General features: G+C 65.3%; 56 protein-coding genes and 1 pseudogene (1 of these 57 running past the window's edge). 32 read left to right on the top strand and 25 right to left on the bottom strand.

Annotated elements, in window-relative coordinates:
- Positions 1-26 precede the first annotated feature (26 nt).
- On the top strand, positions 27-398 hold the full coding sequence (locus tag L6D89_RS07680) for a DUF4870 domain-containing protein (RefSeq protein ID WP_236199260.1): 372 nt from the start codon (positions 27-29) through the stop codon (positions 396-398).
- Between the two features lie 76 nt (positions 399-474).
- Here the strand turns inward: L6D89_RS07680 and L6D89_RS07675 are convergent, their stop codons facing one another.
- Positions 475-1,254, bottom strand: coding sequence for an exodeoxyribonuclease III (locus L6D89_RS07675; protein WP_037009721.1), 780 nt, complete (start codon positions 1,252-1,254; stop codon positions 475-477).
- An 81-nt stretch (positions 1,255-1,335) separates the two neighbouring features.
- Here L6D89_RS07675 and pyrE point away from each other — a divergent pair, with 81 nt between their 5' ends.
- Both pyrE and L6D89_RS07665 read left to right on the top strand, forming a co-directional pair.
- Positions 1,336-1,977 (top strand): orotate phosphoribosyltransferase, encoded by a 642-nt coding sequence (gene pyrE, locus L6D89_RS07670; protein WP_236175720.1) that lies wholly within the window; start codon positions 1,336-1,338, stop codon positions 1,975-1,977.
- Between the two features lie 20 nt (positions 1,978-1,997).
- Positions 1,998-2,612 carry a DUF4124 domain-containing protein gene (locus tag L6D89_RS07665; protein WP_373873628.1) on the top strand — a complete coding sequence of 205 codons (615 nt, stop codon included), beginning with the start codon at positions 1,998-2,000 and terminating at the stop codon, positions 2,610-2,612.
- A 16-nt stretch (positions 2,613-2,628) separates the two neighbouring features.
- On the opposite strand, the gene L6D89_RS07660 is transcribed toward L6D89_RS07665, so the two are convergent.
- From L6D89_RS07660 to coaBC, 5 genes are all read right to left on the bottom strand, one after another.
- Entirely contained in the window at positions 2,629-3,075 is a 447-nt protein-coding gene (locus L6D89_RS07660) for an acyl-CoA thioesterase (protein ID WP_236175719.1), read from the bottom strand.
- A 108-nt stretch (positions 3,076-3,183) separates the two neighbouring features.
- The gene (gene argB / locus L6D89_RS07655) at positions 3,184-4,089 is read right to left on the bottom strand and encodes an acetylglutamate kinase (RefSeq protein ID WP_184596569.1); all 906 of its coding nucleotides are present in this window, start codon (positions 4,087-4,089) and stop codon (positions 3,184-3,186) included.
- Between the two features lie 30 nt (positions 4,090-4,119).
- On the bottom strand, positions 4,120-6,744 hold the full coding sequence (locus L6D89_RS07650) for a phosphomannomutase/phosphoglucomutase (RefSeq protein ID WP_236199259.1): 2,625 nt from the start codon (positions 6,742-6,744) through the stop codon (positions 4,120-4,122).
- A 40-nt stretch (positions 6,745-6,784) separates the two neighbouring features.
- A complete protein-coding gene (dut, locus tag L6D89_RS07645) occupies positions 6,785-7,240 on the bottom strand; it encodes a dUTP diphosphatase (RefSeq protein ID WP_236199258.1) in 456 nt (151 codons plus the stop codon).
- Between the two features lie 7 nt (positions 7,241-7,247).
- Positions 7,248-8,456: a bifunctional phosphopantothenoylcysteine decarboxylase/phosphopantothenate--cysteine ligase CoaBC gene (coaBC, locus tag L6D89_RS07640; protein ID WP_233297565.1), complete on the bottom strand. Its 1,209-nt coding sequence runs from the start codon at positions 8,454-8,456 to the stop codon at positions 7,248-7,250.
- A gap of 140 nt (positions 8,457-8,596) precedes the next feature.
- Between coaBC and radC the strand changes: the two genes are divergently transcribed.
- Entirely contained in the window at positions 8,597-9,271 is a 675-nt protein-coding gene (gene radC, locus L6D89_RS07635) for a RadC family protein (RefSeq protein WP_236199257.1), read from the top strand.
- Here the strand turns inward: radC and L6D89_RS07630 are convergent.
- The gene (locus L6D89_RS07630; protein WP_236199256.1) at positions 9,266-10,837 is read right to left on the bottom strand and encodes an ABC transporter substrate-binding protein; all 1,572 of its coding nucleotides are present in this window, start codon (positions 10,835-10,837) and stop codon (positions 9,266-9,268) included. The two genes, radC and L6D89_RS07630, sit on opposite strands and share 6 nt — an antisense overlap.
- A gap of 364 nt (positions 10,838-11,201) precedes the next feature.
- On the opposite strand from L6D89_RS07630, the gene rpmB reads away from it, so the two are divergent.
- A complete protein-coding gene (rpmB, locus tag L6D89_RS07625) occupies positions 11,202-11,438 on the top strand; it encodes a 50S ribosomal protein L28 (protein ID WP_009614118.1) in 237 nt (78 codons plus the stop codon).
- A gap of 12 nt (positions 11,439-11,450) precedes the next feature.
- Positions 11,451-11,606, top strand: coding sequence for a 50S ribosomal protein L33 (gene rpmG / locus L6D89_RS07620; RefSeq protein WP_017520721.1), 156 nt, complete (start codon positions 11,451-11,453; stop codon positions 11,604-11,606).
- 127 nt (positions 11,607-11,733) lie between these two features.
- Here rpmG and L6D89_RS07615 read toward each other — a convergent pair whose 3' ends face one another.
- Positions 11,734-12,096, bottom strand: a complete 363-nt coding sequence (locus L6D89_RS07615; RefSeq protein WP_024762072.1) for a cupin domain-containing protein — start codon at positions 12,094-12,096, stop codon at positions 11,734-11,736.
- Between the two features lie 303 nt (positions 12,097-12,399).
- Between L6D89_RS07615 and L6D89_RS07610 the strand changes: the two genes are divergently transcribed.
- Together L6D89_RS07610 and L6D89_RS07605 are read left to right on the top strand one after the other, a co-directional pair.
- The gene (locus L6D89_RS07610; protein ID WP_236199255.1) at positions 12,400-13,893 is read left to right on the top strand and encodes an aldehyde dehydrogenase; all 1,494 of its coding nucleotides are present in this window, start codon (positions 12,400-12,402) and stop codon (positions 13,891-13,893) included.
- Positions 13,894-14,050: 157 nt separating this feature from the next.
- On the top strand, positions 14,051-15,220 hold the full coding sequence (locus tag L6D89_RS07605; RefSeq protein WP_236199254.1) for an MFS transporter: 1,170 nt from the start codon (positions 14,051-14,053) through the stop codon (positions 15,218-15,220).
- Here the strand turns inward: L6D89_RS07605 and L6D89_RS07600 are convergent.
- The 3 genes from L6D89_RS07600 to dadR all read right to left on the bottom strand — a co-directional run bounded on the left by L6D89_RS07600 (position 15,217) and on the right by dadR (position 18,782).
- Positions 15,217-16,767: a phospholipase D family protein gene (locus tag L6D89_RS07600; protein WP_236199253.1), complete on the bottom strand. Its 1,551-nt coding sequence runs from the start codon at positions 16,765-16,767 to the stop codon at positions 15,217-15,219. The genes L6D89_RS07605 and L6D89_RS07600 overlap by 4 nt on opposite strands.
- A 68-nt stretch (positions 16,768-16,835) precedes the next feature.
- Positions 16,836-18,155, bottom strand: coding sequence for an NAD(P)/FAD-dependent oxidoreductase (locus tag L6D89_RS07595; RefSeq protein ID WP_236199252.1), 1,320 nt, complete (start codon positions 18,153-18,155; stop codon positions 16,836-16,838).
- 138 nt (positions 18,156-18,293) lie between these two features.
- Positions 18,294-18,782, bottom strand: a complete 489-nt coding sequence (gene dadR / locus L6D89_RS07590; protein WP_015479539.1) for a transcriptional regulator DadR — start codon at positions 18,780-18,782, stop codon at positions 18,294-18,296.
- 171 nt (positions 18,783-18,953) lie between these two features.
- On the opposite strand from dadR, the gene L6D89_RS07585 reads away from it, so the two are divergent.
- From L6D89_RS07585 to L6D89_RS07545, 9 genes are all read left to right on the top strand, one after another.
- Entirely contained in the window at positions 18,954-21,518 is a 2,565-nt protein-coding gene (locus L6D89_RS07585; protein ID WP_236199251.1) for an intermembrane phospholipid transport YdbH family protein, read from the top strand.
- A gap of 17 nt (positions 21,519-21,535) precedes the next feature.
- Positions 21,536-21,727 carry a YnbE family lipoprotein gene (locus tag L6D89_RS07580; protein WP_236174274.1) on the top strand — a complete coding sequence of 64 codons (192 nt, stop codon included), beginning with the start codon at positions 21,536-21,538 and terminating at the stop codon, positions 21,725-21,727.
- Positions 21,728-21,741: 14 nt separating this feature from the next.
- Complete coding sequence (locus tag L6D89_RS07575; RefSeq protein WP_024762076.1) at positions 21,742-22,086, top strand: YdbL family probable chaperone protein; 345 nt, start codon at positions 21,742-21,744, stop codon at positions 22,084-22,086.
- Positions 22,087-22,447: 361 nt separating this feature from the next.
- Positions 22,448-23,743: a D-amino acid dehydrogenase gene (dadA, locus tag L6D89_RS07570; RefSeq protein ID WP_236174275.1), complete on the top strand. Its 1,296-nt coding sequence runs from the start codon at positions 22,448-22,450 to the stop codon at positions 23,741-23,743.
- Entirely contained in the window at positions 23,718-24,071 is a 354-nt protein-coding gene (locus tag L6D89_RS07565; protein ID WP_236199250.1) for a RidA family protein, read from the top strand. The genes dadA and L6D89_RS07565 overlap by 26 nt, the downstream gene beginning before the upstream one ends.
- 81 nt (positions 24,072-24,152) lie before the next feature.
- Complete coding sequence (alr, locus tag L6D89_RS07560; RefSeq protein ID WP_236174277.1) at positions 24,153-25,232, top strand: alanine racemase; 1,080 nt, start codon at positions 24,153-24,155, stop codon at positions 25,230-25,232.
- A gap of 303 nt (positions 25,233-25,535) precedes the next feature.
- Positions 25,536-26,084 carry a cupin domain-containing protein gene (locus L6D89_RS07555; protein ID WP_037009703.1) on the top strand — a complete coding sequence of 183 codons (549 nt, stop codon included), beginning with the start codon at positions 25,536-25,538 and terminating at the stop codon, positions 26,082-26,084.
- 172 nt (positions 26,085-26,256) lie between these two features.
- Entirely contained in the window at positions 26,257-26,685 is a 429-nt protein-coding gene (locus L6D89_RS07550) for a c-type cytochrome (RefSeq protein WP_054910073.1), read from the top strand.
- A gap of 199 nt (positions 26,686-26,884) precedes the next feature.
- Positions 26,885-28,726 (top strand): acetyl-CoA hydrolase/transferase C-terminal domain-containing protein, encoded by a 1,842-nt coding sequence (locus L6D89_RS07545; RefSeq protein WP_236199291.1) that lies wholly within the window; start codon positions 26,885-26,887, stop codon positions 28,724-28,726.
- Between the two features lie 143 nt (positions 28,727-28,869).
- On the opposite strand, the gene L6D89_RS07540 is transcribed toward L6D89_RS07545, so the two are convergent.
- Together L6D89_RS07540 and rep are read right to left on the bottom strand one after the other, a co-directional pair.
- Positions 28,870-29,445, bottom strand: a complete 576-nt coding sequence (locus L6D89_RS07540; protein WP_236174278.1) for a xanthine phosphoribosyltransferase — start codon at positions 29,443-29,445, stop codon at positions 28,870-28,872.
- 227 nt (positions 29,446-29,672) lie between these two features.
- Positions 29,673-31,682 (bottom strand): DNA helicase Rep, encoded by a 2,010-nt coding sequence (gene rep, locus L6D89_RS07535; protein ID WP_236174279.1) that lies wholly within the window; start codon positions 31,680-31,682, stop codon positions 29,673-29,675.
- 293 nt (positions 31,683-31,975) lie between these two features.
- Here rep and L6D89_RS07530 point away from each other — a divergent pair, with 293 nt between their 5' ends.
- Positions 31,976-33,652: a putative bifunctional diguanylate cyclase/phosphodiesterase gene (locus L6D89_RS07530; RefSeq protein WP_236174280.1), complete on the top strand. Its 1,677-nt coding sequence runs from the start codon at positions 31,976-31,978 to the stop codon at positions 33,650-33,652.
- On the opposite strand, the gene L6D89_RS07525 is transcribed toward L6D89_RS07530, so the two are convergent.
- Positions 33,645-35,030: a NorM family multidrug efflux MATE transporter gene (locus tag L6D89_RS07525; protein WP_236199249.1), complete on the bottom strand. Its 1,386-nt coding sequence runs from the start codon at positions 35,028-35,030 to the stop codon at positions 33,645-33,647. The genes L6D89_RS07530 and L6D89_RS07525 overlap by 8 nt on opposite strands.
- A 139-nt stretch (positions 35,031-35,169) precedes the next feature.
- Between L6D89_RS07525 and L6D89_RS07520 the strand changes: the two genes are divergently transcribed.
- From L6D89_RS07520 to L6D89_RS07505, 4 genes are all read left to right on the top strand, one after another.
- The gene (locus L6D89_RS07520; RefSeq protein ID WP_236199248.1) at positions 35,170-36,090 is read left to right on the top strand and encodes a LysR substrate-binding domain-containing protein; all 921 of its coding nucleotides are present in this window, start codon (positions 35,170-35,172) and stop codon (positions 36,088-36,090) included.
- A gap of 48 nt (positions 36,091-36,138) precedes the next feature.
- Positions 36,139-37,047 (top strand): AraC family transcriptional regulator, encoded by a 909-nt coding sequence (locus L6D89_RS07515; RefSeq protein ID WP_236199290.1) that lies wholly within the window; start codon positions 36,139-36,141, stop codon positions 37,045-37,047.
- Between the two features lie 184 nt (positions 37,048-37,231).
- Entirely contained in the window at positions 37,232-38,284 is a 1,053-nt protein-coding gene (locus L6D89_RS07510; RefSeq protein WP_373874930.1) for an HAD family hydrolase, read from the top strand.
- A 743-nt stretch (positions 38,285-39,027) separates the two neighbouring features.
- Positions 39,028-39,504 (top strand): BRO-N domain-containing protein, encoded by a 477-nt coding sequence (locus tag L6D89_RS07505; protein WP_236199247.1) that lies wholly within the window; start codon positions 39,028-39,030, stop codon positions 39,502-39,504.
- Positions 39,505-39,891: 387 nt separating this feature from the next.
- Here the strand turns inward: L6D89_RS07505 and L6D89_RS07500 are convergent, their stop codons facing one another.
- The gene (locus L6D89_RS07500) at positions 39,892-40,695 is read right to left on the bottom strand and encodes a TlpA disulfide reductase family protein (protein ID WP_236199246.1); all 804 of its coding nucleotides are present in this window, start codon (positions 40,693-40,695) and stop codon (positions 39,892-39,894) included.
- An 82-nt stretch (positions 40,696-40,777) separates the two neighbouring features.
- On the bottom strand, positions 40,778-42,226 hold the full coding sequence (locus L6D89_RS07495) for an aminotransferase-like domain-containing protein (RefSeq protein ID WP_236199245.1): 1,449 nt from the start codon (positions 42,224-42,226) through the stop codon (positions 40,778-40,780).
- Positions 42,227-42,409: 183 nt separating this feature from the next.
- On the opposite strand from L6D89_RS07495, the gene L6D89_RS07490 reads away from it, so the two are divergent.
- On the top strand, positions 42,410-42,640 hold the full coding sequence (locus L6D89_RS07490) for a DUF1127 domain-containing protein (protein ID WP_236174285.1): 231 nt from the start codon (positions 42,410-42,412) through the stop codon (positions 42,638-42,640).
- A gap of 28 nt (positions 42,641-42,668) precedes the next feature.
- Entirely contained in the window at positions 42,669-43,157 is a 489-nt protein-coding gene (locus L6D89_RS07485; protein ID WP_236199244.1) for a RidA family protein, read from the top strand.
- Here L6D89_RS07485 and L6D89_RS07480 read toward each other — a convergent pair.
- The gene (locus L6D89_RS07480; RefSeq protein ID WP_236199243.1) at positions 43,154-44,644 is read right to left on the bottom strand and encodes a YifB family Mg chelatase-like AAA ATPase; all 1,491 of its coding nucleotides are present in this window, start codon (positions 44,642-44,644) and stop codon (positions 43,154-43,156) included. The two genes, L6D89_RS07485 and L6D89_RS07480, sit on opposite strands and share 4 nt — an antisense overlap.
- 39 nt (positions 44,645-44,683) lie before the next feature.
- Positions 44,684-44,956: an accessory factor UbiK family protein gene (locus tag L6D89_RS07475; protein WP_024762093.1), complete on the bottom strand. Its 273-nt coding sequence runs from the start codon at positions 44,954-44,956 to the stop codon at positions 44,684-44,686.
- Positions 44,957-45,359: 403 nt separating this feature from the next.
- Between L6D89_RS07475 and glnK the strand changes: the two genes are divergently transcribed.
- From glnK to sutA, 4 genes are all read left to right on the top strand, one after another.
- Entirely contained in the window at positions 45,360-45,698 is a 339-nt protein-coding gene (glnK, locus tag L6D89_RS07470) for a P-II family nitrogen regulator (RefSeq protein WP_003457590.1), read from the top strand.
- A 41-nt stretch (positions 45,699-45,739) separates the two neighbouring features.
- Positions 45,740-47,074, top strand: coding sequence for an ammonium transporter (locus L6D89_RS07465; RefSeq protein WP_236174288.1), 1,335 nt, complete (start codon positions 45,740-45,742; stop codon positions 47,072-47,074).
- 106 nt (positions 47,075-47,180) lie between these two features.
- Positions 47,181-47,606 (top strand): secondary thiamine-phosphate synthase enzyme YjbQ, encoded by a 426-nt coding sequence (locus L6D89_RS07460; RefSeq protein WP_236199242.1) that lies wholly within the window; start codon positions 47,181-47,183, stop codon positions 47,604-47,606.
- A gap of 78 nt (positions 47,607-47,684) precedes the next feature.
- Positions 47,685-48,017, top strand: a complete 333-nt coding sequence (gene sutA, locus L6D89_RS07455) for a transcriptional regulator SutA (RefSeq protein ID WP_054910833.1) — start codon at positions 47,685-47,687, stop codon at positions 48,015-48,017.
- A gap of 172 nt (positions 48,018-48,189) precedes the next feature.
- Here the strand turns inward: sutA and L6D89_RS07450 are convergent, their stop codons facing one another.
- The 6 genes and pseudogenes from L6D89_RS07450 to lptM all read right to left on the bottom strand — a co-directional run bounded on the left by L6D89_RS07450 (position 48,190) and on the right by lptM (position 51,889).
- Entirely contained in the window at positions 48,190-48,882 is a 693-nt protein-coding gene (locus L6D89_RS07450) for an HAD family hydrolase (protein ID WP_236199241.1), read from the bottom strand.
- Positions 48,879-49,784 (bottom strand): tyrosine recombinase XerC, encoded by a 906-nt coding sequence (xerC, locus tag L6D89_RS07445; RefSeq protein WP_236174291.1) that lies wholly within the window; start codon positions 49,782-49,784, stop codon positions 48,879-48,881. Before xerC ends, L6D89_RS07450 begins: the two co-directional genes overlap by 4 nt.
- Before the next feature lie 85 nt (positions 49,785-49,869).
- On the bottom strand, positions 49,870-50,571 hold the full coding sequence (locus L6D89_RS07440; protein WP_236199240.1) for a DUF484 family protein: 702 nt from the start codon (positions 50,569-50,571) through the stop codon (positions 49,870-49,872).
- Between the two features lie 11 nt (positions 50,572-50,582).
- Positions 50,583-51,413 (bottom strand): diaminopimelate epimerase, encoded by an 831-nt coding sequence (gene dapF / locus L6D89_RS07435; protein WP_236174293.1) that lies wholly within the window; start codon positions 51,411-51,413, stop codon positions 50,583-50,585.
- Positions 51,414-51,426: 13 nt separating this feature from the next.
- A pseudogene (locus L6D89_RS07430) lies at positions 51,427-51,651 on the bottom strand (diaminopimelate decarboxylase); the annotation flags it as partial.
- 97 nt (positions 51,652-51,748) lie between these two features.
- Complete coding sequence (lptM, locus tag L6D89_RS07425; RefSeq protein WP_017520757.1) at positions 51,749-51,889, bottom strand: LPS translocon maturation chaperone LptM; 141 nt, start codon at positions 51,887-51,889, stop codon at positions 51,749-51,751.
- A gap of 153 nt (positions 51,890-52,042) precedes the next feature.
- On the opposite strand from lptM, the gene L6D89_RS07420 reads away from it, so the two are divergent.
- The 4 genes from L6D89_RS07420 to rnk all read left to right on the top strand — a co-directional run bounded on the left by L6D89_RS07420 (position 52,043) and on the right by rnk (position 54,208).
- Complete coding sequence (locus tag L6D89_RS07420) at positions 52,043-53,104, top strand: AraC family transcriptional regulator (protein ID WP_236174294.1); 1,062 nt, start codon at positions 52,043-52,045, stop codon at positions 53,102-53,104.
- Positions 53,101-53,436 (top strand): iron donor protein CyaY, encoded by a 336-nt coding sequence (gene cyaY / locus L6D89_RS07415; protein WP_024762102.1) that lies wholly within the window; start codon positions 53,101-53,103, stop codon positions 53,434-53,436. Before L6D89_RS07420 ends, cyaY begins: the two co-directional genes overlap by 4 nt.
- A complete protein-coding gene (locus tag L6D89_RS07410) occupies positions 53,414-53,620 on the top strand; it encodes a DUF1289 domain-containing protein (protein WP_236174295.1) in 207 nt (68 codons plus the stop codon). The genes cyaY and L6D89_RS07410 overlap by 23 nt, the downstream gene beginning before the upstream one ends.
- Before the next feature lie 183 nt (positions 53,621-53,803).
- Positions 53,804-54,208: a nucleoside diphosphate kinase regulator gene (rnk, locus tag L6D89_RS07405; RefSeq protein WP_236174296.1), complete on the top strand. Its 405-nt coding sequence runs from the start codon at positions 53,804-53,806 to the stop codon at positions 54,206-54,208.
- A 39-nt stretch (positions 54,209-54,247) separates the two neighbouring features.
- Here rnk and L6D89_RS07400 read toward each other — a convergent pair whose 3' ends face one another.
- A protein-coding gene (locus L6D89_RS07400) for a class I adenylate cyclase (RefSeq protein ID WP_236199239.1) crosses the window boundary here: on the bottom strand, positions 54,248-54,524 show its 3' end. It continues 2,573 nt past the right edge of the window; only the last 277 of its 2,850 coding nucleotides appear in the window; its start codon lies beyond the right edge, outside the window — the gene reads right to left on this strand; its stop codon occupies positions 54,248-54,250.

The raw sequence follows: 54,524 nt of genomic DNA, 5'->3' as shown, positions 1-54,524 counted from the left end.
GCTCTGCAAGTACAAGGAGCGAAAGGATGAGCGACGAAGTACCGGTACCGCAGCCTAAGCCGAGCCAGGAGGCCCGGCAGTGGGCGATGTTCTGCCACTTTGCCGCTTTCCTTGGCTTCATCTTCCCTTTCGGTAACCTGCTCGGGCCGCTGATCGTCTGGCAGATCAAGCGTGAATCGGACCCGTTCGTGGACCGTCAGGGCAAGGAAGCGCTGAACTTCCAGATCACCGTGAGCCTCGCGGTGGTGGTCAGCTTCCTGCTGATGCTGGTGGTGATTGGCTTCTTCCTGCTGGGCCTGGTGAGCATCGGCGCGCTGGTGTTGACCATCATCGCCGGGATCAAGGCCAACGAAGGGCTGGACTACCGCTATCCCTTCACCTGGCGTCCGATCAAGTAGGCGCTGAATTCCAGGCATGAAAAAGCCGGCGCGAAGCCGGCTTTTTTCTGTCCGCCTTTCGGCGCGGCGCCAGGACTCAGATGCTCAGCGTCCAGTCGTAGTCCACGATCAGCGGCGCATGCTGGGAGAAGCGCGGCTGGCGCGGCAGCTTGGCGCCGCGCACGAAGCGGCGCAGACCCGGCGTGAGGATCTGGTAGTCGAAGCGCCAGCCCAGGTTGAGCAACTCGGCCTGTTCGCTTTCCGGCCACCAGCTGTACTGGTCGCCTTCGCGGTTGACCTCGCGCAGGGCGTCGACATAGCCCATGGTGCCGAAGATCTCATCCATCCAGCCACGCTCCGGCGCCATGAAGCCGGGCGATTGCTGGCATTCGCGCCAGTTCTTCACGTCGAGCTTCTGGTGCGCGACGTACAGCGAGCCGCAATAGATGTATTCGCGGCGCTTGCGGCGCTGTTTGTTCATGTACTGGGCGAAATCGTCCATGAACTTGAACTTGTGGTTCAGGTTCTCATCCCCTTCCTGCCCGGTAGGCAGCAGGAGAGTGGCGATACTCACCTTATCGAAATCGGCTTGCAGGTAGCGCCCGTAACGATCGGCCATCTCGAAACCCAGGCCGCTTATGACAGCCTTGGGTTGCAGACGACTATAGATTGCGACGCCGCCCTGACTGGGCACTTCGGCATCGCAGGCGTACAGGAAGTAGCCATCCAGTTGGTAGGATGGGTCATCCAGATCGAAAGCGGAGGCGCGGGTATCCTGCAAGCAGATCACGTCGGCATTCTGGGCTTGCAGCCAGCTGAGTAGACCCCGCTCGGCTGCAGCCTGAATACCATTCACGTTCACACTGATGATCCGCATAAATGGCCCCCAAAATCACGTGTGTGTATGATACCCGAGCTCAAACGGTTTAGCTAAATTCATACCGGCCGGTTCTCTCCCATGCACGCATATCAACGCGATTTCATCCGCTTCGCCATCGAGCGCGGCGTTCTTCGCTTCGGCGAGTTCACTCTCAAGTCCGGGCGCACCAGCCCGTACTTCTTCAATGCCGGTCTGTTCAACAGCGGCGTTGCGCTGTCCCAGCTGGGTCGTTTCTACGCCAGCGCGGTGGTCGACAGCGGCATACCTTTCGACGTGTTGTTCGGTCCGGCCTATAAAGGAATTCCGCTGGCGGCCGCTACAGCTATTGCGCTGGCGGAACAGCACGGCCGCGACCTGCCCTGGTGCTTCAACCGCAAGGAAGCCAAGGACCATGGCGAAGGCGGCACGCTGGTTGGCGCTCCCCTGGCCGGTCGCGCATTGATCATCGACGACGTGATCACCGCTGGCACTGCGATTCGCGAGGTCATGCAGATCATCGACGCGCAGGGAGCCCAGGCTGCCGGCGTGCTGATCGCGCTGAACCGGCAGGAGCGCGGCAAGGGCGAGCTTTCGGCGATCCAGGAAGTGGAACGGGATTTCTCGATTCCAGTCGTAAGCATTGTCTCGCTGGAGCAGGTGCTGGAATATCTGGCCGGTGACGGGCAGCTCAAGCAGCATCTGTCGGCAGTCGAAGCGTATCGGGCGCAGTACGGTATCTAACCGGAACAAGGGTGTCGGGCATGGCCAAGCAGGGTGCTTACCGCTACAGGGTGTTGATGGGGCTTCTGGGAGCCATGCTCGCCGGCCAGGCGGCTGCCGACCAGGCGGCCAGCCAGGTCGAGATGTACCGTTACGTGAATGACAAGGGCATCACCGTCATTGACCGCCTGGGCGTGCCCCCGCAGTACATCGGCAAGGGCTATCAGGTGCTCAATGAACAGGGCCGGGTGATCCGCGAGGTGCCGCCGGCCCCGACCGCCGCCGAGATCGAGCAGCGCAAGGCGGACGCCGCCCGTGCCAGTTCCGACCAGCAGCTGATGCGCATGTACACCAGCGTCGAAGACGTCGACCGTGCCCGCGACCGCAAACTGGCCGAACTCGATGGGCTGACCAGCGTGGCCAAGGGCAATCTGCAGTCACTGAAGATGCAGCAGGCCAACCTGCAGGCTCGCGCCGCCGACCAGGAGCGCGCCGGGCGTCAGGTGCCCGACGACCTGGTCGCGCAGCTGAACAACTTGCGCAGCGATGAGCAGCGCCTGCAGCAGGACATTACCCGCTACCAGCAACTGCGCGTGCAGGCTGTGAGCAGCTTCGGCGAGGATCGCGCCCGCGTCGCCCAGCTGGTGGGCAACTGAGCCCACCCCGCGCCGCTCACTGTTGCGGCGAGACGCGCTCGAATTCGTTGATCTTCCCGCGCAGCCAGTCCGGCAGGGGCTGGCTCGTGCGGTCTTCGCCGGCATAGGCGTAGATCAGTTCACCCAGCGTCAGCAATTGCTCGTCACACCAGATCGAGACCTGGAAGGTCAGGCTGCTGCGACCCAGCCGGCTGACGCGCACGCCCATCTCCAGCCACTCGTCGAAGCGCGCCGGCGCCAGGTATTCCAGGGTGGTCTTCACCGCGAACAGGTCGCCGCCGCCGCGCAGCAGATCGGCCGGGTAGCTCACGCCCAGGTGGCGGTAATACTCGGTGGTGGCGACATCGGCGTAGGTCAGGTAATTGCCGTTGAAGACGATGCCCTGCGGGTCGACCTCCGACCAGCGCACGCGCAGGCCGTGGAAGAAGCTGAAGTCATTGCGGGAAACGGGAGACGCGGCCATGCGAAAGCTCCTGAAGACCTGTTCGACGCTGGGCAGCCATGGCTGCCAATGCGGCCCCGAACAGACAGAAAAACACCCGCGAGGATCGCTCCTGGCGGGTGTCTTTGATCAACGCGACTTGCGGTTGGTGATCAGCGTGCCGACACCGCTGTCGGTGAAGATCTCCAGCAGCACGGCGTTCGGTACACGGCCATCGATGATGTGCGCGCTGGTCACGCCGCCCTGCACCGCTTCGAGGGCGCAGCGAATCTTCGGCAGCATGCCGCCGTAGATGGTGCCGTCGGCGATCAGCTCGTTGACCTGCTCGGTGGTCAGGCCGGTGAGGACCTGGCCCTGCTTGTCCATCAGACCGGCGATGTTGGTCAGCAGCATCAGCTTCTCGGCCTTCAGCGCCTCGGCCACCTTGCCGGCCACCAGGTCGGCGTTGATGTTGTAGGACTCGCCGTTGGCGCCCACGCCGATCGGTGCGATCACCGGGATGAAATCGCCCTGCACGAGCATGTTCAGCAGGTCGACGTTGACCCCGGTGACTTCGCCCACGTGGCCGATGTCGATGATTTCCGGCTTGGTCATTTCCGGCGTCTGGCGGGTGACGGTGAGCTTCTTCGCACGGATCAGCTCGGCGTCCTTTCCGGTCAGGCCGATGGCGCTGCCGCCATGGCGGTTGATCAGGTTGACGATGTCCTTGTTCACCTGGCCGCCGAGGACCATCTCCACCACGTCCATGGTCTGCGCATCGGTGACGCGCATGCCATCGATGAAGTGGCTCTCGATCGACAGGCGGCTGAGCAGGTCGCCGATCTGCGGACCACCACCATGCACCACCACCGGGTTGATACCGACGGCCTTCATCAGCACCACGTCGCGGGCGAAGCTGTTCTTCAGTTCGTCCGTTTCCATGGCGTTGCCGCCGTACTTGATCACCAGCGTCTTGCCGACGAACCGGCGGATATAGGGCAGGGCTTCGGCAAGGACGCGGGCAACCTGGGCGGCGTCATCGCGGCTCTGGGTCATGGTGGGCTCCGGCATAGTCTTACTTGAGGGTCAGAAGGGCAGGCTGAGGGCGGGGTCGACCGCTTTCAGCTGGGTACGGAACACTTCCTTGATGCGCTCCAGTTCGTCCTGGGAGTCCGCCTCGAAGCGCAGCACCAGCACCGGAGTGGTGTTGGACGCGCGAACCAGACCCCAGCCTTTGGGGTAATCCACGCGCACGCCGTCGAGGGTGGTGAGGTTGGCTTCACCCCACTGGCCGCGGGCCTGCAGCGCCTCGATCAGGGCGAACTTGCCCTCGTCGGTGACGGTAATGTTGATTTCCGGGGTGGAGATGTCCATCGGGAACGCGGAGAACACGCGCTCGGCATCGCGCTTGTCCAGGCTGATGATTTCCAGCAGGCGCGCGGCGCTGTAGATGCCGTCGTCGAAGCCGTACCAGCGCTCCTTGAAGAAGATGTGGCCGCTCATCTCGCCGGCGAGCAGGGCGCCGGTTTCCTTCATCTTCTTCTTGATCAGCGAGTGGCCGGTCTTCCACATCACCGGGCGGCCGCCGTAGCCGCTGATCAGGGAGATCAGGCGACGTGTGCATTTGACGTCGAAAATGATGTCGGCGCCGGGGTTGCGCGAGACCACGTCCTTGGCAAACAGCATCAGCAGGCGGTCGGGGTAGATGATGGTGCCTTCGTTGGTCACCACGCCCACACGGTCGCCGTCGCCGTCGAAGGCCAGGCCCAGGTCGGCGCCGGTTTCCTTCACCTTGGCGATCAGGTCTTCCAGGTTCTCGGGCTTGCCCGGATCCGGGTGGTGGTTGGGGAAGGTGCCGTCGACATCGCAGTACAGCGGGATCACGGTGCAGCCCAGGGCTTCGATCAGTTGCGGGGCGATTACACCGGCCACGCCGTTGCCGCAGTCCACGACTACTTTCAGCGGCTTGGCCAGGGCGATGTCGTCGCGGATCTGCTGGAAGTAGCGCGGCAGGATGTCGATCTGCTGCACGCTGCCGATGCCGGAGGCGAGGTCGCCGTTCTGGATGCGCTCGCGCAGGGCCTGGATCTGCTCGTTGGCCAGGGTTTCACCGGCGACGACGATCTTGAAGCCGTTGTAGTCCGGCGGGTTGTGGCTGCCGGTGAGCATCACGCCCGATTTGCCTTCCAGGACGTTGGCGGCGTAGTACAGCACCGGGGTCGGCACCATGCCGATGTCGGTGACCTGGCAGCCGCAATCGACCAGGCCCTGGATCAGCTGCTGGACCAGCTCGGGGCCGGACAGGCGGCCGTCGCGGCCTACGGAAACGCACGGCTCGCCGCGCGCCAGGCTTTCGGAACCGATGGCGCGGCCGACCCAGTAGGCGGTCTCGGCGGTCAGGGTGTCGCCGACCACGCCACGGATGTCGTAGGCGCGGAAGATGCTGGCGGGCAGCTGCGGGGCTTTAGGCGTGCTCATAGCGGGTGTTTGCTCCAATCCCAGGAGATCCTGGTCTTCATCAAGAATGTCGATGTCCAGAATGTCAGTGTTCTGGAATAGCGGATCGACCAATGGCGTTTGGGTGGCAGCGGCCGGGGCGCTGGCAGCGGCGACAGCCGGGGTCGGCTGAACAGGGGCTGCGGGCGCGGCGGGGGTGCTGGCACCGGATGTTTCGGTCTTGCGGCGCGGCTGGCGGGCCAGCGCCTGAGCCAGTGCCTGCAGGCTCGGCAGGCTCAGCTCAGGAGCTTTGGCAGTGCGTTGGCCGGCGAGTTCCTGAATGAACTGCCCCAGGGTCTGGGCATCCTTGCTGACCCGGCGCTGCATCGCACTTTGCGCAAGATAGAGGCCCAGCAGGCCGCCGACCAGTGCCAGGAGCGCGGCAATGCCCAGCAGGGTCGGCGAGTACAGCTGGCCGGTGATCGTCGGGCCGGGGGTGAAGCTCAGCTTCCAGTTCGGATTGCCGCTGGGCAGCTCCAGCGGAGCGGCGCCATTGGCCTGGCCGCGCTGCAGCAGCAACTGGGCTGGCGAGTTGCCGAACTGCTGGGAGATCTGCAGTTGGCCGATATCGGCGGACATCGGCGGCAGGCTGCCGAGCAAACGTTGCAGGTCGACGACCAGCAGCAGCGAACCCTGGATCGAGTTGTCGGCGGCACGCAGTGCGACGGGGCTGTAGACCAGCCAGCGGGTGCCGACCTTGTAGGCCTCCGGCGCCACCGCCTGGCCGCTTTCGACCCGGTGAAGCATGTCCAGTGCGGCGTAGTTCAGCGGGCCGGGGCGGGCAGTATCCTGCACGGCCTGGCCGTTGGCATTCAGGTGCACGTCCACCAGGCCGTCCAGGTGGCCCTGGGTCAGCGCTTTCTCCAGTGCGGCGATGCGCGCCGGGTCATTGCTCTGCAAGGCCGGCAATAGTTGCGGGTCGCCTGCCATGGCGCGGCTGTCGGCGGCCAGCAGGTTCAGTGACTGGCGCAGGGCGCCGGCCTGGCTGTCGGACCAGGCGCTGGTCAGCTGGGTAACGTGAGTATTGTCGGCCTGGCCGAACAGGCTGAACCACAGCAGCGCGCCGGCGGCGGCCACACCGCCCACGGTGAGGACGAAGGATGGCAGCAGCGGCTTGAGGTCGACCTTCGCGGCCGGTCCTTTGACGGGCTTCTCCGCCGGTACGAGTTCCGGCAGTTCGGCGCTGTCCTTGGCAGTGCGTTGGAAAAGTTTCATGCAACGTCTCCTCGGCGATTCATCCTGAAATGGGTAGGGGTCAATGGCTGCCGGAGTGACCGAAGCCGCCGGCACCGCGCTGGCTTTCATCGAAGGTCTCGACCAGCTCGAAATGCGCCTGTACCACCGGCACCAGCACCAGTTGGGCGAGACGCTCGCCAATGGCGATCTTGAAGGCCGTCTGGCCGCGGTTCCAGCAGGAGACCATCAGCTCGCCCTGGTAGTCGGAGTCGATCAGGCCGACCAGGTTGCCGAGCACGATGCCGTGCTTGTGGCCCAGGCCCGAACGCGGAAGGATCAGCGCGGCCAGGCCCGGATCGGCGATGTAGATGGACAGGCCGGTGGGAATCAGCACGGTCTGGCCCGGCTCGAGGACCAGGTCCTCCTTGAGCATGGCGCGCAGGTCGAGGCCGGCGGAACCCGGGGTGGCGTACTGCGGCAGCGGGAATTCGCTGCCCAGGCGGGGGTCGAGGATCTTGGCTTGCAGGGAGTGCATTGAGTTCTCAGTGTTGATTGATGCGTTCGGCGATGAAGGCGATCAGCTGGCGGGCGATCTTGCCCTTGCTGGTCTGGGCGAACGCAGTCTTGTGCAATTCGCGGTCGATGACCGTGATGGCGTTCTCTTCACTATTGAAGCCGATTGACGGATTTGCCACGTCATTGGCAACGATCAGATCGAGATTCTTGTCCTTGAGCTTGCGCGAGGCGTACTCGAGCAGGTTCTCGGTCTCCGCGGCGAAGCCGACGCTGAAGGGGCGGTCCTCGCGCAGCGAGAGGGTGGCGAGAATGTCGGGATTGCGCACCAGCTGCAAGAGCAGACCGTCACCCTTGGTGGGATCTTTCTTGAGTTTCTGCGTTGCGACCAGCTCCGGGCGGTAGTCGGCCACGGCGGCAGAGGCAATCAGGATGTCCGCCGGCATCGCCGCTTCGCAGGCGGCGAGCATGTCGCGGGCGCTGACCACGTCGACGCGGCTCACCCGGTCCGGAGTCGGCAGGTGCACCGGACCGGTGACCAGGGTCACGCGGGCGCCTGCTTCGGCGGCCGCCTCGGCCAGGGCGAAGCCCATCTTCCCCGAGCTGTGGTTGGTGATATAGCGCACCGGGTCGATGTTTTCCTGGGTCGGCCCTGCGGTAATCAGGATGTGCTGGCCGGTCAGGGCCTTGAACTCGAAACAGTCGGCGGCCAGCTGCGCCAGCTCCTCGGCTTCGAGCATGCGGCCAGGGCCGACGTCGCCGCAGGCCTGGCTGCCGGCTGCGGGACCGAAGAAGTGCAGGCCGCGGCTGCGCAGCAGCTCGGCGTTGACCTGGGTGGCCGGGTCACGCCACATGGCCTGGTTCATCGCCGGGGCGAGGGCAACCTGCGCGTCGGTGGCCAGCACCAGGGTGGTCAGCAGGTCGTTGGCCACGCCCTGGGCCAGGCGCGCCATGAGGTCGGCCGTAGCGGGGGCGATCAGTACCAGGTCGGCCCAGCGGGCCAGCTCGATGTGTCCCATGGCCGCTTCGGCGGCGGGGTCGAGCAGGTCCAGGTGTACCGGATGGCCGGACAGTGCCTGGAGGGTGAGCGGGGTGATGAACTCGCGGCCGCCCTGGGTCATCACGACACGCACCTCGGCGCCCTGGTCGCGCAACCGGCGGACCAGTTCGGCGCTCTTGTAGGCGGCGATACCGCCGCCGACGCCCAGAACGATGCGTTTACGATAGAGCCGCTGCATAGGCCAGCCTTAAATACGGAAATGGATGACGCGCGCTGAAGCCGACGACGCCTCCCCAGGCCTCCGGCTGCGCGCAGCGAGGGGGCTAAGATAGCACAGCGCCCGCATGGGAACAGCGGGTGGCCTGACTGGGAGGTCCCTTGAGTATTCGTGACTGGCCTGCGGCAGAGCGTCCGCGGGAGAAGCTCCTCGAGCGAGGCGCGGCGAGCCTGAGCGACGCCGAATTGCTCGCCATTTTCCTGCGCACCGGCGTGGCCGGCTGCAGTGCTGTCGACCTGGCACGCCGCCTGCTCAGCGAGTTCGGCAGCCTGCGCGCCTTGCTGGAGGCCGACCTGGAATCGTTCTGCAGCCACCTGGGGCTGGGCGTCGCCAAGTTCGTGCAGTTGCAGGCCGTGCTGGAAATCGCCCGGCGCCACCTCGCCGAACAGCTCAGTCGCGACTCGGCGCTGGAGAGCCCGCAGGCCGTGCGTGATTTCCTCAAGGCGCGGCTGCGTCACGAACTCCACGAGGTGTTTGCCTGCCTGTTCATGGATAACCGCCACCGGGTGCTGGCCTTCGAGGTGCTGTTCCACGGCTCCATCGACAGTGCCAGCGTCTACCCGCGGCAGATCGTCAAGCGCGCCCTGGCGCACAACGCCGCCGCGCTGATCCTGGCGCACAACCATCCTTCCGGCGTCTGCGAGCCCAGCCAGTCCGACCACTTGCTGACCCGGCGTATCGTCGAGGCGCTGGCGCTGATCGACGTGCGCGTGCTGGATCACTTCATCGTCGGTGACGGCGAGCCGCAGTCAATGGCCGAGCTTGGCATGCTATAGCTGGACCTTCGAGAAATCCTGGCGACCGAACGGACTCACTACGTAGCCCTTCACGTTCTGGCGGGTGAGCGCCGAGGCTGTCGGGTGTGCCAGCGGCAGCCACAGCGCCTGGTCGTGGATGATCTGCTGGGCTTGGTGGTACAGCGCGCTGCGCTTGGCCTGGTCGGCGATCGCCTTGCCCTGGCTGATCAGGCCGTCGAGCTTCTCGTCGCAATAACGGGAGAAGTTGAGGCCGGACTTCACGCTGGCGCAGGAGAATTGCGGGGTGAGGAAGTTGTCCGGATCGCCGTTGTCGCCGGCCCAGCCCATGAACAGCAGGTCATGCTCGCCGGCCTTGGCACGGCGGATCAGCTCGCCCCATTCGATCACGCGAATCTCGGCCTGGATGCCGATCTGCGCCAGGTCCGCCTGTAGCAATTGCGCGCCGGTGCTCGGGTTGGGGTTGAGCAGGCTCCCGGAGGGACGGGTCCAGATGGTGGTCTTGAAACCGTCCTTGTGCCCGGCTTCGGCCAGCAGCGCACGGGCCTTGTCCAGGTCGCGCGGATAGCCGGGGATGTCCTTGGCGTAGCTCCAGGTATTGGGCGGATAGATGCCGTCGGCGGCGGTGGCGCTGCCGGCGAACACGCTCTTCAGGTAGCTGGCCTTGTCGAAGGCGAGGTTGATCGCCTGGCGCACCTTGGAGTTGTCCAGCGGTGGATGCTGGCTGTTGATGCCGACGAAGGCGGTCATGAAGGCCGGGGTCTGCTCGACCTTGAGGTCGGCGCTCTTGGTCGCGGCCTCGACGTCCAAGGGCTTGGGCGACAGGGCGATCTGGCATTCGCCGCGCTTGAGCTTCTGCAAGCGCACGCTGGCATCCGGGGTGATGGCGAACACCAGGTTATCCACCGCCGGCTTGCCGCCAAAGTACTCGGCGTTGGCGCTGTAGCGCACCACGGCGTCCTTCTGGAAGCGCTTGAAGATGAAGGGGCCGGTGCCGATTGGCTGGGCGTTGAGCTTCTCCGGGGTGCCGGCCTGCATCAGCTGGTCGGCGTACTCGGCGGAATAAATGGAGGCGAAGCCCATGCTGAGCATTGCCAGGAAGGTGGCGTCCGGGTGGTTGAGGGTGAAACGCACATGGCGCTCATCGACCCTCTCCACGGCCTTGACCAGGCTCGGCAGCTGCATCGACTGGGCGTGGGGGAAGCCGCTTTGCGCCACCTTGTGCCAGGGCTGGGTGGCGTCGAGCATGCGCTGGAAACTGAACACCACGTCGCCGGCGCTCAGCGTGCGGCTCGGCTTGAAGTAGTCGGTGTGGTGGAAGGCTACGCCGTCGCGCAGCTGGAAGTCGTAAGTCAGGCCATCGTCGGACACTTTCCAGCTTTCGGCCAGGCTCGGTACCACCGCGCCGCTGGCGGCGTCGAAGTCCACCAGGCGGTTCATCAGCACATCGGCCGAGGCGTTGGTGGTGGTTAGCGAGTTGTACTGGACCACGTCGAAACCTTCGGGGCTGGCTTCGGTGCACACGCTCAGCGAGGCGGCACTGGCGAGGGCAGGAGAAAGAAGGAGGGCGAGAAGGGCGAGACGCATGACGGACTCCGTGTAAGCTGGCAAGATGCCCATCCGCGTGGTTGGGCGGGTCATGCAAGGCTGTTGGCAGCCTCGAAGGAGCTACCCTAGACCAAGCCGCAGCCCGTCACAACGACGACAAGCGACGAACGGCACCGGCGCCGCGCCCCACGGGGGCTGGCGCCGGCTTTTCCGAGTCATGCTTTCCCTTGCAGCTGGAAGTGACTTTCTGATATAAAGCTGCGCTCTTTTCTGGGGCCCTGCCTGATCCCGCGACTCGATCAAGGCGAAGCGGCAGTTAAGACCCCGGTGAAACTGAGAATCCTATTGAGTTAAGCAGCCAACCCATGCCGGGTTTGGCATGTGGTTTACAGAGGGCTGAGCCATGTCGAGAGTTTGCCAAGTGACCGGTAAGGGTCCGGTTACCGGGAACAACATTTCCCACGCACACAACAAAACCCGCCGCCGTTTCCTGCCGAACCTGCAGCACCACCGTTTCTGGGTTGAATCCGAGAAGCGCTTCGTGCGTCTGCGCGTTTCCGCCAAAGGCATGCGTATCATCGACAAGCGTGGTATCGAGGCCGTTCTGAACGACCTGCGCGCCCGCGGCGAAAAATTCTAAGGAGCTGCAGTCATGCGCGAACTGATCCGTTTGGTGTCCAGCGCCGGTACCGGCCACTTCTACACCACCGACAAGAACAAGCGTACCAAGCCTGAGAAAATCGAGATCAAGAAATACGATCCGGTTGTTCGCAAGCACGTGATCTACAAGGAAGCCAAGATCAAGTAATTGATCTTCGCCCTTGTGAAGAAACCCGCCCTTCGTGGCGGGTTTTTTCTTGCCTGTGATTTTCCTTTGCGAGGATCGCAGACGAAAAAAAGCCCGCCGATCGGCGGGCTTTTTCATGTTCGGTGGATCAGGCCTTCTGCTCGAAGATCACGTAGACCTTGCGGCACGGCTCCAGTACTTCCCAGGTGCCGCTGAAGCCGGCCGGGATGACGAAGCGGTCGCCGACGCGCACGGTCTTGGCGCCGCCATTGGCGTCACGGATCACCGACACGCCCTGGAGGATCTCGCAGTACTCGTGCTCGGTGTAGCTGACGTTCCAGTGGCCCGGCTCGCCTTCCCAGATGCCCACGTTGAACTGGCCGCAGTCGCTGGCGTAGTGGTTGCGCACGTTCTGCGCCGGGTCGCCCTTGATGATGCGGTCCGGGGCGGGGCGGTAGTGTTCGGGGGCGGTGGTGGCCTGGGCGAAATCGACGATCTGCTCGACGTTCATGGCGGTCTCGGTTCTTTAGAGTTGTTGGCGAGAGTGCGTGCGGGCACGCGCAGCGCTGTTGGATATTTACTCCGAAGCGGCTGTCGGAAAACCATCAGCCGACGAATCTGGGCAGTCTATGTTTAATAAAACGAACGTGACAAGGCCATTTGGCCGCTTAGTGTAAAAAATATTGAAAATTGGCTGCCTCCGGTTTAGGGTTGCCAACAGCATGCGTTTGCTCCGCCTTGCGGAATATTTGACAGCGCGCCCACGCCGGGCGCCTGCACCTGAATAAGTACATTAATAAGAGGACACGTTGTCATGGGTACCCTCACTCGCGCCGATTGGGAAGCTCGCGCCAAGGACCTGAAGATCGAAGGCCGCGCCTTCGTCAACGGTGAATACGTCGACGCCGCATCCGGCGCCACCTTCGATTGCATCAGCCCTGTGGATGGCCGCTTCCTGGCCAAGGTCGCCAGCTGCGACCTGGCCGATGCCGAAAGTGCCGTGCAGGTCGCCCGTGCTGCCTTCGATTCCGGCGTGTGGTCGCGCCTGGCCCCGGCCAAGCGCAAGAAGGTCATGATCCGCTTCTCCGAGCTGCTGCTGGAGAACGCCGAGGAGCTGGCTCTGCTGGAAACCCTCGACATGGGCAAGCCGATCAGCGACTCGCTGAGCATCGACGTGTCCAGCGCCGCCAACAGCCTGCGCTGGAGCGGTGAAGCGATCGACAAGATCTACGACGAAGTCGCCGCCACCGCCCACAACGAACTGGGCCTGGTCACCCGCGAGCCGGTCGGCGTCGTCGCCGCCATCGTGCCGTGGAACTTCCCGCTGCTGATGACCTGCTGGAAGCTCGGCCCGGCGCTGACCACCGGTAACTCGGTGATCCTCAAGCCTTCCGAGAAGTCCCCGCTGACCGGCATCCGCATCGCCCAGCTGGCCAACGAGGCCGGTATCCCGAAAGGCGTGTTCAACGTCCTGCCGGGCTTCGGCCACACCGTGGGCAAGGCCCTGGCCCTGCACATGGACGTCGACACCCTGGTGTTCACCGGTTCGACCAAGATCGCCAAACAGCTGATGATCTACGCGGGCGAATCCAACATGAAGCGCGTCTGGCTGGAAGCCGGCGGCAAGAGCCCGAACATCGTCTTCGCTGACGCGCCGGACCTGAAAGCCGCCGCCGAAGCCGCGGCCAGCGCCATCGCCTTCAACCAGGGCGAAGTCTGCACCGCCGGCTCGCGCCTGCTGGTGGAAAAGTCGATCAAGGCCGAGTTCGTGCCGATGGTCGTCGAAGCCATCAAGGCCTGGAAACCGGGCAACCCGCTGGACCCGGAAACCAACGTCGGTGCGCTGGTCGACACCACCCAGATGAACAACGTGCTGAGCTACATCCAGGCTGGCCACGACGACGGCGCCAAGCTGGTGGCCGGCGGCAAGCGCACCCTGGAAGAGACCGGTGGCACCTACGTCGAGCCGACCATCTTCGACGGCGTGACCAACGCCATGCGCATCGCCCGTGAAGAGATCTTCGGCCCGGTGCTGTCGGTCATCGAGTTCACCGATGCCGAAGAAGCCGTGCGCATCGCCAACGACACTCCGTACGGCCTGGCCGCGGCGGTATGGACCAGCGACCTGTCCAAGGCCCACCTGACCGCCAAGGCGCTGCGCGCCGGCAGCGTGTGGGTGAACCAGTACGACGGCGGCGACATGACCGCTCCGTTCGGTGGCTTCAAGCAGTCCGGCAACGGCCGCGACAAGTCGCTGCACGCCTTTGATAAATACACCGAGCTGAAAGCCACCTGGATCAAACTCTGATCCTCGGCTGAAGCAGGTCGGCCCCGATCCTGGGGCCGGTTCTGACAAAGAGCCACACCCGCGGCCGGGTTTCCCTCAGGGAAGCCCGGCCGCTGTGCATTGCGCATCGGGCACCCTCGCGCCCGGCGTGCGCTCCGGATGGAACGGGAGAAAGACAATGCGTTGGGGTCCTTATTTTGCTGTGTGTGCTGCCGTCATCAGCATCGGTCTGGCCCTGGGCCTGACCATGCCGCTGGTTTCTCTGCGTCTGGAGGGCTGGGGTTACGGCAACTTCGCCATCGGCGTCATGGCGTCCACGCCGGCGGTGGGTGTGCTGCTGGGCGCGATGATCGCCGGCCGCCTCGCCGCACGGGTCGGCACACCGCTGCTGATGCGCATCTGCCTGATTTCCGGGGCCTTCTCGGTGGGCCTGCTGGCGCTGCTGCAGAGCTATCCGGTCTGGCTGATCCTGCGCCTGCTGATCGGTGTGCAACTGACGGTGGTGTTCATCCTCGGGGAGAGCTGGATCAACCAGCTGGCCATCGAGAAATGGCGCGGCCGCCTGGTCGCCCTGTACGGCACCGGCTATGCGCTGAGCCAGCTGTCCGGCCCGGTGCTGCTGACCTTCATCGGTACCGCCGACGACCGTGGTTTCTGGTTCAGCGTCTGCCTGCTGGTAGGCGGCTCCCTGCTACTGCTCGGCCGCACTGGCGCGCCCAAGGTTGACCCGCACAGTGCCAACGGCCGCGGCTTGTTCGCCTTCTGCGGCCAACTGCCGGCGATTGCCTGGGCGGTGGTGCTGTTCGCCGGCTTCGAGGCGATGATCCTCACCCTGCTGCCGGTCTACGGTATCCAGCAGGGCTTCACTCAGGCGGTGGCGCTGGCGATGGTCAGCACGGTGGTGGTGGGCGATGCGCTGCTGCAACTGCCCATCGGCTGGTTGGCCGACCGCATCTCCCGGCAGACGCTGTTCAAGGGTTGCGGCATCGTGCTGTTCCTCAGCAGCCTGGGCATGCCGCTGCTGTTGCACCACAGCGCCATCTGGCCAGTGCTGGTGCTGTTCGGCGCCAGTGCGGGCGGGCTGTTCACCCTGTCGCTGATCCTGATCGGCGAGCGCTATCGCGACGACGCGCTGGTCCGCGCCAATGCGCATATCGCCCAGCTATGGGGGATCGGTTGCCTGATCGGTCCGCTGGCCACCGGCGCGGCCAGCCAGTGGATCAGTGGCCATGCGTTGCCGTTGGTGATGGCGCTGGGCGCCGCCGGCTTCGTGGTGCTGGTGTCGTACCGCGGCCTGCCGCCGGTGATGCAGACGACTGACGCCGAGCTGCAGCAGGAGCGCTCCTAGAGCATCTTCTCCAGTCCGATGGCGCCGGCGATCCACGCGTTGAGCCGGCGCCAGGCGTTGCCCGGCTCACGCTCCAGCGCCACCAGCTTGCCGCCGCGCTCTTCGATCCAGACCAGCCTGGGCGGGTCGCTGTTCGGCGCGATCTTCACCTGGTAGCTGACACTGGGCGACATGCTCGCCAACGCCAGGCGGCGCACCTGGTCGGCCAGTTCCGGGCTGTCGACGATGATGCCGACCTCGGTGTTCCACAGCACTGAGCGCGGGTCGAAGTTCAGCGAGCCGACGAACACCTTCTGCTGGTCGAACACTGCCGCCTTGCTGTGCAGGCTGGCGCTGCTCGACCCGCGTACCATCCACGGCGCGCCGGACAGGCGCTGGTCCGGGTCGGCGCGCAGTTCGTAGAGTTTCACCCCGTGCTCCAGCAGCTCGAGCCGGTACGGCGCGTAGCCGGCGTGCACGGCCGGCACGTCGGTGGCTTCCAGCGAGTTGGTCAGCAGGCGTACGCTGACGCCCTGATCCGCGCGCTGGGTCAGGTAGTCGACCCCGGCGCTGGTCGGTACGAAGTAGGCCGAGACCAGGATCAGCTCCTTCGAAACTGCGTCGAACAACGGCTGCAGCTGGGTGCTGAGCAGTTGCTCGCCCTGCGGGTCGCCCTGGTCCAGCACCTTGAGCGGCGTATCCCAGACGGCCTTGCCTGGTGCCCAGACCAGGTCGTCCAGCCAGTTCTGCAGATGCGGGCGGTCGCTGTTGCGATTCAGCCGGGCGATATAGCTGGAGCTCTTCACCCGCTCCTTCGCCAGGTAGCGGTCCAGCTTGCGGCGCATGCTGTTGAGCTCGTCGAGGTCCGGCTCGCCCCACAGGTAGTCCTCGATGGGCCGGCTGATGCGGCTGTTCCAGTACTGGTCGAAACTCTGCCCCAGCGACTGCGCCACCGGGCCCACGCCCATCAGGTCAAGGTCGCTGAAGTTCATCTCGGCCTTGGCATCGAAGTACTCGTCGCCCAGGTTGCGGCCGCCGACGATAGCCACGCTGTTGTCCGCCAGCAGCAGTTTGTTGTGCATCCGCCGGTGCTGCTCGGAAAGGTTGAACAGGCGCCCCAGGTTGCGCGTGATGCCGGTGCTGCGGCCCAGGTGCAGCGGATTGAACAGGCGCACCTGGATATTCGGGTGGGCGGCGAGGGCGCCCAGTTCGTAGTCCCAGCCATCGCTGCTGGTGTCGTCGATCAGGATGCGCACGCGCACGCCGCGATCCGCCGCGTGCAGCAGCTCGCGGATCAGCGCGCGGGTGGTGAGGCCGTCGTGGACGATGTAGTACTGGACGTCGAGGCTGCGCTGGGCCTTGCGGATCAGCTCGGCGCGGGCGAGGAAGGCGTCGACGCTGGAGGCCAGCAGGTGGAAGCCGGACTGGCCGGGGTGGGCGGTGGCGCGCTCGCTGATCTCATTGTCCAGCCGCGTGCCCTGCACCGGCAGCACGTGCGACGGCTCCGGTGGCGCGCTGGCGCAGCCACCCAGGGCCAGCAGGATCAGCAGGAACAGGCGTGGAAACAAAGGGACTCTCCGACAAGCCCGCCGGTGACGGGCTGCGGAAGATTCTAGCCGCTGGATCGCGGTGGCGGTCAGCCGCCGAGGGTTTCCTTGAAGCGGTACCAGGCCATGCCCAGGGCCAGCAGTGGCGAGCGCAGCAGCTTGCCGCCGGGGAAGGTGATGTGCGGCACCTTGGCGAACAGCTCGAAGCCGCTGCCCTGCTGGCCCGTGATGGCTTCGGCGAGCAGCTTGCCGGCCAGGTGCGTGGCGTTCACGCCGTGCCCGGCGTAGGCCTGGGCGAAGTAGACGTTGTTCTGCCCGGGCAGGCGGCCGATTTGCGGCAGACGGTTGGCGCCGATACCGATCATGCCGCCCCATTGGTAGTCGATGCGCAGGTTTTCCAGGTGCGGGAACACCTTGAGCATCTTCGGTCGCATGTAGGCAGCGATATCCGCCGGGTCGCGGCCGGAATAATGGCAGGCGCCGCCGAACAGCAGGCGGTTGTCGGCGGAAAGGCGGTAATAGTCCAGCGCCACGCGCTGGTCGCACACCGCCATGTTCTGCGGCAGCAGGGCGCGGGCCTGCTCGGCGGACAGCGGCTCGGTGGCGATCACGTAGCTGCCGGCGGGCAGCACCTTGCCGTCGAGGTAGTTATTCAGGCTGTTCTGGTAAGCGTTGCAGGCGATCACCAGGGACTTGGCGCGTACGCTGCCCTGGGCGGTACGCACGCGCACTTCGCTGCCGTAGTCGATGCCGGTGACGGCGGAGTTCTCGAACAGCTTCACGCCCAGGCTCTGCGCCGCGGCGGCTTCACCGAGGGCGAGGTTGAGTGGGTGCAGTTGGCCCGAACCCATGTCCACCATGCCGCCGACGTAAAGGTCGGAGCCGACGATCGAGCGCATGTCCTCTTTCGCGACCATACGCAGTTCGTGGCGGTAGCCGAGGCTTTTCAGTTCGTCGAAGTCTTCCTGGAAGCCCTCGACGTCGGAAGGCTTGTTGGCCAGGTCGCAATAGCCCCAGGTGAGGTCGCAGTCGATGGCGTACTGCTCGACGCGGCGGCGGACGATCTCCACCGCCTCCAGGCCCATCAGCTTCATGGCGTGGACACCGTCCGTACCGATCACCGGTTCAAACTGCTCCAGGCCATGGCCGACACCGCGGATCAACTGGCCGCCATTGCGACCGCTGGCGCCCCAGCCGATCTGGTGGGCTTCCAGCAGGATCACCGAGAGCCCGCGCTCGGCCAGTTCAATGGCCGTGTTCAGCCCGGAAAAGCCGCCGCCAATGATGCACACGTCGGCCCGTTCCTCACCGGCCAGGGGCGGTACTTCGAGGCGGCGATTGACGCTCGCGGCGTAGTAGGACGGGGCGTGGCGATCGGTGTGCACCGGCTGGTGAACGCGGGCGTTCATGTGCGATATCCTGATTTTTGTGTTGTTAAAATTTTACGCAGGATAAACGCCGACTTCCCGCCCAGCCAATAGCCTTGGCCGCAAAAAGCGCCGGGAAGTCGTAAATAAATCTGCTCAGCTTGCTGCGAACGGCAGGAATCAGTCCGGGATGGGCAGGGTGAGGCTTTCCTTCACCTCTTCCATCACGATGTAGCTCTTGGATTCGCGCACATGGGGCAGCTTGAGCAGGATGTCGCCCAGCAGCTTGCGGTAGGAGGCCATCTCCGAGATGCGCGCCTTCACCAGGTAGTCGAAGTGGCCGGACACCAGGTGGCATTCCAGCACGTGGGGCAGCTTGAGCACCGAGCGGCGGAAGTCCTCGAAGGTATCGCCGGACTTGTAGTCCAGGCTGATCTCGACGAACACCAGCAGGCTGGCCTTGAGGTACTGTGGGTTCAGCCGGGCGTTGTAGCCCATGATGATTCCCTCGCGCTCCAGTCGCCGCACGCGCTCGGTGCATGGCGTGGTGGAAAGGCCGACGCGCTCGCCCAGTTCGGTGAAGGAGATGCGGCCTTCCTCCTGCAGGATGCGCAGGATGTTGCGGTCGATCTTGTCCAGTTCGCGGCGGCTTTGGTGCTGGGTTCGCATGGGAGGGACTCTGAAGTCGAGCGGTGAGCTTTGGGGGAATGTCGGCAATATAGTCGGTTGTGCAGGGAATATCACTGGCATCCCTTGAACTTCCCGTGGCGGACGGCCAGCCTGTAGGCCAGTGTTCCGCCTTTCCCGGCTGGATTCACCTGTTTTTTCCGGAGTTTTCGCATGTCGCTTCCTCGCCTGCGCACCGTCTTCCTGCTGCTGTTGCTGCTCCTGGCATTGGCGGTCGGCGCGGCGTGGCTGGCGGTACCGCGCCTGCTGGCGGGTGCCGGGGTGAGCGTCGAGCAGTGGCAGGGGCTGGGTGTCACCGGGCAGGGGCTGACGGTGGGACGGATCGCCGTTCAACGGCAGACGCCGGATGGCTCGCGTTTGGCGATCCAGCTGGAGGACCTGCGCGTCGGCTGGCCGGAGCACGCCGATGGCCGCTGGCGGCTGAAGGAGCTGGCCGCTGCCAGCATCGACGCGCGCCAGTGGCCGGGGAAGGGCATGGCGGAAGCCGACGCCGCGCTGCCGGACCTTGCGCAACTCAACCGCTGGCTGGCGCTACTGCCGGGGCGACTGTCGCTGCAGCGCGTCTCCCTCGAACTGCCCTGCGCCCGCGAACAGCGGTGCACCCTCAACGGCAGTGCGCACTGGCAGCAGGTCCAGGGTGGCGCCGCGGCGCTGGGCGGTGAGCTTCGCCAGGGTGGCCAGCAACTGGCGTTCAACGGCCTGCTGCAACCGGGCGATGGGCAATGGCGCCTGCAACTGAACAGCTATCTCGACAACGAACAACTGCTCACCCTGGACTCCAGCTGGGCGCCAGGCAGCCGCCAGCTCAGTGGCAGCATCGCCAGCCCGGCGGTGCCTCCGGTACAGGCCGTGCGCAACTGGCTGGGCATGTGGTTGCCGACGCCGAACCTGCCGCTGCCGATCCCCGAAGCCGGTCGCCTGCGCCTGAGCTGGGATACACGGCTCGCCGGCGATGCCGCCTGGCCGGATTGGCCCGGTCTGCGCGATGGGCACGGCAATCTCGATCTTTCCCTGCAGCTACCGCAACCCTGGCCGTTGCCGGGCCTGGGCAATCTGCAGGGAGACCTGCGGTTGATCGCCAGCACCACGGATGCCGGTTGGCGGCCTTCGGTAGTCAGCGGCGACCTGCGTTTGTCCGACCTCTACGGCGACTGGCTGCAGGTCCTGCCTGTCGGCCTGCGGCCGGCGCGCCTGACGTTGCATCTGGAACCCGGCGTGGACGATGAAGCCGGCAGCGTTCGCGCCGAATTGCACGCGGTGGGCGCGGCCGATCTGCGCCTGCGCTCCCGCGTGGCACTGCTGGAGGCAACCCCGCTGGCGCTGCAACTGATGGAATCGCGTCTGGAAGGCAAGGTCCCGCATCTGGAACTGGCCGGCCTGCGCGGCGACAACAGTCGTCTCGACCTGAGCTTCGAGGGCCGCGTCGACCAGCAGTCCGCCCACTTTGCCTTTGCCGATGGTGCGCAACTCCAGGTAACGACCCTGACCGCTCCGCAGTCGCTCAAGGCGAGCAAGCTCAGCGCCGTTCTCGGCAAAGGCACGCTCGACCTCGGCTATGCCACCGACACGCCATTTACCCTGCAACTCGATGCGCCGCTGAAACTGGCCGTGGGCGAACTCCGCCAGCCCCACGTCAAAGCGCTTTCCTGGAATGCCCTGGGGACGCTGGCGGCGCGCCTCGACAGCCAGCAGTTCAAGGGCCGCCTGCTGAACAGCGGCGGACTGAACGCCGAAGTCGATCTGAACAACTCGGCCAGGCAGGGAGTTGCCCTGGCTGCGCGCCAGCCGGAGTTCTTCCTGCGCAGCGGCAATCCGCTGGAAAAATCCCTCGGCGACTGGCCGGCCCTGCTCAGCCTGAACAACGGCAAGGCCAGCTTCGACCTGAACTGGCGACTGCCCCCGGGCAGCGCGCCGCAGAGCCTCGACCTGAACCTGCGTGGGCAAGGTCTGGAGGGCGTGTACGACCGCAGTGAGGTCCACGGCCTCGACTTGCAGGCGAAGTTCGCCCTCAATGGCTCGCAGATGGAGCTACAACTGCCACAGGTGAAAGTCGCCTCGCTCAACCCCGGCGTAATGCTGGGGCCGCTGTCTCTGCAGGGCAACTACAAGGGCTCGCTGGACGCGCCGCTGGCCGGGCGGGTCGCCTGGCAGCAGGCGGAGCTGGGGCTGTTCAACGGCCGCGCCTGGCTGCCGGGCGGTGCCATGGACCTTTCCGCTCGCGGGCCAGGTCTGACCTTGAAGCTGGAGGGGCTGGCGCTGGAGGCGATCCTGGCGGCCTATCCGGCGGAAGGGCTGTCCGGCAACGGCCTCATCGACGGCAACCTGCCGCTGGCGCTGCACGACGGCAAGCTGGTTATCCAGGGCGGGGAGGTTGCCGCGCGGCAGCCGGGCGTCCTGCAGTTCCGCTCGGAGAAGATCCGCTCGCTGGGCCAGAGCAACCCGGCCATGCAACTGGTGGCGACCGCCATCGACGACTTCCGTTACGACAAGCTCAGCAGCCGCGTGGATTATGATGAATCCGGCAAGCTGCTCCTCGCCCTGAGCCTGAGCGGGCGCAATCCCGCACTGGAGCAGGGCCGGCCGATCAACCTCAACGTCAACCTGGAGGAGAGCGTGCCCAAACTGCTCACCAGCCTGCAACTGAGCGACCGGGTCAGCGACACCATTCGCCAGCGCGTGCAGGAACGCCTGCGCAACGACCCGGCCGCTGCGCCATGACCGCAAGGAGACCCCCGATGCGCCTTCGCGCCGCTTTACCCTTCCTGCTCCTGGCAGGCGTCGTCCAGGGCTGCACGCCCACCGTGCAACTGGCCGCGCCCAAGGAGCCGATCAACATCAACCTCAACGTGAAGATCGAGCACGAGATCTATATCAAGGTCGACAAGGCGCTCGACGGCATCATCAACGAGAACAGCGGCCTGTTCTGAGAAGGAGTCTTTGCATGAGATTGCACCGCAAACTGGGCGTCGCGCTGGTCGCCCTCTGCCTGAGCCTGCCGGTCATGGCCATGAGCCTGGAGCAGGCAATGTCCGCCCTGGGCGGCGCCAAATCCCAGGGGCTGGTCGGTGAACAGACCGACGGCTACCTGGGCGTCGTGAAGAATGGCGGTGACGCCGCCGATATCGCCGCGCAGATCAACGCTGCGCGCCGCGCCGAGTACCAGAAGGTTGCCGGCCAGAGCGGCGCCAAGCTGGCTGATGTGGAAGCGCTGGCTGGCAAGAAGGCCATCGAGCGTACGCCCTCGGGGCAGTACGTGCAGGTCAACGGCCAATGGGTGCGCAAGTAAGCGCGCCAAGGGGAATTCCCTGCTCGCCGCCGCTTCTGGCGGCGAGTTCGGTGGCTGGCCGCGGAAGCAGGTAATTCCCGTCGGGGAATGGTCCGGCGCGAGAAGTTCTGGCCAATCCCATTTCGTTCGCTATTTCCTCTGGATCTGGTGAAATTTTCACCAGATCCTCGACCATTCGGTCTCGGGTGAAAACGCTGTATTCCTGGTGGATGTCCCTCCGTGAAAGCGACTTTTGCCAGGAATTTTCGTCAAATACCGTATCGCAATCAGTGAATATCGCTGAGCCTGACTTCCTATACTGCGCGCATCTACGTTCAGAATAAGAAACGTCCGCGCCCCTGGCGCGACGTAGGAGGCAAAGATGCGCGTTCTGGTGCTTGGCAGCGGTGTGATCGGTACCGCCAGTGCTTACTATCTCGCCCGTGCCGGCTTCGAAGTGGTCGTCGTCGACCGCCAGCCCGGCCCGGCCCTGGAAACCAGCTTCGCCAACGCCGGCCAGGTGTCGCCTGGTTACGCCTCGCCCTGGGCTGCCCCGGGCATCCCCCTGAAAGCCATGAAGTGGCTGCTGCAGACCCACGCGCCGCTGGCCATCAAGCTGACCGGCGACCCCAGCCAGTACAGCTGGATGTGGCAGATGCTGCGCAACTGCAACGCCAAGAGCTACGCGGTGAACAAGGAGCGCATGGTGCGCCTGTCCGAGTACAGCCGCGACTGCCTCGACGAGCTGCGCGCCGAGACTGGCATCACCTACGAAGGCCGCTCCCTGGGCACCACCCAGCTGTTCCGCACCCAGGCTCAGCTGGATTCCGCCGCCAAGGACATCGCCGTCCTGGAAAGCACCGGTGTTCCTTATGAAGTGCTGGACCGCGCCGGCATTGCCCGCGTCGAGCCGGCCCTGGCCAAGGTGGCGGACAAGCTGGTGGGCGCCCTGCGCCTGCCCAACGACCAGACCGGCGACTGCCAGATGTTCACCACCAAGCTGGCCGAGATGGCCAAGGCCCTGGGCGTGGAGTTCCGCTTCGGCCAGGACATCCAGCGCCTGGACTTCGCCGGCGACCGCATCAACGGTGTCTGGGTCGATGGCCAACTGGTCACCGCCGACCGCTACGTGCTGGCGCTGGGCAGCTACTCGCCGCAGATGCTCAAACCGCTGGGCATCGACGCTCCGGTCTACCCGCTCAAGGGCTACTCGCTGACCGTGCCGATCACCAATCCGGACATGGCGCCGACCTCGACCATCCTTGACGAGACCTACAAGGTCGCGATTACCCGCTTCGACCAGCGCATCCGCGTGGGTGGCATGGCAGAAATCGCCGGCTTCGACCTGTCGCTGAACCCGCGTCGCCGCGCCACCCTGGAAATGATCACCACCGACCTCTACCCGGAAGGCGGCGATGTCAGCCAGGCAGAGTTCTGGACCGGCCTGCGCCCGGCCACCCCGGACGGCACCCCGATCGTTGGCGCCACCCGCTACCGCAACCTGTTCCTCAACACCGGCCACGGCACCCTGGGCTGGACCATGGCGTGCGGCTCGGGCCGCTACCTCGCCGACCTGATGGCCAAGAAGCGCCCGCAGATCAGCACCGAAGGCCTGGATATCTCCCGCTACAGCTCTACCTCGGAGGCCCAGAATGGCCATCCAGCGCCTGCACACTAACCAGCGGATGAGCCAGGTCGTCGTCCACAACGGCACGGTGTACCTTGCCGGCCAGGTGGCGGGCGACCTCAGCGCCGGCGTCGAGCAGCAGACCCGCGAAGTCCTCGCCAGCGTCGAGCGCCTGCTCGACGAGGCGGGCACCGACAAATCGCGTGTGCTCTCGGCAACCATCTACCTGAAGGACGTCGCCGCCGACTTCGCCGGCATGAACGGCGTCTGGGACCAGTGGGTCCCGCAGGGCTGCGCCCCGGCGCGCGCCACCGTCCAGGCGGCGCTGTGCTACCCGGAGATCCTCGTCGAGATTTCCATCGTCGCCGCACTGCCCTGATCGTTTTTGCGTGGCCCGGCCGGAGCGCCGGGTTTTTTTCGTCTGCTGATTGCGTTCCACCCACCATAAGAGAGCCTCGCCATGCGTCCCGCCCGTGCCCTGATCGACCTCGCCGCCCTGCGCCACAACTACCGCCTGGCCCGTGAAGTCACCGGCGCGCGAGCGCTGGCAGTGGTCAAGGCCGACGCCTACGGCCATGGCGCAGTGGTTTGCGCCAGGGCACTGGAAGGCGAGGCCGACGGTTTTGCCGTGGCGTGCATCGAGGAGGCGCTGGAGCTGCGCGAAGCCGGCATCCGTGCGCCAATCCTGCTGCTCGAAGGCTTCTTCGAAGCCAGCGAGCTGGAACTGATCGACGCCCATGACTTCTGGTGCGTGGTGCACTCGGCCTGGCAACTGGAAGCCATCGAGCGTGCTCGTCCGAGCAAACCGCTGACCGTCTGGCTGAAGATGGACTCGGGCATGCACCGCGTCGGCTTCTTCCCGCAGGACTATGCCGCCGCTCTGGCGCGCCTGAAGGCGCTGCCCCACGTGGCCAAGGTCGTGCTGATGAGCCACTTCTCCCGTGCCGATGAACTGGACTGCCCGCGCACCGAAGAGCAGGTTGCCGCTTTCCAGGCGGTGCGCGAAGCCGCAGGCCAGGGTCACGAGATCAGTTTGCGCAATTCTCCCGGCATCCTCGGCTGGTCCGAGGTGCCCAGCGACTGGGTGCGCCCCGGCATCATGCTCTACGGCGCCACTCCGTTCGAGCAGGCGCATCCACTGGCGGACCAACTGCGTCCGGTGATGACCCTTGAATCCCAGGTCATCAGCATCCGCGAACTGCCGGCCGGCGAGCCGGTGGGCTACGGCGCACGCTTCATTGCCGAGCGCCCGGTACGTGTCGGCGTGGTAGCCATGGGCTACGCCGATGGCTATCCGCGCCACGCGCCGGACGGCACGCCGGTGTTCATCGACGGCAAGCCCAGCCGCATCATCGGCCGCGTGTCCATGGACATGCTCACCGTGGACCTGACCGACCTGCCGCAGGCCGGCCTGGGCAGTCGCGTCGAGCTCTGGGGCCCGAACGTCCCCGCCAGCCAACTGGCTTCCCTGTGCGGCAGCATTCCCTACCAGCTGTTCTGCAACCTCAAGCGCGTCCCGCGGGTCTATAGCGGCGAGTGACGGATACCGCCCGTAAAGTTTGCGCAGGATCGTCGGGCGATCTGTTGTAAATACTGAACGGTGTTGCCATGATACGTGGCACTTGGAACCCGCTCGGCTCAAGCCGCTGCGGGTTCTGCCTTTCAGAGCCTGTTTTTGATCTCGCAAGCTGGAGCAGAACAAGGCGAAAGCGGTTGAGGCAGCGGAATTTACTTCAGTAGATGAGCATCCCGAAGACGCTTTCAACGCAGTGATGCCGACGCACAGCAGATCAAAGACAGGTTCTCGAGCCTGCCTGATACAAAAATAAGGAGGACCCCACCCTTGGACGTCGGTGCTCGTCTGCAAGCCATTCGTAAGCTCAAAGGTTTGTCCCAGCGCGAACTCGCCAAACGGGCGGGTGTGACCAACAGCACAATCTCGATGATCGAGAAGAACAGTGTGAGCCCCTCCATCAGCTCCCTGAAGAAAGTGCTCGGTGGTATTCCGATGTCTCTTGTGGAGTTCTTCTCCCTCGACCTTGAGCAGAGCAGCAACACCCCGGTGGTGTACAAGGCAGACGAACTCAGCGACCTGTCCAGCGGCTCGATCATCATGAAGCTGATCGGCAAGGACTACCCCAGTCGCGCCATCACCCTGCTCGACGAGACCTATCCGCCGGGTTCCGATACTGGCGACGACATGTATGCCCACGAAGGCGAAGAGACCGGCGTGCTGGTCGAGGGTCGCCTGGAGCTGACCGTTGGTGACGAGACCTTCGTTCTCGAATGTGGCGACAGCTACTATTTCGACAGCACCAAGCCGCACCGCTTCCGTAATCCGTTCGAAACCCCGGCACGACTGATCAGCGCGACCACACCGGCAAATTTTTGAACAGCCGGTAGGACCGGCCAGATCAGCTGCGACCTAATGCCGCAAAGCCCGGCAAGGTGGCGCAATTGTTTCGAGCTTCGGAGCTTTGCCGTTATACTTGCGCCCGCTCGCGCGGCCCGAGACTGTGACTGCACCGCGACCGGGCGTGATAAGCCACGATGAGGGTGAAAGGGTGAACCTGATTAGAAAAATCCTGGCAGCCCAAGCTGCCGTACTGGCCCTGTGGGCAGTGAGCGTTCAGGCCGCGACCAACGATGACGCCATTGCCAAGCGTCTCGAACCTGTCGGCAAAGTCTGCGTCCAGGGCAAGGAATGCGAAGGCGTTGGCGCCGTAGCAGCTGCCGGTGGTGGCGGTGCCCCGCGTTCGGGCGAAGAGATTGTCGGCAAGGTCTGCACCAATTGCCACGGTAGCGGCCTGCTGGGCGCGCCGAAAGTTGGCGACAAGGCCGAGTGGGGCAAGCGCGCGAAAGAGCAGGGCGGCCTCGACGGCCTGCTGGCCAAGGCTATCTCGGGTATCAACGCCATGCCGCCCAAAGGCACCTGCGCTGATTGCTCCGATGATGAGCTGAAAGCTGCGATTCACCACATGTCCGGCCTGTAACAGCCGACCTGTGCGAAAAAGCCGCCCAAGGGCGGCTTTTTCATGCCCGTGATTTGTCACCGTGTGAGTCGCGGGAGCAACTTTTGTGTAAAGCCGGTCCAAACTCCTGTCGTGGACAACGAACCAGGAGGGACGCCCGGTGCAATCCTGCTCGATCGAAACCGCTGTCGAAGAACTGCTGCAACGTCTGGAGGGGCATATCCGCCTCGGCCTGCCGCTGGGACTGGGCAAGCCCAACCAGCTGGCCAACGCGCTGTACCGGCACATTCGCGAGAATCCGCGTCGGCAACTGACGCTCTACACTGCGCTGTCCCTCGGCCGTCCGCAGGCCGCTGGCGAGCTGCAGCGGCGCTTCCTCGAACCCTTCGTCCAGCGCATTTACGGCGACTACCCCGAGCTGGACTACCTGCACGACCTGCGCAATGACGCGCTGCCGGAGAATATCCGCGTCGAGGAGTTCTACCTGCAGCCCGGCAGCCTGCTGGACAGTGCGCCCGCCCAGCAGAACTACATCAGTTGCAACTACAGCCATGTGGCGCGGGACATCAACGCCAAGGGCGTCAACGCCGTTGCCCAACTGGTGGCCCGTGATCCGGGCCGACCGGGCAAGCTGAGTCTGGCCTGCAACCCGGACATCACCCTCGACCTGCTGCCAATGCTGCAGCGCCGTCGCGCGGCGGGCGAAACCATCGTCACTATCGGCGTGGTCCACGACCAGTTGCCCTATATGCCCGGCGACGCCGAGGTGGACGAAGACTTCTTTGACCTGCTGGTGGACGCACCGGGCGACAGCAGCACGCTGTTCTCAACGCCCAACCTGCCCGTCGGTCTGCAGGACCACTGCATTGGCCTGCACGCCAGCGCCCTGGTGCGTGACGGCGGCACACTGCAGGTCGGCATCGGCTCCATGGGCGATGCCCTGACCTCGGCGCTACTGACCCGCCAGCGTGACAACGACGGTTATCGTGCGCTGCTCGACAGCCTCGACTCCACCGCCCGCCACGCCGGGCTGATCGAGCGCGACGGCGGACTGGGGGTGTTCCAGCTTGGGCTGTATGGCTGCAGTGAAATGTTCGTTCCCGGCCTGCTGGCGTTGGCCGAGGCGGGGGTGCTCAATCGCCGCGTTGCGGCGCGCCCCGGCGCCACGCCAACTGAACCGGGCGTGTGGCTGCACGGCGGCTTTTTCCTCGGGCCGCAGGCCTTCTACCAGCGCCTTCGCGAGATGCCGCACGAGGAGCGGGCCGGCATCGGCATGACCGGCATCGGCTTCGTCAACAACCTTTACCGCGACGAGGAACTCAAGCGCGCGCAGCGCCACGATGCGCGCTTCATCAACAGCGCCTTCACCGTGACCTTGCTGGGTGCCGGCGTGGCCGACCAACTGGAGGACGGCCGGGTGCTCAGCGGCGTCGGCGGGCAGTACAACTTCGTCGCCCAGGCCCATGAACTGGAAGGCGGGCGCTCCATCCTGATGCTGCGCAGCTGGCGCGAATCCGAGGGGGAGCTGAGTTCCAACATCGTCTGGAGCTATGGCCACACCACCATTCCCCGGCACCTGCGCGACATGGTGGTGACCGAGTACGGCGTCGCCGACCTGCGTGGCAAGAACGACGCCGAGGTGATCGCCGCGCTGCTGGCCATCGCTGATTCGCGCTTCCAGGAGCAACTGATCGGCCAGGCCCGGGATGCCGGCAAGCTGCCGAAGGACTTCGAACTGGACGCGCGTTACCGCAACAACACCCCGGAGCGCCTGCGCGAAGCGACCTATCCGCTACGCAAGCTGCTGCCGGAGTTCCCGCTGGGGTGCGATTTCACCGAGCATGAGCGTGACCTGCTGCGGGCACTGGGGTGGCTGAAGAGCAAGCTGAAGCTGAGCGAGATTCTCGAGCTGGGCAAGGCGACGCTGGATGCCCCGGAGCCGGAGGTCTATCCGGCGCATCTGGAGCGCATGGGGTTGGCGACGCCGGACGGCTTGCGCGAGGAGCTTTACCAGCGGCTGGTGCTGGCCGGCCTGAAAGCCAGCGCCGAGAGGAACCCGTAGGGCGCATAACGCGCCAGCGTTATCCGCCGCCTGGGAGTCGGCGGATAACCTGTTCCAGGTTATGCGCCCTACGCAAGGCCAGCTTTCAGGCATGAAAAAAGGCGGGCCCTGTCGGTGCCCGCCTTTTTCGTTATCGCGCTGGATCAGTCCTCGACGAACTCGACCTGGCCGTTGGCCAGGGACTTCACGCGGGCCAGGGATTCCACGCGGTAGCCCTCGCTTTCCAGCAGCGAGCGGCCTTCCTGGAAGGACTTCTCGATGACGATGCCCAGGCCGGCGATGCTCGCGCCCGCCTGCTGGATCAGGTCGATCAGCGCCTTGGCGGCGTGGCCATTGGCGAGGAAGTCGTCCACCACCAGCACGTGGTCGGCGGCGGTCAGGTGTTTGGCCGAGATGGCGATGGTGCTTTCGGTCTGCTTGGTGAAGGAGAAGACCTTGGAGATCAGCAGGTCGTTCTTCAGCGTCAGCGACTGGAACTTGCGGGCGAAGATCACCGGAATACCCAGCTCGAGGCCGGCCATGATCGCCGGAGCGATGCCGGAGGCTTCGATGGTGACGATCTTGGTGATGCCCTGGTTCTTGAAGCGTTCGGCAAACTCGTGGCCGATCTGCTTCATCAGCGCCGGGTCGATCTGGTGGTTGAGGAAGGCGTCTACCTTGAGGACCTGTTCGGAAAGAACGATGCCTTCGCTGCGAATTTTGTCTTTGAGAGTGTTCACGGGGGTGCTTCCGGAGCGGCTGTCGCTGATGAAGCGCGTAATTCTACAACGCCAGTGGCCATCTGCGCGACGTTCCGACCAATGCAATTGCTGATCGAATGGACAGTTTTTCGATGGGCGGGGAGCAGACCGCTGTCGTAGGAGCGGATTCATCCGCGATCCGGCCGACAGGCCGGTGCCCGCGGGATGACGATCGCGGACGGAGTCCGCTCCTACAGATGAGGCCCTCAGCGCTTGAGCATCGCCCGGATATCCGCCAGCGCCGAATTGCCCTTGGCCACCTTGACCTCCTGCGGCGCGTCCTCCTGGCCTTCCCAGACCAGGTCCTCGGGCGGCAGTTCATCGAGGAAGCGGCTGGGCGAGCAGTCGATGATCTCGCCGTACTGCTTGCGCTTGGCGGCGAAGGTCATGGCCAGGTTCTTCTTCGCCCGGGTGATGCCCACATAGGCCAGGCGCCGCTCTTCCTCGATGGTATCGGCCTCGATACTGGAGCGGTGCGGGAGGATTTCCTCTTCCACGCCGAGAATGAACACGTAGGGGAATTCCAGTCCTTTGGACGCATGCAGGGTCATCATCTGCACGCCGTCGGCGCCTTCTTCCTCTTCCTGCTGGCGCTCGAGCATGTCACGCAGCACCAGCTTGGCGATGGCCTGCTCGATGGTCATGTCGCCTTCTTCGTCGCGCTCCAGGGTGTTCTTCAGCGCTTCGATGAGGAACCAGACGTTGCCCATGCGGAAATCAGCGACCTTGTCGCTGGATGCGTTCTGCCGCAGCCAGTTCTCGTAGTCGATGTCCATCACCATGCTGCGCAGCGCGCCAATCGGGTCGCTGCCGGCACATTGCTCGCGGACCTTGTCGATGAAGCGCTTGAAGCGTTGCAGGCGCTCGATGTAGCGGGCGTCCAGGTGTTCGGACAGGCCAAGCTCCCCGGAGGCGTTGAACATCGAGCAACCGCGTTCGGTGGCGTAGTTGCCGAGCTTCTCCAGCGTGGTGGAGCCGATCTCGCGGCGTGGCACGTTGATCACCCGGAGGAAGGCGTTGTCATCGTCCGGGTTCACCAGCAGGCGGAAATAGGACATCAGGTCCTTCACCTCCTGGCGTCCGAAGAAGCTGGTGCCGCCTGACAGGTGATAGGGAATCTGGTGGTGCTGAAGTTTCAGCTCGATCAGCTTCGCCTGATAGTTGCCCCGGTAGAGGATGGCGAATTCGCTGTAGGGCCGCTGCGTCTTCAGGTGGATGGTGAGGATTTCCATGGCCACCCGCTCGGCCTCGGATTCCTCGTTGCGGCAGCGGATCACGCGGATCGGGTCGCCTTCGCCCATCTCGCTCCACAGCTGCTTTTCGAACACGTGGGGGTTGTTGGCGATGAGGATGTTGGCGCATTTGAGGATGCGGCTGGTGGAGCGGTAGTTCTGCTCCAGCATCACCACCTTCAGCGACGGGAAGTCGTCCTTCAGCTGCATCAGGTTTTCCGGGCGCGCGCCGCGCCAGGCGTAGATCGACTGGTCGTCGTCACCCACCACGGTGAAGTGTGCGCGCTGCTGCACCAGCATCTTCACCAGCAGGTACTGGCTGGCGTTGGTGTCCTGGTATTCGTCCACCAGCATGTAGCGCACACGGTTGCGCCACTTGTCGAGGATCTCCGGATGCTCCTGGAACAGCTTCACCGGCTGCAGGATGAGGTCGTCGAAGTCCACCGCGTTGTACGCCTTGAGCGTGCGCTGGTAGTGCAGGTAGACCATCGCGGCGGTCTGTTCCTTGGGGTTGCGCGCCTTTTCCAGCGCCTCCTCCGGGAGGATCAGGTCGTTCTTCCAGCCGCCGATGAGGTTCTTGATCTCGTCCAGACCGTCATCGCCGGAATACTCCTTCTGCATGATGTCGGTCATCAGCGCCTTCACATCGCTCTCGTCGAAGATCGAGAAGCCGGGCTTGTAGCCCAGCGCCGCGTGCTCCTTGCGGATGATGTTCAGGCCCAGGTTGTGGAAGGTCGAGACCGTCAGGCCCTTGCCCTCGCCCGGGCGCAGCAGGGTACTGACGCGCTCCTTCATCTCGCGGGCGGCCTTGTTGGTGAAGGTCACGGCGACGATGTACTGGGCGCGGATGCCACATTGCTGCACCAGGTAGGCGATCTTGCGGGTGATCACGCTGGTCTTGCCGGAGCCGGCGCCGGCCAGCACCAGGAGCGGGCCGCCGACGTAGTTCACGGCCTCTTGCTGCCGGGGATTGAGTCGGGACATGAAGGCGGGGGTCTGTAGTGAAGCGGGCGCGTATTCTATCAGGCCGTGCCAGGTGGCGGGGTGCCGCTCGGAATAGCGGCGATCTGTGACACGATCGTACTTATGTGTTTTGGATAAATCTGTACATGTATTAGGCTTGTGACAGCATTACTTGAAGAAAACTCTTAAGAGTTTCTCTGAAGTTTCGTCTACATCCGTGGGATGTCCGGATGGCGTCGCTTCAAAACCGGGAGAAATGGGCGCAGGGATGGTGCCTGGAGTTTCTCCCCTTTCTAGAGATACATGGGGGTCGCTTGGCAGCGTCGGTCGAACCAACGCGCCTGCTCCTGCTGGCGGAAGCGCCGCAGTGGGCCCAGCTACTGCGCGGGCATCTGGCCGCGTTGGGGACGGGCTATTCGCTGATCACGGCCCCTTCCTGGCAGGCTGCCAGCGCGCTATTCGACGAGAACCAGGTCGGTCTGGTACTCGCCACCCCCGGCAAATTGCCGTCTGCTCACCAGTGCCACCTGCCGCTGATCCTGCTGCTGGAGCGCGAGCCCGCGGAAGAGCCCGTCGGTGTCGCCGACTATCTGGTGGCTGAATCCCTCAGCGTTGAAGTCCTGCGCCGTACCCTGCGCTACGTGCGCGAGCGCACTTCGCTGCAGAACACCCTGCAGAGCCTGGCCGAACAGGACCCGCTGACCGGCATCGCCAACCGCCAGGGCTTCCAGACCCTGCTCGCCGCCCGCCTGAGCGAGAGCGAAGGGCGCGGCCTGGCGCTGGGCCACCTGGACCTGGACAACTTCCGCCACGTCAACGACGCCCTCGGCCACCAGGCCGGCGACCGCCTGATCCTTCAGGTAGTGGCGCGCCTGAAGGCGCACCTGGACAACGGCGACCACATCGCCCGCCTGGGCAGCGACGAGTTCGCCCTGCTGCTGGACACCCGCCGCGACCCGGAGCGCGTGGAGAAGATCGCCGAACTGATCGTCGAATCCCTGGGCGAGCCCTACTGGGTCGAAGGCGAAAGCCTGCTGCTGGGTTGCAGCCTGGGCATGGCCCACGCCCGCGCCGGCGAGGCCGCCGACCCGCTGCTGTGGCACGCGCACATTGCCATGCAGCAGGCCAAGTCGCGCCAGGGCTGCACCTTCCACGTCTTTGACGAACGCATCAACCGTGGCGCCCGCAGCCTCGCCGACCTGGAAAGCGAATTGCGCCGGGCGTTGCGTCGCGACGAACTGGAGTTGCATTACCAACCGCGCCTGGACCTGCGTACCGGGCAGATCGTCGGCCTCGAAGCCCTGGTGCGCTGGCGCCATCCCGAGCGCGGCCTGCTGACGCCGGGCGACTTCGTGCCGCTGGCCGAGGAAAGCGGGCTGATCGTGCCGCTGGGCTACTGGGTCATCTCCCGCGCCCTGCGTGACATGCAGTGGCTGCGCGGGCGCGGCCTGCCACCGCTGCACATGGCGGTGAACCTGTCGTTCCGCCAGTTCCAGGACAGCCAACTGCTGCCGACCCTGGAGCGGCTGATCCGCGAGCGCGGCGTCGACGCCCAGTGGCTGGAATTCGAACTCACCGAAACCGCCGTGATGCGCCGCAGCGATCAGGTCCTGCAGACCATGCAGGCCCTCGGTCGACTCGGCGTGCGCTTCTCGCTGGACGATTTCGGCACCGGCTTCTCATCCTTCGTGCACCTCAACAGCCTGCCGATCACCCTGCTGAAGATCGACAAGAGCTTCGTCGGCGGCATGCATGAACGCACGGAAAACCTGCAGCTGGTGCGGGCGATGATCAACCTGGCGCACAACCTGAACCTGGAAGTGGTCGCCGAAGGCGTCGAAACCGCCGCCCAACAGGACGAGCTGCGCCAGTTCGGCTGCGACCAGGTGCAGGGCTTCTGGATCAGCCGCCCGCTGCCATTGTCGGAGCTGGCGCGCTTCCTGGTGTTCGGCGCCAACCGCGCGCTGCGCCTGCAGGATTCGGTCAGCTAGCGACCAGCGCCGCTGCGCCTGTGCGCGGGCGCAGCAGGCGCGAGGTTTTCGCTTCGAACGCCAGCGTCAGGCCGATGGCCGCGCAGGCCAGCCCGGACGCCAAACCCCACCACACGCCACTCGGCCCCCAGCCCAGCGGAAAGGCCAGCAGCAGCGCCATCGGCACGCCCATCAGCCAGTAGCCAACCAGCCCGACGAGGAAGGTGGTGCGCGCGTCCTTCAGGCCGCGGATCGCGCCCATGGCGATGCACTGGGTGCCGTCGAACAGCTCGAACCAGGCGGCGATGGCCAGCAGGCTGACGGCCATTTGCACCACCTCGCGGTTGGCCGGGTCGTTGTGGTCGAGGAACAGGCCGATGACCAGCTCCGGCGCCAGCCAGAACAGCGCGGCGAAGGCGAACATGCAGGTCGCGCCGAAGCCGATCCCCAGTCGCCCGGCGCGACGCGCCTCGACCAGCCGACCGGCGCCATAGTGCTGGCCGATGCGGAAGGTCACCGCGTAGGAAAGCCCCATGGGCACCATGAAGGCCACGTACACCGACTGGATGGCGATCTGGTGCGCCGCCAGCGCGGTGCTGCCGAGCACGCCCATGCACAGCGTCGCCACGGTGAACATGCCCGACTCCACGGCGTAGGTTCCGCCGATGGAAATGCCCAGCCGCAGCGATTCGCCGATCACCTTGAAGTCCGGCTGCGACAATCCCTTCAGCAGCGGGTAGGGCGCATAGGCCCGGTGCCAGCGCAGGTACAGGGCGAAGATCACCGGCAGCGCATTCATCACCACCGCGGTGACCATGCCGATCCCCGCCAGCCCCAGGCGCGGCAGGCCGAACAGTCCCTCGATGAAGGCGTAATTGAGTGCGAAGTTGGCCAGCGCGCCGATCAGGCTGATGGCCATGACCGGGCCGGGCCGCTCGATGGCGCTGGTGAAGCCGCGCAGCACCATGAAGGCCATGTAGCCGGGCAGGGCGAAGACGATGCTGTGCAGAAAACTCATGGTGCCGGCGACCGTTTCCGGCGCTTGGCCGAAAGCGATCAGAACCGGCCCGAGGTTCCACAGCAGCAGGCCCGCCAGCAGCGCCAGCGCGCCACCGATCCACAGGCCGGCCTGGGTCGCTTCCACAACGCCGCGCGCGTCCCTGGCGCCATGCCGGATCGCCACCAGGTTGCCGGTGGCAGCCACCACGCCGACGCAGAAGGTCGAGACCAGCGCATAGGTGGACGCGCCCAGGCCGCCGGCAGCCAGCGCCTCGCGGCCGAGCTTGCCCATCATCACGGTGTCGGTGAACACCATGGCGACATAGGCCAGTTGGGCGGCAATCAGCGGGCCGGCCAGGCGCAGAATGGCGGCGAGTTCGTCACGGTACAGGCGTTTCATGAGTCAGGCTCAGCAAGCGGCAGCCGCCGCATGGTTGGATAGTTCCCCATTCTCCGGCGCTCGTGGCGGCGGGCACAAAAGGAAAAATGCGATGCCATCCATGAGTCATACTCATGTCTGAGCGATTTTGGAGCCCGCCATGAACCGCCAGTTGCCGCCTCTCTATGCCCTGCGCGCCTTCGAGGCAGCGGCTCGGCATGCCTCCTTCACCCGCGCCGCCGAGGAGCTGGCGATCACCCAGAGCGCGGTGAGCCGGCACATCAAGACGCTGGAAGAGCACTTCGCCTGCCGCTTGTTCCAGCGTCGCGGTCGCCAGCTGGAGCTGACCGAAACCGCGCGGATGCTGCTACCCGGCCTGCGTGATGGCTTCGACGCGCTGGAACGCGCCTGCGCCAGCTTGCGCGCGGAGGAAGGCGTGCTGCGGCTGAAGGCGCCCTCGACCCTGACCATGCGCTGGCTGCTGGCGCGGCTGAGCAAGTTCCGCATGCAGCACAGCGATATCGAAGTGCAACTGACCAGTGCCTGGATGGATGTGGATCGCGTGGATTTTGTCCACGAACCTTTCGATTGCGCGGTGCTGCTCAGCGCTGGGCACTTCCCGCCGGACTGGGAGGCGACGTTGCTGTTCCCTGAGTGGCTGATTCCCGTTGGCGCGCCCGCGCTGTTGGCCGATGGCCCCTGGGATGCCGAGCGGCTGGCCGGCGCCGAACTGCTGCACCCCACGCCCGACCGCCGTGACTGGCGGCGCTGGCTGCAACGCATGGGGCTGGGGGAGCAGGTGTCGCTCAAGGGCGGGCAGGTGTTCGACACGCTGGAGCTGGGTATCGTCGCCGCCACCCGCGGCTACGGGGTTTCCATCGGTGATCTGGTGATGGTTGCCGAAGATGCCGAGCAGGGCCGCCTGGCCTTGCCCTGGGCCAGCGCAGTGGCCAGCGGTGAGAGTTACTACCTGGTCTGGCCCCGCGCACGCCGGCACCAGGAGCGGCTGCGCCGGTTGCGCGACTTCCTTCAGGCGGAGATGCAATCGATGCGGATTCCAGCGGTGGAATACCTCGACTGAGGCGTCGCTATGGATAATCTGTCAGCCACTGCCTTCACCTGGAAAACCATGAACTCCATCGATCGCCTTATCCAACTCGCCGGCCTGCGCGGCAGCCTCGACCTGCGCTGCCGCTTCCTCGGCGACTGGGCGCTGGACCACGAACCCCTGCCGGATGGCACAGCGCAGTACCACGTGGTGCTGTCCGGCAGTTGTCAGGCAGAAATGCCTGACGGACAGGTTCTGGATCTGAAGGCTGGCGAAGTTCTGCTCCTGCCCGCAGGCGCTGCCCACCTGTTGCGCAGCAAGGGCAATCGCGTCGCCGCGCAGGAGCCGGACGTCCGCCAGGAGGGCCTGTTGCCCGTTCATCGCCTGGGGGCGGGTGAAGACGAGCTGGATATGCTCTGCGGCAGCTTCCACTACCAGCGAGGCTCGTTGCTGATCGGTGCGTTGCCGGCCTTCCTCAAGGTGTCCTGCCAGGACAACGGCCTCGGCGACGCCGTCGCGGCGCTGGTGGGATTACTGCGGGCAGAAGCGGATGGCAACCAGGCCGGTGCGCGCTTCCTTGTTGATGCACTGTCGTCGGCGCTGTTCACCCTGATCCTGCGCGTCCACCTGCAAACCCACGCGCCAGGCAGCGGGACCCTGGCACTGCTCGGCGACAAGCGCCTGGGCCGCGCCTGGCAGGCAATGCTCGACGATCCCGCGCATGAATGGACCATCGAAGCGCTCGCCGAGCGTGCGAGCATGTCGCGCGCAACCTTTACCCGGCAATTCACCCAACTGGCCGGGCAATCGCCCTGGGCGCTGCTGACACAGGTCCGCATGGAGCTCGCCTACCGCCTGCTGAGCAGCTCGCAATTGAGCCTCACCGACATTGCCGCCCAGGTCGGCTACCAGTCCCAGGCCTCCTTCACCAAGAAATTCAAGGAAACCTACGGCGACGCCCCCGGACGCCTGCGCCGCAGCGTGAACTAGACCAGTCGTCGCCGACAGCAAAGCCACGTGGCGCGTATGGACATGTCCTGCCGCCTTCGCGACGGTTCGCGTCGCTGCCGTCGCAGAGCTGAAACAGCGCTTTGCTAGGGTCATTGCTGGACTAGTCCAGTGAAGGCCCGTTTCAGGCCTTCCCCATTCCAACAACACCACTCGGGGGAGTTTCATGAAGCCCATGCGCACCTTGCTCGCCGGCCTGATCCTGGCCGGCCTCGCCAGCACCTCTTTCGCCGCCACCGAGCTGAAACACTGGCCGGCGCCGGCGGCCAAGCAGCTCGACGCCCTGATCGCCGCCAACGCCAACAAGGGTGCCTTTGCGGTCTTCGACATGGACAACACCAGCTACCGCTACGACCTCGAGGAATCGCTGCTGCCCTTCCTCGAAATGAAAGGCGTGCTGACCCGCGAGAAGCTCGAGCCCTCGCTCAAGCTCATTCCCTTCAAGGACGTCAACGGCCACAAGGAAAGCCTCAACAGCTACTACTACCGCCTCTGCGAAGTCGACGACCTGGTCTGTTATCCCTGGGTCGCCCAGGTGTTCTCCGGCTTCACCCTCAAGGAGCTCAAGGGCTACGTCGACGAACTGATGGCGTACGGCAAGCCGGTGCCCAGCACCTACTACGAAGGCGACGTGGTCAAGACCATCGAGATCAACCCGCCCAAGGTCTTCACCGGCCAGCAGGAGCTGTACAACAAGCTGATGGAGAACGGCATCGAGGTCTACGTGATGACCGCCGCCCACGAGGAGCTGGTGCGCATGGTCGCCAGCGATCCCAGGTACGGCTACAACGTGAAGCCGGAGAACGTCATCGGTGTCACCACGTTGCTCAAGGACCGCCAGAGTGGCGCGCTGACCACCGCGCGCAAGCAGATCAGCGAGGGCAAGTACGATCCCAAGGCCAACGAGAGCCTGGAAATCACCCCCTACCTCTGGACCCCGGCGACCTGGATGGCCGGCAAGCAGGCGGCGATCCTCACCTACATCGACCAGTGGAAGAAGCCCATCCTGGTCGGCGGCGACACCCCCAGCAGCGACGGCTACATGCTGTTCAACGGTACCGCCGAGAACGGCGTGCACCTGTGGATCAACCGCAAGGCCAAGTACATGGACCAGCTCAACGGCATGATCAAGAAGAACGCCGAAGCCCAGGCCAAGCTCGGCCAGCCGGTCACCGCCGACAAGAACTGGGTGATCGTCACCCCGGATGAGATCCAGTAAGCGCGTTGCGCCTGGGTAGGAGCGGACTCTGTCCGCGATCGATTTCCGACCGCTCGGTGCTGGCCGGTGGCACATCGCGGACGGAGTCCGCTCCTACGTCGCTTTCCGGTGCTTGCACCACGGCCGCTCTGGTAGGGCGCATAACGCGCCAGCTTTATCCGCCGTCGAATGGCTGGCGGATAACCCGTTCCGGGTTATGCGCCCTACGTCGTTGCCCAGCTCCTGTGCGGTCGGGCACCTCTGTTCGCGAGCAAGCTCGCTCCTACAAAAAGAGCAGTGGATCGGTGCAGACCTGTAGGAGCGAGCTTGCTCGCGAACCGCTTGCTGCCCTTCCTTCAGACGGACGCTGGAGCAGGGTGTTTCCCGGCGAATTTCCCGACAGCCTCGCAGTTCCTGAAAGTCATCGCGTTGGGGCGGTAAAGCTGCTGCGGGACGCTTGGGAAGGCACCTACACTGCCGCGGCGTTGCGGTCCTACAAGCCCACTGCTTAGCGTTTCGCCCTGCCACGGCGTCATCGTGGCCAGGTGTGGAAACCTGTACTTCGTTCGTTGTCGCTATAGCTGGGGGCAATCCGGCACCACTTCGGTGCCGGGTTCGCTTTGCTGTCTATGGCGGGCCGTGCGAGGCGGACTCCGGTCCGGCCGGCGTTCAACGAACGAGCTGGTTTTCCACCCTTGCACGGTCCGCCTCCCTCTTTCGGCAGTTTCGGGCGGCGGCTTCTTGAATGAGCAAGGAGCGACAGCATGAACCTCTCGATTTCCTCGGCCGACGACGGCCTGATTCCCGCGTATTTCGTCCGCCACCACCGGCAGCTGCGTGCTCTGCTGATCGAGCAGCAGGTGTGGTTCGTCGTGCGCGACCTGAGCAAGCTGCTCAACCGGCCTGTCGAGGTGCAACTCATCGCCCGACTGGACCACGACCAGTCGCGCTACGAGCAACTTGCCGGTCATCCCGAGCCGCAACTGCTGGTCAGCGAAAGCGGTCTCTACGCCCTGTTGCTGGTCTACTGCTACCACCCGGAAAACCGCAGCCTGCGCCAATGGCTGAGCAACGAGGTGGTGCCCGCCCTGCGCGATACGCCGAACCACGACACCCGCCTGCCGCGTCGCCGCATGCAGCAGCTACTGGGCGAAGCGCTGCCGGTCATGGACTGGCAGGGCAATCTCTGGGTGCGCTGGCGCGACGCGGTCGGCCTGCTGGAGAACCACCTCCGCACCTGAACCGCTTCCGTAGGGCGCATAGCGCGCCAGCGTTATCCGCCCTACGTTACTGTGTAGGAGCGGACTCTGTCCGCGATCGATTTCCGACAGCTCGGTGCTGGCCGGTGGCACATCGCGGACGGAGTCCGCTCCTACGTCGTTTTCCGGTGCTTGCACCATGGCCGCTCTGGTAGGGCGCATAACGCGCCAGCGTTATCCGCCGTCAACCAGCCGGCGGATAACCTGTTCCAGGTTATGCGCCCTACGTTGCTGCGTGCCGAGTCCGGACGTGCTTTCGTAGGATGGCGTGGAGCGCAGCAATACCCATCGATGCTGTGCACCAGCCGCGTGAGTATCGCTGTGGGTTCCGGCATGGCTCTCGCGGCGTTCATGCAGGTCGCCGAGGTGTCAGTCCTTGAGCTGGCCCAGCCCGTACTCCAGGCTCGCGGCGGAGAGCTCGCCCATCTGGCTGTGCTTCAGGCGTCCCTGGGCGTCGTAGAACAGCGTGGTGGGCATGCCGTAGGAACCGGTGGCCTGGCCGAGGCGGTTGCCGCTGTCGAGCAGCACCGCCGCCTCGCTCAGGCCCTGGTCACGGAGGAAGCGCTGCACGGCTTCGGCGTTCTCGCCCTGGTTGACCAGCAGGAAGCGCACATCGCTGCGCTCTTTCTGCGCGGCTTCCAGCACCGGCATCTCGCGTCGGCACGGCGGGCACCAGGTGGCCCAGAGGTTGACCACCATGGGGCGACCATCCAGCGCGCGCAGGTCCACGGCGGCACCGCGCAGGTCCATCACCGTGAGCTGGGGAATCTGCTGGCTGCGGTCCAGCGCCGCAGTCACGGCCTTGCCACCACCCCACAGGCACACACCGACCACGGCCGCGATGGCCAGCGGGCGGCGCAGTTCGGCCCGTCGCCAGGCCAGCACCGCGCCGACCAGTGCGGCGGCGATCACCCCCGGCAGCGCGAGAAAACCGCCATCGCGGATGTCCACGATGCTCGCCGGCGTCGCCGCGTACTGCTCGAAGTAGCGGGCAACGAAGGCCAGGCGCGCCACCAGCAGGCCGCCGACAAGCATGGCGAACAGCGCGCCTTCGGGATTGGCGCCGCGCTTGCGTCCGGCCAGCCAGCCGGCCAGCAGCGCGCCGAAGAAGCCGAGGTAGAGCAGCACGTGGGGCAGGGGAAGGGCCAGCGGGCCGAGGGTGAGACTGGTCAAGACGAGTGCCTGGCAAAAGGAAACCAAGGTACAGCAGGGCGCTACCGCGCGGCAGCGCCGGGCTGTGGATAAATATTTCGCCTCAGGCCGGCAGCGGCTCCGCCTGCTGTTCGCGCAGTTCGGCGGCGAGTCGTGTGGCGCAGGCGCCGACCTTGCGCACGGCCTCTTCGATCAACGGCAGGTCGCGGTTGGAGTAGTTCATGCGGATGCAGTTGCGGTACTTGCCCGAGGCGGAAAAGATGTTGCCCGCCGCCACCTGCACGTTGTCGCGGCGCAGCTCCTGGTTCAGCCGCACGCTGTCGAACTGCGGGTCGAACTCGACCCAGAGCATGAAGCCGCCGCGCGGCCGCGTGACCCGCGCACCTTCGGGGAAGTAGCGGCCGACCCATTCGGTCATCAGGTCACGGTGGCGCTGGTACTGCGCGCGCATGCGGCGGATATGCGGCTCGTAGTGGCCGCCGCCGATGAACTCGGCCAGGGCCATCTGCGGCTGCGGCGCACAGGTGCCGCTGGCGATGTACTTGAAGTGGAGGATGCGGTCCAGGTAGCGCCCCGGCACCACCCAGCCGGTGCGCAGGCCGGGCGCCACGGTCTTGGAGAAGGAACTAGCGAGCAGCACGCGGTCGTCGCTGTCGAAGGACTTGATGCTGCGCGGCCGCGGGAAAGCGTAGGCCAGCTCGCCGTAGACGTCGTCCTCGAGGATCGGCACATCGTAGCGCGCCGCCAGCGTCAGCAGGGCGCGCTTGCGCGCGTCGGGCATGATGTAGCCGAGCGGGTTGTTGCAGTTGGGCGTGAGCAGGATCAGCTTCACCGGCCACTGTTCCATCGCCAGCTCCAGCGCTTCCAGGCTGATGCCGTTGCTGGGGTCGGTGGGGATTTCCAGCGCCTTCAGCCCATACGCCTTGAGCGCCTGCATGGCGCCATGGAAGCTCGGCGAATCGATGGCGATGATGTCCCCCGGCTCGCAGATGGCGCGCAGGGTGATGGCCAGCGCCTCCTGGCAGCCGGTGGTGATGACGATTTCGCTGGGCGGCACCTGGCAGCCGGAATCCAGCATCAGCCGGGCAATCTGCTCGCGCAGCGGCAGCGAGCCCTGGATGCCTTCGTAGCCGAGGCTCTGCAGGTCGGTGCGGCGCGCAGCATGCACCATCGCCCGCTGCAGCGGTTTGAGCGACGGGCTGGCGATGTCCGGCGTACCCCGCCCGAGCTGGACGAAATCGCCGCCCGGTGCGCGGCGCACCTGTTCCAGTACCTGGTCCCACTGCGACACATCCACCGGGCGCTGCGCCGGGCGGGTCATGGCCGGCATTGGCGGCAGCTCCCGGCGTTCGGGGACGAAATAGCCCGACTTGGGCCTGGGCTCCACCAGCCCGGAGTCCTCCAGTACGCGGTAGGCCTGCTGCACGGTGCTGATGCTGACGCCATGCTCTTCGCTCAGTGCGCGCACCGAGGGCAGGCGGTCGCCAGGCCGGTACAGGCCCTGCTCGATGCGCTCGCCAATGGTCGTGGCCAGCTGTGCATAGCGTTTCATGACAGATCTCCCGTGCCGGAACGATTCGGCTTGGTGCAGTACAGATAGGAAAAAAATACGCCATTCAGAAGGATTTCGCCGCCCTCTGTATGGAAAAAACTTCCACACGTTGAATCTGTAATGATTTTCGCCGATTCGCCACTCTAGTCCACGTCCGAAGAACCCGACTGGAGGAGCGACGACATGAGCGGCCTGAGCGATGTGCGGCTGACCCTTTACCAACAGGAACTCCTGGAAATCCCCGGCACCCGTGTGGCGCCGCGTGAGCAGGGCGAAAGCCGTTGGCAGCAGTTCTGGCGGCGCGTGCGCACTCGCAAGCAACTGCTGGAGCTCTCCGACGAACAGTTGCGCGACATTGGCATCAGCCGCGAGCAGGCGAAGCTGGAGGCGATGCGGCCTTTCTGGCGCTGCTGATCAGCAATTGACCTATCAGGGAGTGCTTATGAGCGAGACACGCGCAGCTGCGTTCGACCGAATCGCCGCCGAACTCGGCTACGACTTCAGCGGCGAGATCAAGATTGGCGGTAACTACGTGCCTTTCCTCATTGAAGGAAACCAGGTGCACCTCAGTGGGCAGATTCCACGGGTAGGCGACGAAGTCGTCGTCACAGGCCGGGTAGGTACCCAGGTTTCGCTGGCCGACGCCCAACTGGCCGCCAGGGTCTGCGTGATGCGGGCGCTGGCATTGCTGCGGCAGGCGCTGGGTGATCTGGATAACGTCCGCAAGGTGCTGCAGCTCAATGTGTTCGTTCAATCCGCCGAACACTTCACCCAGCAGAGCGAGGTGGCCGATGGCGCATCGGCGGTGCTGTATGAAGTGCTGGGCGCGGCTGGCGTGCATACGCGCACTTCGGTGGGTGTCTATCAGCTTCCGAAGAATGCGACGGTCGAGTTGAGTCTCCTCGCTGTGGCTGAGGATCTGGCTCGTTAGTGCCCTGCGCGGTATTGCAGCGCTTCGGCCAGGTGCGGGCGGGCAATGCTGTCGGCCTGCTGCAGGTCGGCGAGGGTGCGGGCGACCTTGAGAATCCGGTGCAGGGCGCGCAGCGACAGGTTCAGGCGCTCGCCGGCCTTCTCCAGCCAGGCCTGGTCTTCCGGGCTCAGTGCACAATGTTGGTGCATCTTCTTCAGGGTGAGAAAGGCGTTGGCGCAACCCTGGCGAGCGAGCTGGCGCTGGCGCGCGGCGGCGACCTGGGCGGCCAGCTCGGCGCTGCTGGTACTCGGCCCGCTGGGTGCGAGGCTGGTACTCTCGCGACTGACGGTCAGGTGCAGGTCGATACGGTCCAGCAACGGGCCGGAGAGCTTGGCCCGGTAGCGCTGGACCTGTTCCGGCGAGCAGCGGCAACGGCCGCTGGGATCGCCGAGATAGCCGCAGGGGCAGGGGTTCATCGCCGCGACCAACTGGAAGCGCGCCGGGAAGCGCACGCGGCCGTTGGCGCGGGCAATGACGATTTCGCCGCCTTCGAGGGGCTCGCGCAGCACCTCCAGCACCTTGCGATCGAATTCCGGCAGCTCATCGAGGAACAGCACGCCTTCGTGCGCCAGGGTGATTTCCCCGGGTTGCGGGCGACTGCCGCCACCGACCAGTGCCGGCGCGGAAGCGGTGTGGTGAGGTTGCCGGAAAGGCCGCTGCGGCCAATGGGTGAGCGGTCCACGACCGGCGACGGAGTGGATCGCCGCAACCTGCAGCGCCTCGTCCTCGTCCAGTGGTGGCAGCAGGCCGGGCAAGCGGCTGGCGAGCAGTGTCTTGCCGGTGCCGGGCGGCCCGCTGAACAGCAGGTTGTGCGCCCCTGCAGCGGCGACCAGTAGCGCGCGCTTGGCCGCGGCCTGGCCCTGGACTTCCGAAAGGTCGGGGTAGGGCGGCGTTACCCGCAGCAAACCGTTCGCCTGGTAAGGGCGCAGGCGCTCCTGGCCACTGAAGTGCGCGGCCAGTTCGAGCAGGTGGCTGACGGCATAGACGGTGAGGCCACTGGCGAGGCTGGCTTCCTCGGCGTTCTCCTTCGGCACCACCAGCGCATGGCCGGCGGCGCGGGCGGCCAGGGCGGCAGGCAACACGCCAGGCACCGGCCGCAGCGTACCGGAGAGCGCCAGTTCGCCCAGGCATTCCAGCTCGTCCAGCCCGCCAGCGTCGGCCAGTTGACCACTGGCCGCGAGGATGCCGAGGGCAATGGCCAGGTCGAAGCGCCCGCCATCCTTCGGCAGGTCGGCCGGGGCGAGATTCAGCGTGATTCTTCTGTTCGGAAAGTCGAAGCCGGCGTTGAGCAGGGCGCTGCGGACGCGGTCCTTGCTCTCCTTGACGGCGCCTTCGGGCAGGCCGACGAGGGTCAGCGAAGGCAGGCCATTGGCGAGGTGCGCCTCGACGGTGACGCCGGGCGCTTCCACGCCGACCTGGGCGCGGCTATGGACGATGGCGAGGGACATGGATCACTCCTGGATCGCATGCCGCCCGCCAGGAGGGAATTACTCGGCGGGTTCGGCGGCGGGCGGCGAGAGCTTGGCTTCCATTTCCGCGACCTTGGCTTCCAGCGCCTCGAGGCGCGCGCGGGTACGGGCGAGGACGACCATCTGGCTGTCGAATTCGTCGCGGCTGACCAGGTCGAGCTTGCTGAAGGCGCTTTGCATCAGAACCTTGAACTGGGCTTCCAGCTCGGCCTTCGGCAGGGGCGATTCGCCACCGAACAGGCGTCCGGCTTGTTGGCTGATGGCATCGAGGAAGGCTTTGGGCGGCAGCATGGTTCATGGGTTCCGGATTGAATCAGAGCGCAGTCTATCACGCAGCCGGCGCCGGCTGCGGCGTGCGGGGTTGCACGCTTTTTGAGCAGTGTGCCCGTTCGGCGTGCGCGCTTTCGGTGCGCCAGAGCGGCGCTGGCGTTTCGCCAGAAACCCCGGTTTCCGGCCAAGTGCCTGATGCCATGGGCATTTTCACGAACTGGCAAGCTTCATGCTTTGGAGCATACATGGCGTGCACCGATGCAGTTCCGGTGCGGCAGGCGAGGCGGTGGATCGCTTCGATCAAGGCAGTCGGAGTGCTGAGGTAGGGCGGCCGGCGCATTACAAAAGCCAGACACTGCGCTTAGACTTGTCTCCGGGTTCGTTCTTCCTGGGGCGGGTCCACCAAAACACGGGAGAGAGTTACATGAAGCTAGTCACAGCCATCATCAAGCCGTTCAAGCTGGACGACGTTCGTGAGTCGCTGTCCGAGATCGGCGTGCAGGGCATCACTGTGACCGAAGTCAAAGGCTTCGGCCGGCAGAAGGGCCACACCGAGCTGTACCGTGGCGCGGAATACGTTGTCGATTTCCTGCCGAAGGTGAAGATCGACGTCGCCATCGCCGATGACCAGCTGGATCGTGTTATCGAAGCCATCACCAAGGCCGCCAACACCGGGAAGATCGGTGACGGCAAGATCTTTGTCGTAAATCTGGAACAGGCGATTCGTATCCGTACCGGCGAAACCGGCACCGACGCGATCTAAGCCAAGCCCACACCGAACCCCACGCCCCAGGAGAAACAACAATGACTCTGCGCAAATACGCAGGGCTAGGCGCCCTATTGCCCCTCGCAATGCCCGGTCTGGCCTTGGCTGACGAGGCTGCGGCCCCCGTCCTGAACAGCGGTGACACCGCCTGGATGCTGATTTCCAGTGCCCTGGTACTGCTGATGACCATTCCCGGCCTGGCCCTGTTCTACGGCGGCATGGTGCGCGCCAAGAACGTCCTGTCGATCATGATGCAGTGCTTCGCGATCACCGCGCTGATCAGCATTCTCTGGGTCGTCTACGGCTACAGCCTGGCCTTCGATACCGTTGGCATGGAGAAGGGCGTGGTCAACTTCGCCTCCTTCGTCGGCGGCTTCGACAAGGCCTTCCTCAGCGGCCTGACCAGTACCGGCCTGACCTCCGCCGCGGCGCTGTTCCCGGAAAGCATCTTCGTGATGTTCCAGATGACCTTCGCGATCATCACCCCGGCCCTGATCGTCGGCGCCTTCGCCGAGCGCATGAAGTTCTCCGCCATGCTGATCTTCACCGCGCTGTGGTTCACCCTGGTCTACGCACCGATCGCCCACATGGTCTGGAGCGGCGACGGCGGCCTGCTGTGGGACTGGGGCGTGCTGGACTTCGCCGGCGGCACCGTGGTGCACATCAACGCCGGTATCGCCGGCCTGGTAGCGTGCATCGTGCTGGGCAAGCGCAAGGGCTACCCGACCGCTGCCATGGCGCCGCACAACCTGGGCTACACCCTGATCGGCGCGGCTCTGCTGTGGGTGGGCTGGTTCGGCTTCAACGCCGGTTCCGCCGCCGCCGCCAACGGCACTGCCGGCATGGCCATGCTGGTGACCCAGATCGCCACCGCTGCCGCTGCACTGGGCTGGATGTTCGCCGAGTGGATCACCCACGGTAAGCCGAGCGCCCTGGGCATCGCTTCGGGTGTGGTTGCCGGACTGGTGGCTGTCACCCCGGCCGCCGGTACCTGCGGCCCGATGGGCGCCATCGTGATCGGCCTGGCTGCCGGCGTGATCTGCTTCTTCGCCGCCACCAGCCTCAAGCGTGCGGTGGGCTACGACGACTCCCTGGACGCCTTCGGCGTGCATGCGGTCGGCGGTATCGTCGGCGCCCTGCTCACTGGCGTGTTCGCAGCGCCGGCCCTGGGCGGCTTCGGCACCGTGACCGACATCGGCGCGCAGCTGTTCACCCAGTTCAAGGGCGTGGCCTTCACCATCGTCTACACCGGTATCGTCAGCTTCGTGATCCTCAAGGTTCTGGACCTGGTCATGGGCCTGCGCGTTACCGAGGAAGAGGAAACCGTGGGTCTGGACCTCTCCCTGCACAACGAACGCGGCTACAACCTGTAAGGGTTCGCGCAAGTTCGACGAAGGGCGCCCTCGGGCGCCCTTTGCTTTTTCGATCAGCACGCTAGAATGCGCGCGCATCACCGTTAGCGACGGAGAAGTGCCCGCCATGTGGCAGCAGAAGTCCATCACCCTGCGCCCTCGCCCGCGAGGATTCCACCTGGTCACCGACGAGATTCTGGCTGCCCTGCCGGAGCTCTCGCAGTGCCGGGTAGGCCTGCTGCACTTGCTGCTGCAGCACACCTCTGCCTCGCTGACGCTGAATGAAAATGCCGACCCCTCGGTGCGCCGCGACTTCGAGCGATTCTTCAATCGCCTGGTGCCACAGGGCGAGAGCGGCTATGAACATGACTACGAAGGTCCGGATGACCTTCCGGCGCATTTCAAGTCGAGCCTGCTGGGCTGTCAGCTGACGCTGCCGATACAGCAGGGAGGCTTGGCAATGGGCACCTGGCAGGGTATCCATCTGGGCGAGCACCGTGATCACGGCGGCCCGCGCAGGATAGTGGCGACCTGGCAGGGCGAGCTTGTATGAATTTTTTCCGGCGGCGTTCGTCAAAGCGCGCAGCTGGGCTATAACTAACGTGCTTTGCAGCACCACAGAGGTTGAACAATGAGCGACGAAGAACTGGAACAGGACGAGCTGGACGGCGCTGACGAGGATGATGGCGAGGAGCTCGCCGCAGCCGACGACGGCGACGCCGAAGCAGACAGCAGCGATGGGGATGAAGCCCCTTCTTCCAAGGGCGGTGGCAAGAAAGCCAAGGCCGCTGCGGAAGAAGAGGAACTGCCCTCGGTCGAAGCCAAGCAGAAGGATCGTGATGCACTGGCTCGCGCGATGGAGGAATTCCTCACTCGTGGTGGCAAGGTGCAGGAGATCGAGCCGAACGTTGTGGCCGACCCGCCCAAGAAGCCGGATAGCAAATACGGCAGCCGCCCTATCTGATATCTGACGCGACGTGAAAAGCCCCGTCGTTCCGTGAGGAGCGGCGGGGCTTTTTCATGTCCGATTATTGCGGCGTGCCGTGCTGTAGGAGCGAGCTTGCTCGCGAATCGCCTGGATCCAGCGGTAGCCGGGAGCCCTGGTTCGCGAGCAAGCTCGCTCCTACGAATAGCCGTCAGAGCTTCGCCAGAATCGTTGGCAGTTCGGAAAGGTTGTGGATGATCGCGCTGGGCGCTTCTTCGCCGTCCCATTCCTTGCGCGCCGGATTGAACCAGATCGCCTTCATGCCCGCGCGGCGCGCGCCGGCGATGTCATCGCTGGGGTGGTCGCCAATGTGCACGGCGTTTTCTGCCGCTACGCCGCCGCGCTTGAGCGCTTCCTGGAAGGGATGTGGATCGGGCTTGCCGACGCCGAGTTCTTCCGCGCACAAGGCGAACTGGAAGTAATCGGCCAGGCCCAGGCGGCGCACGTCGGCATTGCCGTTGGTGAGTACGCCGAGGATGAAGCGATTGGCCAGTTGCTCCAGGGTCGGATGTACCTCGGGGAACAGTGCTACCTGGTGCCGCGCGTGGAGGAAGGTCTGGAAGCCGGCTTCCGCCAGATCGCTGGCTTCGGCCTGTGGATAACCCGCGTCGAGCAGCGCGTGGAACAGGATGCGCCGGCGCAGCTCGCTGAGCCGGTGCCTGAGCATCGGGTCCTGCTCCATCAGTCGCGAGCGGATCGCCCACAGGTGCTCGATGGGCACTGGGCCCAGTTGCGCGGCATTGACCGCCAGCCAGTCGCGCAGGGTGGCTTCGGCGCTGTTCATCACCGGGGCGACGTCCCACAGCGTGTCATCGAGGTCGAAGGTGACCAGACGGATACTCATTCTTCTGCTCCGGGTTTACGGCGTGCCCGTGGGTGTGCCTGGTCGTAGACCGTGGCGAGGTGTTGGAAATCCAGGTGGGTGTAGATCTGCGTGGTGGCGATGTCGGCGTGGCCGAGCAGCTCCTGCACCGCGCGAAGGTCCTGGGAGGATTCGAGCATATGGCTGGCAAAGGAGTGCCGCAGCATGTGCGGATGCAGGTGCTGGCCCAGCTCGCGCACGCCAGCTTCGCGCACGCGCAACTGGATGGCGCGGGGTGTCAGGCGCTTGCCGCTGCGGCCGATGAACACGGCGTTGTCCTGCGGCGAAACCGTTGCACGCAGTGGCAGCCAGGCCTCGATGGCCTGCCGCGCGGCGCGGCCGACCGGCAGTTCACGGACCTTGTTGCCCTTGCCGTGCACGCGCACCAGGCCGTCCTTGAGGTCCAGCCACTCGAGGTCGAGGCCGACCAGCTCGGACAAGCGCAGGCCCGAGGAATAGAACAGTTCCAGCAGCGCCTGGTCGCGGCGGGCGATGAAGTCATCCTCGACGCCGCCGTCGAGCAGTTGTGCGGTGCGGTCGGTATCCAGCGTGCGCGGTAGCTTGCGCGCGCCTTTGGGCGCGGCGAGGCCGTCGGCGGGATCGTGCCGGCAGCGGCCTTCGCGGATCAGGTACTGGTACAGCCCGCGGGTGGCCGAGAGCAGGCGTGCCAGGCTGCGGCTGGCGAGGCCCTGTTGGTGCAGTCGGGCGACGAACAGGCGCAGGTCGCGTACTTGCAGCGCCGACCATTCGTGGATCGAGGACTTCTCGCACAGCGCAGCGAGGCGCGCCAGGTCGCGACGGTAGCCGTCGAGCGTGTGCACGGAGACCTGGCGCTCACTGCGCAGGTGTTCCAGATAGGCTTCGATGTCGGCTTCAAGTGTCAACGCAAGGCTCCAGGCTGCAGGTCGCAGGCTTCAGGAAAAAGCACTCGGCCGCCTGCCGCTTGAAGCCTGCAGCTTGCCGCTGCTCTCAGCGTACCGAGCGCAGTGGCGTGGCGAAGCGCGGCAGGGTGCGCGCGAGGACTTCGGCGACGTAGCCGAGGAACAGGGTGCCCAGCGAGCTCTTGTAGTGCTGCGGATCGGGGCTGCCGATTGCCAGTACGCCGTGCAGTCCCTGGAAGGTCAGCGGCACCACGGCGGCGGAGCCGACCTGCTCGCGTTCGCTGTCGCAGAACAGGAAGGCCAGCTCGTGGGGGCGCAGCACACCGCAGACGGTCTTGCCGCCGGACAGCAGGCCGCCGATAGCCTGGTGCGCTTCGGCACTGCTCACCGAGCGACCCACTGGCAGGTTATTGTCGCTGAACAGGATCAGGCTGACGTAGGGCACGAGGAATTCGTGGCGCAGGCTGTCTTCCACCGTGCTGACAATTTCCTCCAGGCTGGTGGCGTCGAGCAGGTCGAGTACCAGGCGGCGGGTCTTGTCGAACAGGCGGTCGTTGTCACGGGCCACGTCCATCAGCTGCGACAGCCGATGGCGCATCTCGATGTTGCGTTCGCGCAGCAGGCGCACCTGGCGCTCCACCAGCGACACGGCATCGCCCGGCTGGTGCGGAATGCGCATCTCCGGGATCAGCTCGTCATGATCGACGAAGAATTCAGGATGCCGGCGAAGATAGTCGGCGACCTGTTCGGCTTCGAGCGTAACGGTGGGGTCCTGCGGAGTATCGGTCATAAGCGTCCCGGTTATAGACGTACCTGGCCTTCGAACACCCGCACCGCGGGCCCGGTCATCATAACGGGCTCACCCGGTCCTGCCCACTCGATGGACAACCGTCCGCCGGGAAGCTCGATCTGTACCGGCGATTGCAGCCAGCCCTGGCGAATGCCGGCGACTGCCGCAGCGCAGGCGCCGGTGCCGCAGGCCAGCGTCTCGCCGGCGCCGCGTTCCCAGACGCGCAGGCGGGCATGGTGCGGATTGACGATCTGCAGGAAGCCGATGTTGGCCTTCTGCGGGAAGCTTTCGTGGACTTCGAGTTTCGGTCCCAGGGTGCGCACCGGTGCGCTGTCCACGTCGTCCACGCGCAGCACGCCGTGCGGGTTGCCCATGGAGATCGCCGCCAGCTCGTAACGCTGGCCGTCCACTTCGACGCCATAGCTCAGCGCCTCGGCGTCGGCCTTGAACGGCACCTGTTCGGGCGCCAGGCGCGGTGGGCCCATGTCGACGGTGACCTGGCCATCGTTGGCGATGGTCAGCTCGATCATGCCGCCCTTGGTTTCCACGCGGATGGTCTTTTTCGCGGTCAGGCGCTTGTCGACCACGAAGCGAGCGAAGCAGCGTGCGCCGTTGCCGCACTGTTCGACCTCGGTGCCGTCGCAATTGAAGATGCGGTAGCGGAAGTCCGCCTCCGGTGTGCTCGGCGGCTCGACGATCAGCAACTGATCGAAACCGACCCCGAAGTTGCGGTCGCCCCACTGTTTCACGTGGCGTGGCTGCACATGGGCGTGCTGGCTGACCAGGTCCAGGACCATGAAGTCATTGCCCAGCCCATGCATCTTGGTAAAGCGCAGAAGCATCGTCGTCTCGGCCTCAGTCCGGCTGCAGGCTGTTGCCGGCGAACAGCTCATGTCGTGTCGCGCGGCGACGTAACGCCTGCGCGGCTGAGCCATCCACCAGCACCTTGGCGGCGCGGCACCGGGTGTTGTAGTTGGAATTCATGACGAAACCATAGGCGCCGGTCGAATGGACGGCCAGCAGGCCGCCTTCTTCCAGGCCAGGGCTGCGGGGCCGGGCGAGCAGATCGCCCATGGCGCAGGTCGACGAGCCGATACCTGCGGCGATCGTCGAAAACGGCACGGCCCCCGCGAACAGCTGCCCGTCGCGGACGTCGAAGGCGTCCATGGGAACGCCCTCAGAGACCGTAGCGGTCCTTGCTGTGTTCGTTCTTGGCCTTCTCGTCGTCCGGCAGATACAGCGGGCCTTTCTGGCCACAGCCGGCGATGGCGGCGGTCAGCAGGGCGATCGCGACGAAGGGAAGCAGCAGTCGCTTCATGGCGGAATCCTTGTAATAAAGCGTCAATGGGTCCGGAGTATACCGGCCCCCCGTCGGCTTGCCTATTCAAGCGGGCTCCCGCCCGGCGGGGCTTGCGGCTCGCGCGGGAAGGGCAACTGGCCCTATGATGGCCGGCAAAAAACGGAAAGCCCCATGGACTATCGCGATCCCCTGCCCAGTTCGGTGTCGGTGGCCTACCTGCAGGGTCTCGTGGAGCATCTGCAGCGCCACGGCGTAGACCCGGCGCGCCTGCTGGGGACGGTGCAGCTGGAACCTTCGATCCTTGCCCAGCGCGACCAGCGCATCGCCGCCAGCGCCTACCTGGAGCTGGTGGGCGCCGGCGTGCGCCTGAGCGGCGACGACAACCTCGGCCTGCACCTGGGCGAGGCGGTGCGGCCCGGCTACTACGGCGTGCTCGGCTACCTGATCATGAGCTGCGCGACCCTCTCCGATGCGCTGCACCGCCAGGCGCGCTATGCCGCGCTGGTGGGCAACCTGGGGCGCGTGGAGCTGGCCGACGAGCCGCCGCGCGAAGGTTGCGAGCCACTGGTGAAGCACTGCTGGGAGCCGTTGCTGCCGCAACAGCAGCGGCAGATGAGCGAAGAGACGCTGGCCGGTTGGGTCAGCTTCGGTCACTGGGTCAGTGGTGTGGACGAGGCGCCGTTCGAAGTGCGCTTCAGCCACGGCGCGCCGGCGGACACCGGCGAGCACGAGCGCATCTTCCGCTGCCCGGTGCTGTTCGATCAGCCGGACAATGCCCTGGTCTTTCCCAAACGCCTGCTGGCGCTGCCGCTCGGCCAGGCGGACGCCCAGGTGCAGCGCACCCTGGATGCCTACGCCGAGCGCCTGCTGGTGGAAATCAACAAGGGCGACAGCGTGCTTGACCGTGCGCGCCTGGAGCTGGCGCGCCAGTTGCCGGAGCAGGGCGCGGACCTGGAGCGCCTATCGCAGACGCTGGCGCTGAGCCCGCGTACCCTGCAGCGCCGGCTGCGCGATACCGGCCTGTCGTTCAGCCAGTTGGTGGACGAAACCCGCCAGCAACTGGTGCTGCACTATCTGCGCGACCCGGCGCTGGACACCGCCGACATCGCCTACCTGCTGGGCTTCAGCGAGGCGGGCTCGCTCGCCCGCGCATTCCGGCGCTGGACGGGGCAGAGTCTGGGCGAATACCGGCGTAAACTGGTGCCTTTGACTGATTCCGAGGACGATGCATGAGCACTTTGAGCGAAGCCCGCTTCCATGACCTGGTGGACGCCGTACAGGTAACGGTGGAGGACGCCTTCGACGACAGCGACCTGGACCTCGACCTGGAAAACTCCAGCGGCGTGCTGACCGTGCGCTTCGAGAACGGTACCCAGCTGATTCTCAGCCGCCAGCCGGCGCTGCGCCAGTTGTGGGTGGCGGCGCGCTCCGGTGGCTTCCACTTCGACTACGACGAATCCGGCTCGCTGTGGATCTGCGACAGCACCCGCGAACCGCTGGGTGCGCTGCTCAATCGCGCCACGCTGGAACAGGCTGGCGAGGATGTCGACTTCCCCGGCATCTGACGCGCAGGCGAGCGTCGCCTCGCCCTGCTGCCGGCGCTGCTGCCTGGACGACGCGGATATCTGCGTTGGCTGCGGTCGTACCCTGGGCGAAATCCTGGAGTGGAACGAGGCCGACAGCGAGCGGCGCCGGGCGATCCTGGCGGACTGCGAAAAGCGCCGAAACAACCACCAGCCGAAGTGGTGACTGGTCGGTGTTGCTTATTTTCTGTGCTGTGTTAGTGTCCGGGAAAACCCCGCCTTGGGCGGGGTTTTTCTTTTTTCGGAATTCATTGCGCGTTCGTTCTCCGAACGTCTTTACTGCCAGAACACCCAGGGCCCCGAACGCGCGAGCGTCCGGGGCTCTCCTGTAAGGAGACTGCCAACCATCATGACCACGACACCGATCACCGTTACTCGACTCGACCTGCAACGTCTGGAGCGCATGCTCGACAGCCTGGATGAGTACGGCCCCGCGGCCGAGGCGCTGGAGGCCGAGCTGGCCCGCGCCACGGTGGTCGGCCACGACGAGATACCGCCGGGCGTGGTCACGATGAACTCCACCGTGCGCTGCCGCGAGGAAAGCAGTGGCAAGGAATACCACCTGACCCTGGTCTACCCGGCCGGTGTCGGCGGTGAAGGCAAGGTCTCGATCCTCGCCCCGGTGGGTACTGCGCTGCTCGGCCTGACCACTGGCCAGAGCATCGACTGGCCGGCGCCCAGCGGCAAGACGCTGAAGCTGACCCTGCTGGAAGTGGAATACCAGCCAGAAGCAGCCGGCGACTTCGATCGCTGAGTCACTGCCTTCGTTTTGCCCGGGTGCCCGGTCCGGCCTTCAGGCCTCGGCCAGCGCCCGGTTCAGCGCCTGCTCCAGGCTCTGCTTATAGCGCAGGAAATGCACCGTCTGCAGTTCCCCGCCCTCGCGCATGGCCGACAGATCGAGGTCGGTGATGTAGCAGGGGTAGCGCTCCTGCCCGCGGCGGCGGTCGAGGATGTGCCGGGCCACGGCCTGGAACAGTTCGCTGCCGAACTCCAGCTCCGAGAACTCACGGTGGTTGCAGAACAGCGTGGTGCGCGCGCGCTGGCCTTCGCCCGGTTCGACGATCGCCTGC

It is taken from the genome of Pseudomonas pseudonitroreducens (genome assembly GCF_021603645.1).
GTDB classification, from domain to species: domain Bacteria; phylum Pseudomonadota; class Gammaproteobacteria; order Pseudomonadales; family Pseudomonadaceae; genus Pseudomonas; species Pseudomonas pseudonitroreducens.
The sequence above is the reverse complement of the archived record's forward strand: the minus strand, read 5'-3'. Positions and strand labels throughout refer to the sequence as shown.

Excerpts from the sequence above, each read along its gene's own strand:
- L6D89_RS07615 (WP_024762072.1), bottom strand. The coding sequence starts at position 12,096 with ATGAACGTCGAGCAGATCGTCGATTTCGCCCAGGCCACCACCGCCCCC.
- rpmB (WP_009614118.1), top strand. The coding sequence starts at position 11,202 with ATGTCGAGAGTTTGCCAAGTGACCGGTAAGGGTCCGGTTACCGGGAAC.
- rep (WP_236174279.1), bottom strand. The coding sequence starts at position 31,682 with ATGTCCCGACTCAATCCCCGGCAGCAAGAGGCCGTGAACTACGTCGGC.
- L6D89_RS07495 (WP_236199245.1), bottom strand. The coding sequence starts at position 42,226 with ATGAAACGCTATGCACAGCTGGCCACGACCATTGGCGAGCGCATCGAG.
- L6D89_RS07480 (WP_236199243.1), bottom strand. The coding sequence starts at position 44,644 with ATGTCCCTCGCCATCGTCCATAGCCGCGCCCAGGTCGGCGTGGAAGCG.
- L6D89_RS07585 (WP_236199251.1), top strand. The coding sequence starts at position 18,954 with ATGTCGCTTCCTCGCCTGCGCACCGTCTTCCTGCTGCTGTTGCTGCTC.
- L6D89_RS07575 (WP_024762076.1), top strand. The coding sequence starts at position 21,742 with ATGAGATTGCACCGCAAACTGGGCGTCGCGCTGGTCGCCCTCTGCCTG.
- L6D89_RS07440 (WP_236199240.1), bottom strand. The coding sequence starts at position 50,571 with ATGACCGATACTCCGCAGGACCCCACCGTTACGCTCGAAGCCGAACAG.
- glnK (WP_003457590.1), top strand. The coding sequence starts at position 45,360 with ATGAAGCTAGTCACAGCCATCATCAAGCCGTTCAAGCTGGACGACGTT.
- L6D89_RS07510 (WP_373874930.1), top strand. The coding sequence starts at position 37,232 with ATGAAGCCCATGCGCACCTTGCTCGCCGGCCTGATCCTGGCCGGCCTC.
- L6D89_RS07475 (WP_024762093.1), bottom strand. The coding sequence starts at position 44,956 with ATGCTGCCGCCCAAAGCCTTCCTCGATGCCATCAGCCAACAAGCCGGA.
- L6D89_RS07515 (WP_236199290.1), top strand. The coding sequence starts at position 36,139 with ATGAACTCCATCGATCGCCTTATCCAACTCGCCGGCCTGCGCGGCAGC.
- cyaY (WP_024762102.1), top strand. The coding sequence starts at position 53,101 with ATGAGCACTTTGAGCGAAGCCCGCTTCCATGACCTGGTGGACGCCGTA.
- L6D89_RS07520 (WP_236199248.1), top strand. The coding sequence starts at position 35,170 with ATGAACCGCCAGTTGCCGCCTCTCTATGCCCTGCGCGCCTTCGAGGCA.
- sutA (WP_054910833.1), top strand. The coding sequence starts at position 47,685 with ATGAGCGACGAAGAACTGGAACAGGACGAGCTGGACGGCGCTGACGAG.
- rpmG (WP_017520721.1), top strand. The coding sequence starts at position 11,451 with ATGCGCGAACTGATCCGTTTGGTGTCCAGCGCCGGTACCGGCCACTTC.
- L6D89_RS07680 (WP_236199260.1), top strand. The coding sequence starts at position 27 with ATGAGCGACGAAGTACCGGTACCGCAGCCTAAGCCGAGCCAGGAGGCC.
- L6D89_RS07450 (WP_236199241.1), bottom strand. The coding sequence starts at position 48,882 with ATGAGTATCCGTCTGGTCACCTTCGACCTCGATGACACGCTGTGGGAC.
- dapF (WP_236174293.1), bottom strand. The coding sequence starts at position 51,413 with ATGCTTCTGCGCTTTACCAAGATGCATGGGCTGGGCAATGACTTCATG.
- L6D89_RS07565 (WP_236199250.1), top strand. The coding sequence starts at position 23,718 with ATGGCCATCCAGCGCCTGCACACTAACCAGCGGATGAGCCAGGTCGTC.
- L6D89_RS07610 (WP_236199255.1), top strand. The coding sequence starts at position 12,400 with ATGGGTACCCTCACTCGCGCCGATTGGGAAGCTCGCGCCAAGGACCTG.
- L6D89_RS07595 (WP_236199252.1), bottom strand. The coding sequence starts at position 18,155 with ATGAACGCCCGCGTTCACCAGCCGGTGCACACCGATCGCCACGCCCCG.
- L6D89_RS07650 (WP_236199259.1), bottom strand. The coding sequence starts at position 6,744 with ATGAAACTTTTCCAACGCACTGCCAAGGACAGCGCCGAACTGCCGGAA.
- L6D89_RS07630 (WP_236199256.1), bottom strand. The coding sequence starts at position 10,837 with ATGCGTCTCGCCCTTCTCGCCCTCCTTCTTTCTCCTGCCCTCGCCAGT.
- pyrE (WP_236175720.1), top strand. The coding sequence starts at position 1,336 with ATGCACGCATATCAACGCGATTTCATCCGCTTCGCCATCGAGCGCGGC.
- L6D89_RS07505 (WP_236199247.1), top strand. The coding sequence starts at position 39,028 with ATGAACCTCTCGATTTCCTCGGCCGACGACGGCCTGATTCCCGCGTAT.
- L6D89_RS07485 (WP_236199244.1), top strand. The coding sequence starts at position 42,669 with ATGAGCGAGACACGCGCAGCTGCGTTCGACCGAATCGCCGCCGAACTC.
- alr (WP_236174277.1), top strand. The coding sequence starts at position 24,153 with ATGCGTCCCGCCCGTGCCCTGATCGACCTCGCCGCCCTGCGCCACAAC.
- L6D89_RS07665 (WP_373873628.1), top strand. The coding sequence starts at position 1,998 with ATGGCCAAGCAGGGTGCTTACCGCTACAGGGTGTTGATGGGGCTTCTG.
- L6D89_RS07465 (WP_236174288.1), top strand. The coding sequence starts at position 45,740 with ATGACTCTGCGCAAATACGCAGGGCTAGGCGCCCTATTGCCCCTCGCA.
- L6D89_RS07660 (WP_236175719.1), bottom strand. The coding sequence starts at position 3,075 with ATGGCCGCGTCTCCCGTTTCCCGCAATGACTTCAGCTTCTTCCACGGC.
- L6D89_RS07605 (WP_236199254.1), top strand. The coding sequence starts at position 14,051 with ATGCGTTGGGGTCCTTATTTTGCTGTGTGTGCTGCCGTCATCAGCATC.
- dadR (WP_015479539.1), bottom strand. The coding sequence starts at position 18,782 with ATGCGAACCCAGCACCAAAGCCGCCGCGAACTGGACAAGATCGACCGC.
- L6D89_RS07410 (WP_236174295.1), top strand. The coding sequence starts at position 53,414 with ATGTCGACTTCCCCGGCATCTGACGCGCAGGCGAGCGTCGCCTCGCCC.
- L6D89_RS07580 (WP_236174274.1), top strand. The coding sequence starts at position 21,536 with ATGCGCCTTCGCGCCGCTTTACCCTTCCTGCTCCTGGCAGGCGTCGTC.
- dadA (WP_236174275.1), top strand. The coding sequence starts at position 22,448 with ATGCGCGTTCTGGTGCTTGGCAGCGGTGTGATCGGTACCGCCAGTGCT.
- L6D89_RS07675 (WP_037009721.1), bottom strand. The coding sequence starts at position 1,254 with ATGCGGATCATCAGTGTGAACGTGAATGGTATTCAGGCTGCAGCCGAG.
- rnk (WP_236174296.1), top strand. The coding sequence starts at position 53,804 with ATGACCACGACACCGATCACCGTTACTCGACTCGACCTGCAACGTCTG.
- dut (WP_236199258.1), bottom strand. The coding sequence starts at position 7,240 with ATGCACTCCCTGCAAGCCAAGATCCTCGACCCCCGCCTGGGCAGCGAA.
- L6D89_RS07460 (WP_236199242.1), top strand. The coding sequence starts at position 47,181 with ATGTGGCAGCAGAAGTCCATCACCCTGCGCCCTCGCCCGCGAGGATTC.
- L6D89_RS07525 (WP_236199249.1), bottom strand. The coding sequence starts at position 35,030 with ATGAAACGCCTGTACCGTGACGAACTCGCCGCCATTCTGCGCCTGGCC.
- coaBC (WP_233297565.1), bottom strand. The coding sequence starts at position 8,456 with ATGCAGCGGCTCTATCGTAAACGCATCGTTCTGGGCGTCGGCGGCGGT.
- lptM (WP_017520757.1), bottom strand. The coding sequence starts at position 51,889 with ATGAAGCGACTGCTGCTTCCCTTCGTCGCGATCGCCCTGCTGACCGCC.
- L6D89_RS07490 (WP_236174285.1), top strand. The coding sequence starts at position 42,410 with ATGAGCGGCCTGAGCGATGTGCGGCTGACCCTTTACCAACAGGAACTC.
- argB (WP_184596569.1), bottom strand. The coding sequence starts at position 4,089 with ATGACCCAGAGCCGCGATGACGCCGCCCAGGTTGCCCGCGTCCTTGCC.
- L6D89_RS07420 (WP_236174294.1), top strand. The coding sequence starts at position 52,043 with ATGGACTATCGCGATCCCCTGCCCAGTTCGGTGTCGGTGGCCTACCTG.